This window comes from Brachybacterium sp. (assembly GCF_036379615.1).
In the GTDB taxonomy this organism is placed as follows: Bacteria; Actinomycetota; Actinomycetes; order Actinomycetales; family Dermabacteraceae; genus Brachybacterium.
This window is the reverse complement of the sequence record NZ_DASVGJ010000018.1, coordinates 1-57,671: the sequence shown is the minus strand read 5'-3', so window position 1 is coordinate 57,671 and position 57,671 is coordinate 1. Positions and strand designations below refer to the sequence as shown.

Annotated in this window: 49 protein-coding genes (1 of these 49 running past the window's edge); 42 read left to right on the top strand and 7 right to left on the bottom strand. The window is 70.9% G+C overall.

The annotated features are described in order from the left end of the window. Nucleotides 1-676 carry the 3' portion of a diaminopimelate epimerase gene (gene dapF / locus VF289_RS03970; RefSeq protein ID WP_330881313.1) on the top strand. The gene continues 176 nt to the left of window position 1, outside the view, so the window shows 676 of its 852 coding nt (coding positions 177-852); its start codon lies off the left edge, out of view; its stop codon occupies nt 674-676. 8 nt (nt 677-684) lie between these two features. Here the strand turns inward: dapF and VF289_RS03965 are convergent, their stop codons facing one another. Further along, nucleotides 685-1,308, bottom strand: coding sequence for a class I SAM-dependent methyltransferase (locus VF289_RS03965; protein WP_330881311.1), 624 nt, complete (start codon nt 1,306-1,308; stop codon nt 685-687). Nucleotides 1,309-1,520: 212 nt separating this feature from the next. Between VF289_RS03965 and hflX the strand changes: the two genes are divergently transcribed. Both hflX and VF289_RS03955 read left to right on the top strand, forming a co-directional pair. After that, nucleotides 1,521-3,083, top strand: coding sequence for a GTPase HflX (gene hflX / locus VF289_RS03960; protein WP_330881309.1), 1,563 nt, complete (start codon nt 1,521-1,523; stop codon nt 3,081-3,083). A 70-nt stretch (nt 3,084-3,153) separates the two neighbouring features. After that, nucleotides 3,154-5,175 carry an ATP-dependent DNA helicase gene (locus VF289_RS03955; protein WP_330881307.1) on the top strand — a complete coding sequence of 674 codons (2,022 nt, stop codon included), beginning with the start codon at nt 3,154-3,156 and terminating at the stop codon, nt 5,173-5,175. Nucleotides 5,176-5,289: 114 nt separating this feature from the next. Here VF289_RS03955 and lexA read toward each other — a convergent pair whose 3' ends face one another. Beyond that, entirely contained in the window at nt 5,290-5,994 is a 705-nt protein-coding gene (gene lexA / locus VF289_RS03950; protein ID WP_330881305.1) for a transcriptional repressor LexA, read from the bottom strand. Nucleotides 5,995-6,177: 183 nt separating this feature from the next. Between lexA and VF289_RS03945 the strand changes: the two genes are divergently transcribed. Together VF289_RS03945 and nrdR are read left to right on the top strand one after the other, a co-directional pair. After that, complete coding sequence (locus VF289_RS03945) at nt 6,178-6,570, top strand: LysM peptidoglycan-binding domain-containing protein (protein ID WP_330881303.1); 393 nt, start codon at nt 6,178-6,180, stop codon at nt 6,568-6,570. A gap of 28 nt (nt 6,571-6,598) precedes the next feature. Continuing rightward, nucleotides 6,599-7,072 (top strand): transcriptional regulator NrdR, encoded by a 474-nt coding sequence (nrdR, locus tag VF289_RS03940; RefSeq protein WP_330881301.1) that lies wholly within the window; start codon nt 6,599-6,601, stop codon nt 7,070-7,072. A 256-nt stretch (nt 7,073-7,328) separates the two neighbouring features. On the opposite strand, the gene VF289_RS03935 is transcribed toward nrdR, so the two are convergent. Then, nucleotides 7,329-9,572: a DNA helicase gene (locus VF289_RS03935; RefSeq protein ID WP_330881300.1), complete on the bottom strand. Its 2,244-nt coding sequence runs from the start codon at nt 9,570-9,572 to the stop codon at nt 7,329-7,331. A 152-nt stretch (nt 9,573-9,724) separates the two neighbouring features. Here VF289_RS03935 and VF289_RS03930 point away from each other — a divergent pair, with 152 nt between their 5' ends. Then, nucleotides 9,725-10,702: a PAC2 family protein gene (locus VF289_RS03930; RefSeq protein ID WP_330881298.1), complete on the top strand. Its 978-nt coding sequence runs from the start codon at nt 9,725-9,727 to the stop codon at nt 10,700-10,702. A 303-nt stretch (nt 10,703-11,005) separates the two neighbouring features. Further along, nucleotides 11,006-11,209: a cold-shock protein gene (locus VF289_RS03925; RefSeq protein ID WP_096164087.1), complete on the top strand. Its 204-nt coding sequence runs from the start codon at nt 11,006-11,008 to the stop codon at nt 11,207-11,209. 175 nt (nt 11,210-11,384) lie between these two features. Here VF289_RS03925 and VF289_RS03920 read toward each other — a convergent pair whose 3' ends face one another. Further along, complete coding sequence (locus tag VF289_RS03920) at nt 11,385-12,242, bottom strand: fused MFS/spermidine synthase (RefSeq protein ID WP_330881288.1); 858 nt, start codon at nt 12,240-12,242, stop codon at nt 11,385-11,387. Nucleotides 12,243-12,395: 153 nt separating this feature from the next. Here VF289_RS03920 and VF289_RS03915 point away from each other — a divergent pair, with 153 nt between their 5' ends. The 26 genes from VF289_RS03915 to VF289_RS03790 all read left to right on the top strand — a co-directional run bounded on the left by VF289_RS03915 (nt 12,396) and on the right by VF289_RS03790 (nt 43,015). After that, nucleotides 12,396-12,884, top strand: a complete 489-nt coding sequence (locus VF289_RS03915) for an SAV_6107 family HEPN domain-containing protein (RefSeq protein WP_330881286.1) — start codon at nt 12,396-12,398, stop codon at nt 12,882-12,884. Nucleotides 12,885-12,968: 84 nt separating this feature from the next. After that, complete coding sequence (gene dinB, locus VF289_RS03910; RefSeq protein ID WP_330881284.1) at nt 12,969-14,237, top strand: DNA polymerase IV; 1,269 nt, start codon at nt 12,969-12,971, stop codon at nt 14,235-14,237. Nucleotides 14,238-14,369: 132 nt separating this feature from the next. Beyond that, complete coding sequence (locus VF289_RS03905; protein ID WP_330881282.1) at nt 14,370-14,780, top strand: DUF3040 domain-containing protein; 411 nt, start codon at nt 14,370-14,372, stop codon at nt 14,778-14,780. Nucleotides 14,781-15,519: 739 nt separating this feature from the next. Further along, the gene (mraZ, locus tag VF289_RS03900; RefSeq protein ID WP_330881280.1) at nt 15,520-15,951 is read left to right on the top strand and encodes a division/cell wall cluster transcriptional repressor MraZ; all 432 of its coding nucleotides are present in this window, start codon (nt 15,520-15,522) and stop codon (nt 15,949-15,951) included. Between the two features lie 193 nt (nt 15,952-16,144). Further along, nucleotides 16,145-17,140, top strand: a complete 996-nt coding sequence (gene rsmH, locus VF289_RS03895) for a 16S rRNA (cytosine(1402)-N(4))-methyltransferase RsmH (RefSeq protein ID WP_330881278.1) — start codon at nt 16,145-16,147, stop codon at nt 17,138-17,140. Nucleotide 17,141: 1 nt separating this feature from the next. Continuing rightward, a complete protein-coding gene (locus tag VF289_RS03890; RefSeq protein WP_330881276.1) occupies nt 17,142-17,660 on the top strand; it encodes a hypothetical protein in 519 nt (172 codons plus the stop codon). A gap of 2 nt (nt 17,661-17,662) precedes the next feature. After that, a complete protein-coding gene (locus VF289_RS03885) occupies nt 17,663-19,489 on the top strand; it encodes a penicillin-binding protein 2 (protein WP_330881274.1) in 1,827 nt (608 codons plus the stop codon). A gap of 7 nt (nt 19,490-19,496) precedes the next feature. Then, complete coding sequence (locus VF289_RS03880; RefSeq protein WP_330881272.1) at nt 19,497-21,074, top strand: UDP-N-acetylmuramoyl-L-alanyl-D-glutamate--2,6-diaminopimelate ligase; 1,578 nt, start codon at nt 19,497-19,499, stop codon at nt 21,072-21,074. A 2-nt stretch (nt 21,075-21,076) separates the two neighbouring features. Further along, entirely contained in the window at nt 21,077-22,549 is a 1,473-nt protein-coding gene (locus VF289_RS03875; RefSeq protein WP_330881270.1) for a UDP-N-acetylmuramoyl-tripeptide--D-alanyl-D-alanine ligase, read from the top strand. After that, on the top strand, nt 22,546-23,646 hold the full coding sequence (gene mraY / locus VF289_RS03870; protein ID WP_330881268.1) for a phospho-N-acetylmuramoyl-pentapeptide-transferase: 1,101 nt from the start codon (nt 22,546-22,548) through the stop codon (nt 23,644-23,646). Before VF289_RS03875 ends, mraY begins: the two co-directional genes overlap by 4 nt. After that, nucleotides 23,643-25,151, top strand: a complete 1,509-nt coding sequence (gene murD, locus VF289_RS03865) for a UDP-N-acetylmuramoyl-L-alanine--D-glutamate ligase (RefSeq protein WP_330881266.1) — start codon at nt 23,643-23,645, stop codon at nt 25,149-25,151. Before mraY ends, murD begins: the two co-directional genes overlap by 4 nt. Further along, the gene (ftsW, locus tag VF289_RS03860) at nt 25,148-26,686 is read left to right on the top strand and encodes a putative lipid II flippase FtsW (RefSeq protein ID WP_330881264.1); all 1,539 of its coding nucleotides are present in this window, start codon (nt 25,148-25,150) and stop codon (nt 26,684-26,686) included. The genes murD and ftsW overlap by 4 nt, the downstream gene beginning before the upstream one ends. Next, nucleotides 26,686-27,774, top strand: coding sequence for an undecaprenyldiphospho-muramoylpentapeptide beta-N-acetylglucosaminyltransferase (gene murG / locus VF289_RS03855; protein WP_330881262.1), 1,089 nt, complete (start codon nt 26,686-26,688; stop codon nt 27,772-27,774). Before ftsW ends, murG begins: the two co-directional genes overlap by 1 nt. Nucleotides 27,775-27,809: 35 nt before the next feature. Further along, a complete protein-coding gene (gene murC, locus VF289_RS03850) occupies nt 27,810-29,345 on the top strand; it encodes a UDP-N-acetylmuramate--L-alanine ligase (protein WP_330881260.1) in 1,536 nt (511 codons plus the stop codon). A gap of 425 nt (nt 29,346-29,770) precedes the next feature. After that, complete coding sequence (locus tag VF289_RS03845; RefSeq protein ID WP_330881258.1) at nt 29,771-30,508, top strand: cell division protein FtsQ/DivIB; 738 nt, start codon at nt 29,771-29,773, stop codon at nt 30,506-30,508. 297 nt (nt 30,509-30,805) lie between these two features. After that, nucleotides 30,806-32,137, top strand: coding sequence for a cell division protein FtsZ (gene ftsZ, locus VF289_RS03840; RefSeq protein ID WP_330881256.1), 1,332 nt, complete (start codon nt 30,806-30,808; stop codon nt 32,135-32,137). Next, nucleotides 32,134-32,868, top strand: coding sequence for a peptidoglycan editing factor PgeF (gene pgeF, locus VF289_RS03835; RefSeq protein WP_330881254.1), 735 nt, complete (start codon nt 32,134-32,136; stop codon nt 32,866-32,868). Before ftsZ ends, pgeF begins: the two co-directional genes overlap by 4 nt. Nucleotides 32,869-33,046: 178 nt before the next feature. Beyond that, complete coding sequence (locus VF289_RS03830) at nt 33,047-33,535, top strand: cell division protein SepF (RefSeq protein WP_330881252.1); 489 nt, start codon at nt 33,047-33,049, stop codon at nt 33,533-33,535. Between the two features lie 8 nt (nt 33,536-33,543). Continuing rightward, nucleotides 33,544-33,834, top strand: a complete 291-nt coding sequence (locus tag VF289_RS03825; protein ID WP_330881250.1) for a YggT family protein — start codon at nt 33,544-33,546, stop codon at nt 33,832-33,834. Nucleotides 33,835-33,943: 109 nt separating this feature from the next. Next, on the top strand, nt 33,944-34,720 hold the full coding sequence (locus tag VF289_RS03820) for a DivIVA domain-containing protein (protein WP_330881248.1): 777 nt from the start codon (nt 33,944-33,946) through the stop codon (nt 34,718-34,720). Next, on the top strand, nt 34,717-35,322 hold the full coding sequence (gene lspA, locus VF289_RS03815; RefSeq protein ID WP_330881247.1) for a signal peptidase II: 606 nt from the start codon (nt 34,717-34,719) through the stop codon (nt 35,320-35,322). The genes VF289_RS03820 and lspA overlap by 4 nt, the downstream gene beginning before the upstream one ends. Beyond that, on the top strand, nt 35,319-36,245 hold the full coding sequence (locus VF289_RS03810; protein WP_330881245.1) for an RluA family pseudouridine synthase: 927 nt from the start codon (nt 35,319-35,321) through the stop codon (nt 36,243-36,245). Before lspA ends, VF289_RS03810 begins: the two co-directional genes overlap by 4 nt. 182 nt (nt 36,246-36,427) lie before the next feature. Beyond that, the gene (locus VF289_RS03805; RefSeq protein ID WP_330881243.1) at nt 36,428-37,171 is read left to right on the top strand and encodes a hypothetical protein; all 744 of its coding nucleotides are present in this window, start codon (nt 36,428-36,430) and stop codon (nt 37,169-37,171) included. A 106-nt stretch (nt 37,172-37,277) separates the two neighbouring features. Then, the gene (gene dnaE, locus VF289_RS03800) at nt 37,278-40,850 is read left to right on the top strand and encodes a DNA polymerase III subunit alpha (protein ID WP_330881241.1); all 3,573 of its coding nucleotides are present in this window, start codon (nt 37,278-37,280) and stop codon (nt 40,848-40,850) included. Between the two features lie 40 nt (nt 40,851-40,890). Further along, a complete protein-coding gene (locus VF289_RS03795) occupies nt 40,891-41,727 on the top strand; it encodes an endonuclease/exonuclease/phosphatase family protein (RefSeq protein WP_330881239.1) in 837 nt (278 codons plus the stop codon). A 79-nt stretch (nt 41,728-41,806) separates the two neighbouring features. Then, nucleotides 41,807-43,015 carry an acyl-CoA dehydrogenase family protein gene (locus tag VF289_RS03790; RefSeq protein WP_330881237.1) on the top strand — a complete coding sequence of 403 codons (1,209 nt, stop codon included), beginning with the start codon at nt 41,807-41,809 and terminating at the stop codon, nt 43,013-43,015. 179 nt (nt 43,016-43,194) lie between these two features. Here VF289_RS03790 and VF289_RS03785 read toward each other — a convergent pair whose 3' ends face one another. Next, a complete protein-coding gene (locus VF289_RS03785) occupies nt 43,195-44,763 on the bottom strand; it encodes a flotillin family protein (protein WP_330881235.1) in 1,569 nt (522 codons plus the stop codon). A 175-nt stretch (nt 44,764-44,938) separates the two neighbouring features. Here VF289_RS03785 and VF289_RS03780 point away from each other — a divergent pair, with 175 nt between their 5' ends. Beyond that, nucleotides 44,939-46,381, top strand: coding sequence for an MFS transporter (locus VF289_RS03780; protein WP_414644436.1), 1,443 nt, complete (start codon nt 44,939-44,941; stop codon nt 46,379-46,381). An 86-nt stretch (nt 46,382-46,467) separates the two neighbouring features. On the opposite strand, the gene pgi is transcribed toward VF289_RS03780, so the two are convergent. Next, on the bottom strand, nt 46,468-48,165 hold the full coding sequence (pgi, locus tag VF289_RS03775; RefSeq protein WP_330881231.1) for a glucose-6-phosphate isomerase: 1,698 nt from the start codon (nt 48,163-48,165) through the stop codon (nt 46,468-46,470). A gap of 198 nt (nt 48,166-48,363) precedes the next feature. Between pgi and VF289_RS03770 the strand changes: the two genes are divergently transcribed. The 7 genes from VF289_RS03770 (at nt 48,364) to VF289_RS03740 (ending at nt 57,115) form a co-directional block, all read left to right on the top strand. Further along, nucleotides 48,364-50,013, top strand: coding sequence for an ABC transporter substrate-binding protein (locus VF289_RS03770; RefSeq protein ID WP_330881229.1), 1,650 nt, complete (start codon nt 48,364-48,366; stop codon nt 50,011-50,013). A 122-nt stretch (nt 50,014-50,135) separates the two neighbouring features. Then, nucleotides 50,136-51,065, top strand: a complete 930-nt coding sequence (locus tag VF289_RS03765) for an ABC transporter permease (RefSeq protein ID WP_330881227.1) — start codon at nt 50,136-50,138, stop codon at nt 51,063-51,065. Next, on the top strand, nt 51,055-52,008 hold the full coding sequence (locus VF289_RS03760; RefSeq protein WP_330881225.1) for an ABC transporter permease: 954 nt from the start codon (nt 51,055-51,057) through the stop codon (nt 52,006-52,008). The genes VF289_RS03765 and VF289_RS03760 overlap by 11 nt, the downstream gene beginning before the upstream one ends. After that, nucleotides 52,005-53,939, top strand: a complete 1,935-nt coding sequence (locus tag VF289_RS03755; protein WP_330881223.1) for an ABC transporter ATP-binding protein — start codon at nt 52,005-52,007, stop codon at nt 53,937-53,939. The genes VF289_RS03760 and VF289_RS03755 overlap by 4 nt, the downstream gene beginning before the upstream one ends. Nucleotides 53,940-54,149: 210 nt before the next feature. Beyond that, nucleotides 54,150-56,072 (top strand): translational GTPase TypA, encoded by a 1,923-nt coding sequence (typA, locus tag VF289_RS03750; RefSeq protein WP_330881221.1) that lies wholly within the window; start codon nt 54,150-54,152, stop codon nt 56,070-56,072. Nucleotides 56,073-56,076: 4 nt separating this feature from the next. Next, nucleotides 56,077-56,529 (top strand): hypothetical protein, encoded by a 453-nt coding sequence (locus VF289_RS03745; RefSeq protein ID WP_330881219.1) that lies wholly within the window; start codon nt 56,077-56,079, stop codon nt 56,527-56,529. Nucleotides 56,530-56,533: 4 nt separating this feature from the next. Further along, nucleotides 56,534-57,115 (top strand): CDP-alcohol phosphatidyltransferase family protein, encoded by a 582-nt coding sequence (locus tag VF289_RS03740; RefSeq protein WP_330881217.1) that lies wholly within the window; start codon nt 56,534-56,536, stop codon nt 57,113-57,115. On the opposite strand, the gene VF289_RS03735 is transcribed toward VF289_RS03740, so the two are convergent. Next, the gene (locus VF289_RS03735) at nt 57,054-57,326 is read right to left on the bottom strand and encodes an acetyltransferase (RefSeq protein WP_330881215.1); all 273 of its coding nucleotides are present in this window, start codon (nt 57,324-57,326) and stop codon (nt 57,054-57,056) included. The two genes, VF289_RS03740 and VF289_RS03735, sit on opposite strands and share 62 nt — an antisense overlap. A 159-nt stretch (nt 57,327-57,485) precedes the next feature. On the opposite strand from VF289_RS03735, the gene fdxA reads away from it, so the two are divergent. Next, the coding region (gene fdxA, locus VF289_RS03730) for a ferredoxin (protein ID WP_330881132.1) at nt 57,486-57,671 on the top strand (186 nt) is incomplete at its 3' end.

Genomic DNA, 57,671 nt, shown 5'->3' with positions numbered 1-57,671 from the left:
GATCGATGCCCCGCAGGACGCTCCGGAGTGGTTCATGGACTACCGCAACGCCGACGGCTCCCTCGCGGAGATGTGCGGCAACGGGGTTCGGGTGATCGCCGCCCACCTGCGGCGCGCCGGCCATGTGCACGAGGACAGCTTCGCGCTGTGGACCCGGGCGGGCGTGCGCACCGTCGAGATCCTCGAGGCCCCCGCCACCGACGGCGCCCCGTGGTCGGTGCGGGTGGGGATGGGGCGGAGCCGGCTGGTGCCGGAGGCGCGAGCGGTCGTGGTCGACGGGCACCACCTGGAGGCGGCTGACGTCGACATGGGCAACCCCCACTCTGTCGCCTTCCTCCCCGAGGACCTCGCGCTGGAGGATCTGGATCTGACGGTCCGCCCCCCGGTGGCCGATCCCGCTCCTGCGGAGGGGACGAACATCGAGCTGGTCAGCCCCCGCGGTCATCGCCACGTGGCGATGCGGGTCCTCGAACGAGGAGTGGGGGAGACCCGCTCCTGCGGGACCGGGGTGGCTGCGGTCGGCGTCGCTGCGGCGCTGCGTGCCGGGGACGACTCCCGCGAGCCCTGGACCGTCGACGTCCCGGGCGGGCGGCTGCAGGTGAGCTGGGCACCGGACGGCGAGGTCCTGCTCACCGGGCCCGCCCAGCTGGTGGCGGACGGCACCACGCTCGTCTGAACAGGCCCTCAGGAGCTCGGTTCGGCCGGTCCCACCTCGAGCACGCGGAATCCCTTCGCGCTCGCGACCTTCTCGACGGTGCGGTCGGGCAACTGCTCGCCGAGCCATCGGGCGAGCGGATCGGCGCCGAGGTTCCTGCCCACCACGAGCGCGGCGGTGCCCTGGGGGGCGAGCCGCGCCGTCCACTCCCGCAGCAGCTCGTGCAGGGCCTGCTTCCCGATGCGGATCGGCGGATTCGACCAGATCGCGTCCGGTGCGAGGTCCTCCGGGACCTCCTGCGGGGTCACGACCCTCACGTTGTCCAGGCCCGCACGCCGGGCGTTCTCCGTGGTGAGCTCCCGAGCGCGTTCGCTGACGTCCACCGCCCACACCGTCGACTCCGGATGCAGCAGGGCGGCGGTGAGCGCGATCGGACCCCAGCCGCAGCCGAGATCCACGATCGTCGCGCCACGAGGAGGGTCGGTGATCTCGTCCAGTCGATCCAGCAGCACGGCGGTCGCCTTGTCCAGGCCCCGACCGCTGAACACCGAGGCGCTCGAGACCAGATCGAGATCGCGCCCGGCCAGGCGCACCCGGAGCGGGAAGCGACGATCGTCGGTGGCAGGGGAGGGGGTGAAGTAGTGCTCGTCCACCCGAGCAGGATACGGAGCCGCAGGGTCCGACGGGGCCGACGGGGCCGATGGCGCCGCCGCGGACGGTCTCCGCAGACGGCCTGCGCGGACGACCCCTGCGGACGATCTCCGCGCGAGGCACCGCTCCGCCCAGCGCAAAATCCCTCGACCCGCGCCGCCGGACATGGGATTCTGGGGACCTCGATATCCCCCACCCGAGGAGTGCCCACACCGTGCCGATCGCCTTCCACCCCGAACCCGAATCCGACACCGACGTCGACGGGACCAGCTCGGGAGGAACCGGGGCCGCGGAGCACTCGAGCAGTGCGGACCAGCCCGATGCCACCCCCGCTCCCGTTCGGGACCCGCTCACCGAGCGGATCCTCGCCCGGGGCGACGCCTCACTGTCCGCCGTCACCTACGGCTCCGAGGCCGACGGCGAGCAGTACGATCTCGCCGATCGGCAGGCCCTGCGCCGTGTGGCGGGTCTCTCCACCGAGCTCGAGGACGTCACCGAGGTCGAGTACCGCCAGCTCCGGCTGGAGCGAGTGGTCCTCGCCGGTCTGTACACCACCGGAAACGCTGAGGAGGCGGAGGTCAGCCTGCGCGAGCTCGCCGCGCTCGCCGAGACCGCCGGTTCCGAGGTGCTCGACGGGGTGCTGCAGCGCCGCGCCCATCCCGACCCGGCGACCTTCCTGGGCAAGGGCAAGGCGGCGGAGCTCGCCGAGATGGTCGCCGGCAACGGTGCGGACACGGTGATCGCCGACGGCGAGCTCGCCCCCGGCCAGCGCCGTGCACTCGAGGACGTCGTCAAGGTGAAGGTCATCGACCGCACCGCGCTGATCCTGGACATCTTCGCCCAGCATGCCAAGTCCCGGGAGGGCAAGGCGCAGGTCGAGCTCGCCCAGCTCGAGTACCTGCTGCCCCGCCTGCGAGGCTGGGGCGAGTCGATGTCCCGCCAGGCCGGTGGCCAGGTGGGCGGCGCCGGCGCCGGCATGGGCTCCCGCGGTCCCGGCGAGACGAAGATCGAGCTGGACCGGCGGCGCATCCGCGACCGCATGTCGAAGCTCCGCCGTGAGATCAAGGCCATGGCCCCCGGCCGAGAGGCCCAGCGTGCGGACAGGCGACGCCACCGGATCCCGGCCGTCGCGATCGCCGGCTACACCAACGCCGGGAAGTCCTCGCTGCTGAACCGGCTCACCGGGGCCGGGGCGCTGGTGGAGAACGCCCTGTTCGCGACCTTGGACCCGACCGTCCGCCGCACCACCACCCCGGACGGCCGCGAGTTCACCTATGCGGACACCGTCGGCTTCGTGCGGCATCTGCCCACACAGCTCGTTGAGGCGTTCCGCTCCACGCTGGAGGAGGTCGGCGGCTCCGATCTGCTGCTGCACGTGGTCGACGCCTCGCATCCCGACCCCGAGGGGCAGATCACAGCGGTGCGCACGGTGCTCGGCGAGCTCGAGGGCTTCGACGTTCCCGAGATCGTGGTGCTGAACAAGACGGACATCGCGGAGCCGGAGACCATCGCGCGGCTGCGCAGCCAGGTCGGCGACTCCGTGGTCGTCTCCGCGCGGACCGGGGACGGGATCCAGGAGCTGCGCGAGCTGATCGCCGAGCGTCTGCCGCGCCCCGCCATCGAGGTGGACCTGGTGGTCCCCTATTCCCGAGGGGATCTCATCTCCCGCGTCCACACCACGGGGGAGGTGCTCTCGGAGGAGCACCTGATGGAGGGCACCCGCCTGCACGCCCGGGTGGACGACGCCCTCGCCGCCGAGCTCCGCAGCACCGTCTGAGCCCGGGAGGCTGCGGCCAGTCGCAGGGCGCCTGAGCGCACGGTGGGGGAGGCGCGGATAGGCTGAGCGGATGACCGCCGCGACCGAACACCCCACCGCTCCCGCGGCAGGCCGCATCCCTCTGGACACGCTGATGGACGCCGCGGTCACGGCGATCGGAGGGAGCCCGCGGCCCGGCCAGCAGGCGATGGCCGAGGCCGTCGACCTGGCGATGTCCGGTGGCCGCCATCTGCTGGTGCAGGCGGGGACCGGCACCGGCAAATCCCTCGCCTACCTGGTGCCTGCGCTGCGCCACGCCCTGGTCAGCGGGCGACCGGTGGTCATCTCCACCGCGACCATCGCGCTGCAGAGCCAGATCGTGCGCAAGGACCTCCCTCGCCTGGTCGAGGCCGTCGCTGCGCACCTGCCGCGCACGCCCACCTTCGCGCTGCTCAAGGGGCGGGCGAACTACCTGTGCAAGCACAAGATCGCCGGTGGCTATCCGGTCGACATCGAGCCTGGGGCCCTGTTCGCCGAGGCATCGACCGACCCTTCCCGCGGCGGCGGGGAGCGTCTGGGGGAGCAGGTGCGTCGCCTGCGCGAGTGGGCCGAGGAGACCGACAGCGGCGACCGCGACTCGCTCGAGGACGCGGTCTCGGACCGCGCCTGGCGGCAGGTCTCCGTCACCGGCACCCAGTGCATCGGCAACAGCTGCCCGATGGTCGAGGACTGCTTCGCCGAGCGCAGCCGCGAGATCGCCCGTGAGGTCGACATCGTGGTCACCAATCACGCCCTGCTCGCCATCGACGCCTTCGACAGCCACGGGATCATACCCGATCACGACGTCGTCGTCTTCGACGAGGCGCACGACCTCTCCGCCCGGGTCACCAGCGCCGTCACCGATGTGCTCACGCCGGGCATGCTGCGGGGGACGGTCCGGGACCTGCGGAGCCTCGCCGTGGCCGCGACCGCGCTCGACGACGCCTCCGAGGAGCTGCGCGAGGCCCTCGAGCTCTCACCGGACGGTCGGGTGATCGGTGATCTCCCGGAACGGCTCGCCGACGCCCTCGTCCAGCTCCGCGTCGAGGCGCGCACTGCACACTCGGAGGCGAAGGACGCCGGTGGGGACTCCTCCGCCGGTGCCCGCAAGACGGTGCGCGCGACTCTGCAGGAGATCATCGACGTCTGCGAACGGCTGACCGCGCCCGGCGAGGACGACGTGGTCTCCATCTCCCACTCCCAGGCCACAGGCCGCTCGAGCATCCAGGTGGCTCCGATGAGCGTCGCCGGCGCCATGCGCGGCGCGATCCTGGAGGAGCGCACCACGGTGCTCACCTCGGCGACCCTCGCCCTCGGCGGACGCTTCGAACCGGCCGCCGGTGAGGTCGGGCTGGCCAGGACGGCCCGCATGGACCCCGAGGAGGTCCCGCCCCTGGAGGATGCGAACGCCTGGGCCGGGCTCGACGTGGGGAGCCCGTTCGAGTACCGACGTCAGGGGATCCTCTACACCGCGCGCCACCTGCCGCAGCCGGGCAGGGAGGGGCCGTCGCCGGCGATGCTGGACCACCTCACTGAGCTGGTCGAGGCCTCCCGCGGCGGCGCGCTGTGCCTGTTCTCCTCGCGGAGGGGAGCGGAGCTCGCGGCCGAGCACGTCCGGGCGCGGCTCGACCTCACGATCGCGGTCCAGGGCGAGGATTCGATGGCGAACCTGGTGCGCACCTTCCGCGAGGACGAGGACGCCAGCCTGTTCGGCACCCTGACCCTGTGGCAGGGCGTGGACGTCTCCGGCAGATCCCTGCGCCTGGTCACCATCGACCGGATACCCTTCCCGCGCCCGGACGATCCCCTGACCGCGGCCCGCCAGGAGCGGATCGGCCGCCGCGGCGGGAACGGGTTCATGTCGATCTCCGCGCAGCACGCCGCACTGCTGCTCGCGCAGGGTGCTGGGCGCCTGATCCGTTCCGACGCGGACCGCGGCATGGTCGCAGTGCTCGATCCGCGGCTCGCGACGGCGCGATACGGCGGTTTCCTGCGGGAGTCGATGCCGCCGCTGTGGCCGACGGCGGACCCGGAGGTCGCTCTGGCCGCACTGCGCCGCCTCGCCGACGGCTGAGCACTGCCTCATCTGCGGCCGCGCACTGCCTCGCCAGCGGCGGAGACCGGCGCGGCCTGCGGCGGAGACCCGTCCGGCCTGCGGCTGGAGCGCCTGAGCGACCTGCAGGGGCGGTCACACGGTGCGCAGCACCGCCACGACCTTGCCCAGGATCTCGGCGTGATCACCGAGGATCGGGGCGAAGGCCGGGTTGTGGGGCATCAGCCACACGTGGTCGTCCCGCTGCACGAAGGTCTTCACAGTGGCCTCGCCATCGATCATGGCGGCGACGATCTCCCCGCGCTCCGCGGTGTTCTGTGACCGCACGACCACCCAGTCTCCGTCGCAGATGGCCGCGTCGATCATCGAATCGCCGACCACCTGGAGCAGGAAGAGGTCGCCGTCGCCGACCAGGCGCTGGGGGAGTGTGAAGACGTCCTCCACCTGCTCCTCGGCCGTGATCGGCACACCGGCCGCGATCCGGCCCACCAGCGGCACGGACACGGAGTTCGACACGATCTCGGGCTCCGGCGCCGAGGCGGGCGGTGCCGGTGCGTCGTCCGCATCGGGCATCACGACCTCCATCGCCCGCGGCCGCTTGGGGTCGCGACGCAGGAATCCCTTGCGTTCGAGGGATTGGAGCTGATGGGCGACCGAGGACGACGAGGTCAGCCCCACCGCGTCGCCGATCTCGCGCATGGTGGGCGGATAGCCGTGGGCCGCCACCGCCTCGTTGATCGTCACCAGGATCAGACGCTGCCTGCGCGTGAGGCCCTCGGTGCGCTCGTCGGCCGGGGCGTCGCCGCGCGCCCGGGTCGGCTTGGGGGTGCTCGGCGTCATCGTGAGGCCTCCTGGCGTCGTCGTGCGGGCGTCGTCTGTCGGACCCTCGCGGTTCTGTTGTCCTGTGACCCACAGTAGGTCGGCTCACCGCGGAATCCAAACATGTGTTCGAGGTTTCTGTTGCGTGTCGCGGACGGACCGGGTTACAGTCGCACAGACATTCGATCGAACAGGAGTTCGGACATGCGTACCGCCACCGTCACGGTTCTTCCCTTCCCGTCGCAGGAGGCCGCCCGTCACGGGCAGGATTCTCGAGCACGCGTTCGACTCGAGCCCACCCGGCGCGGCAGGATGCTCCTGACGGCGTCCGCCTTCCTGCTCGGCCTCCTGGTGGCCGCCGCCGTGCTGCTGCTGGTCGATCTGCCCGCGCTGGCCGGGACCGAGGGCCAGCAGCCCGTGACGATCACCGTCGAGGCCGGCGACACCCTGTGGGGCTACGCCGAGGAGCACGCGCCGAAGGGCATGAGCACGCAGGAGTACGTCGCCGAGGTGCGTGCCCACAACCACCTGACCACCCCCCGCGTCACGGCCGGGCAGGAGATCGAGCTGCCGGCGGTCGAGGGCGCCACCCGCTGAGGCGCTCCGGTGCCGGTACCCTGAGCGGATGCACTGTCCGTTCTGCCGCCACTCCGATTCCCGCGTCGTGGACTCCCGCACGTCCGATGACGGCGCGACCATCCGACGGCGCCGTCAGTGCCCCAACTGCTCGCGTCGCTTCTCCACCTCGGAGACGGCCTCCCTCTCGGTGCTCAAGCGCTCCGGGGTCAGCGAGCCCTTCAGCCGGGCCAAGGTGATCTCCGGGGTGCGCAAGGCGTGCCAGGGGCGACCGGTCAGCGACGACCAGCTCGCTCTGCTCGCCCAGCGCGTCGAGGAGAGCATCCGCTCCAGCGGAGTCGCGGAGATCGACGCCCATCAGGTGGGTCTGTCCATCCTGCAGCCGCTCCAGGAGCTGGACGTCGTGGCGTATCTGCGTTTCGCGAGCGTCTACCAGGGCTTCGACACGCTCGAGGATTTCGAGGCCGCGATCGCGCGACTGCGCGCAGAGGCACCTCAGGGCGCCGGGTCCGCGCCTGCCTGAGGGGTGACGCCAGGGGAGCGGAGCGGCTCCTCGGGTGGCACCGAGGCGGCGGTCCGTCCACATTTCGCGGATCTGGTGCGGAGACACCGGTTCCTGTGCATAAGATATCCCTCGTGCGCTCTCGCAGTGCACACCAGATCGGCGGTCGTGGAGGGGAAGCCACGGCCGCCGATCCTCGTCCCGAGGCCGGTGGTGCGGCCGGGACGGCACCGTGTCCGTGGGCTCCCCAGGCCCGTCCCCGGGGAGCCGTGAGCAGTCAGTCCGAGATGCCGGCGGGAAGATGGCGGCAGTGGATGACTCCGAGGTGCTGGGTCGGCCGGCTCATCGCCACATAGAGGTCTCCGGCGCCGTGGGCGTCGATCAGCTCTGCAGGCTCCACGATCACCACGGCATCGAACTCGAGGCCCTTGGCATCCTGAGCGGTCATGACCGCGATCTCGTCGTCCACGCCCGCGGACCCGACGCCGATGGCCGGCAGCCCCGCACGGGATCGTAGGACGGACACCAACTCCCCGACGCGCTCCTGCGCCGCGATGACGGCGGTCCGTCCCAGCCGCTCCTCGTGCACGGCGGTCACGGCGTCCGCTGCCCGCGCAGCGAGCTCGGCGTCCGCCGTCCTCTCGATCAGCGGATCCCGATCGCCATCGCGCACGGAGCTCACGGCAGTCACCGGCAGGTCGTGCGCCTGGGCCATCGCGACAGCCCGGTCCATGATCCGGCGTGGGGTGCGGTAGTTGACGGTGAGGTGCTCGACCTGGAGCCGGTCCTGTATGTACGGGGACAGTGCTGCCGCCCAGGAGTCCGTTCCGCCGGCGGAGGAGGTCTGGGCGACGTCACCGACCACGGTGAACGACTTCGTGGGGGCCCGACGCATCAGCGCTCTCCAGCTCATCGGGGAGTGCTCCTGCGCCTCGTCGACCACGACGTGGCCATAGGTCCAGCTCCGCTCGGCGGAGGCGCGCTCGGCGAGGGTCCTGCCGTCGCGGACCTGGCTGACCTGGTCCGCCAGGTCCTCGGCGCGGACGATGCCCGAGGTGTCGATGTTCTCGATGACCTTCCGTGCGTACTCGACATCTGCCTTGCGGCGCTCGGCGTCGTCCCGCGCGCGCGCCTCGGCCGGTGCCGAGTCCTCGCCGAGCAGCTCGGCGACCTCGTCCAGCAGCGGGATGTCCTCGACCGTCCAGGGGGAGTCCTTGGGCCGGGCCAGCAGGTCGATCCGCTCGGCGAGGGACTGGGGTGCGGCGGCCCGCAGCCGGTCCGGTCGGGAGAGGAGGATCCGCAGGAATCCCTGCGGGGTGTAGGGGAGCCAGGCGAGGTTGAGCTGGCGCTTGACTTCGGGATCATGGCGCAGGTCGGCGAGGAGGTCCGGGCGGTCCTCGGGGATGACCGTGTTCCCCTGTGCCTTCAGCGAGTTCTCGTAGCTCTCGACCAGGCGGTCCATGGCGGCGCGGACGAACACCGCACGTGCCGCGTTGTGGGGCTTGTGCGAGGCGCGGGCCTCCCGGCGGGCGGATCGGATCGCCTCCCGGGTGAGGGTGAGGGGGACGCCGTCGACGCGCAGGGAGACGTCCTCGCGGGGAACCACCTGCCGCTGCTTGACCGCACTGCTGATGAGCTCGGCCATCGCGACGTCGCCCTTGATGCGTGCGACGTCGTCCTCGTCATGCAGGAACGTCTCCACGCCGGGGAACAGTTCGCCGGGGGTGAGCATCACCACGCCGGACTCGCCGAGGCTCGGCAGCACTCGCTCGATGTAGCGCAGGAATCCGGTGGTGGGGGCCATGATCAGCACGCCGGTGTGCTCCAGGCGCCGCCGATGGGTGTAGAGCAGGTAGGCCGCGCGGTGCAGTGCGACCGCTGTCTTGCCGGTGCCGGGGCCGCCCTGGACGACGAGCACGCCGCGGTTGTCCGAGCGGATGATCCGGTCCTGCTCGGACTGGATCGTCGCCACGATGTCGCCCATGCGCCCGGTGCGCCTGCCGGAGACTGCGGCGAGCAGAGCGCCTTCTCCCTGGAGCACGACGTCGTGGTCCCGGCCCTCCAGGACCGTCTGGTCCAGCACGTCGTCCTCAAGCCCGACCACCGTGCGTCCCCGGCTGATCAGATGCCTCCGCAGCCGTACCGCGAGGCGGTCCGTGCTGGTGGCTCGGTAGAAGGCCGCCGCGGCCGGGGCTCGCCAGTCCACCAGCAGCTGCTCCCGGTCGGAGGTGAACAGTCCGATGCGGCCGATGTAGTGCCGGGCCGCGTCGTCCATGTCCAGGCGCCCGAAGACGACGCCCCGCGCGACCGAGCGCAGGAGCGCGAGGCGATCCTCGTACAGCGCCATGAACGAGTCCCGCTCGGACCGGTTCTGATGGGTGGAGGCGTGCTGTGAGCCCTGGATCTGGTCGAGATTTCGCTCGACCTGGGTGATCAGCTCGTCCAACCGCTCGTAGAGCCGGTCGGCGTATGCCTGTTCACGTGCGATCTCCCGGGCGATCTGTCCCTCAGCGTCGTCCACGGCCCTGCCTCTCACCCTGTGCGTCCTCGTGCCGCCCCTTCGCCCGGTGGACCCCGGATCTGCGAAGCACGGTGGTCCATTATGGTGGACGGGCCTGGGTTCGTGAGCCATCAGGTGAACGTCGTCCGGTCGCCAGTCAGGGAGGAGCCATCATGCGTGACCCCCGTGACCTGTACCGGTTCGAGTCCACCGAGGTGCTGGAGGCCGTGCCCCGCTCGGGGCTCACCCTCGTCCACGCGCTGCCGGGGATGGTCGATGCCGGCAATGCCTGCCGCATCGCCGCGACCTACCTCCGGGACGAGCTGCGCCACCTTCGGCTGGTCTCCTTCGACACGGACGAGCTGCTCGACTATCGCGGCGCCCGGCCGCATGCGACCTTCGACGGGACCTCCTATGTGGACGTGGAGATCCCCGAGCTGACCCTGTCCCTCATGTACGACGAGCGCGACCGTCCCTTCCTCTTCCTCGACGGTCCCGAGCCTGACCTGCAATGGCGCCGACTGACCGAAGCCCTGATCGACCTCGTGGAGTACTTCGACGTGGCGCGCGTGGTCGGCATCCAAGCGGTGCCGATGGCGGTGCCGCACACCCGTCCCATCGGCCTGTACGCCCACGCCAATGATCCGTCGTTGCTGGGCAGGCCCGGCACGCGGGCCACCCCGGCACCGGGGACGACGCCGGAGGCGGGCGAGGAGGGGACCCCCGAACTGGTGATCCCGGCGGCGTTCAGCGCACTGCTCGAGCACCGGCTGGGCAAGGCGGGGCATCCGGCGATGGGGTACGCGGCCCAGGTCCCGCACTATCTGGCACGGACGGACTTCCCCGGCGGCGCGCTCGCGCTGCTGCGCCGGGTCAGCGAGGCGGCCGAGCTCGATCTGCCGCTGGTCCACCTCGGTGATCTCACCGACGCGGCGACCGTGGCGCTGCAGGGAACGATCGCGCAGAACGCCGAGGTGCGACAGATCGTGGGCGCCCTCGAGGAGCAGTACGACTCGATGAGCGAGGAGGGTGACTCCTCCCCGCTCGCGACCACCATGGACCTCCCGACGGCCGAGGAGCTCGGGGAGCACTTCGAGCGGTTCCTCGCCGATCACGACGGCGACTCCCCGGAGGAGCCGCCGTCCCGCTGACTCCGGCACGCCGTGGGGGAGACCGTGCGGGGAGACCGCGCGGACGGACCGCTCACGCTGCCGGAGGCCAGTTCGTTACCTCTTCGTGATCGGGTCTCGGCCGTCTCCGTGTGAACCGGGCCACGGTCATGACAGAATGAAGCTGTTGCGGTGATGCAGGTCCAGCAGGACAGTCCGACGACGGTGCCTCGGCACGCAGTACGGCACGCACCAATGCGCCACCCGCTCCGGCGGGGGACGGCTTCACGCGGCACCGCGATCGCGTCGTGCGATCGATGAAGGACGACACAGAAGGTGACAGGTATGGCACAGGGCTCGGTCAAGTGGTTCAACGCCGAAAAGGGCTTCGGATTCATCGAGATCGACGGAGGCGGCGCTGACGTCTTCGTTCATCACAGCAAGATCGACATGGACGGTTACCGCGCGCTCGACGAGGGTCAGCGCGTGGAGTTCGAGGTCACCCAGGGCGACAAGGGTCCGCAGGCCGAGCAGGTCCGCCCCCTCTGAACGACGGTACTTCCGTAAGCATCGCGGACCGGGCAGGAGCATCGCGCTCCTGCCCGGTCCGTCGTCGTCGGCACGGCCGCAACGGGGGCGTGGCCCGGTGAGGGGCGTGCGAGCGCGTGCGGCTGCGCCTCCGCGTGCGGGTAGACCCCGGCAGGAAGACCCGAGCGCGGAGATCTCAGCGAGGCGGCAGCACGCGACCGGCCCGCGCGAGCGCCTCGACCTGGGGCGGTCGCGCCAGCCGGACGGAGACCGCATCCGATCGCAGATCGCGGTCGATCGCCTCGGGGAGAGGCTGGCGTGAGGCGAGCAGGACGCAGTTCCCCCGCCGCTTGCCCGAGAGGTGTGCCGGCTCGGCGATGACGCCGACGTGCGGGAAGACCGAGGAGAGGGTCGCGACCTCGTCCGCCATCAAGCCGCTCCCGGGCGGTGCCGCACAGTTCGCCAGGTAGATCCCGCCGTCCTTGAGGACCCTGTCGGCGTGAGCGGCGGCCGCGGCCGAGGTCAGCTCCGCAGGGGTGACCGCCCCGCTGAAGACGTCCCGCACCAGGACGTCGAAGCGGTCCTCGCGCCAGGACTCGAGCGCGCTGAGGGCGTCATCCGTGCGCAGCCGCAGCTGCGGTGATCTCGGAAGGTCGAACCACCCGCGCACCTGCTCGGCGAGCAGGGCGTCGATCTCCACCACGATCTGCCGGCTCCGGGGGTGGCGGGCCGCGACAGCCCGCGGCAGCGAGCAGCCCCCGCCGCCCAGATGGGCGAGTTGAGGAGCGGTGGTCCCCGCCTCACCAGGGGTGCCCGAGGTGCTGAACCCCTCCAGGTGACGGTCGATCACCAGGAGCATCCAGCGCATGTACTCGAAGACGAGATGCTCGGGGTCGGGGTGGAGGTGCGAGGACGGCACCCCGTTGACCTCGAGGAGCACCGAGCCGTCGTTCTCCATGGTCAGCCGGGCCGTCCCCGTGGAGAGGGGGATCGGGGCATCGAGGGGACCGAGCTGCGCGAAGGCGGCACGGCGGGAGCGGTCGCGGCGGGACATCGCTCCACTCTAGGAGATCCGATGACCGCTCCTCCCCACTCCCGCTCCCTCCACACCGGGCGGTGGACACCGTCGTCCGTCACACCCCGCGCATAGGTTTCTGGACATCAGGTCGGCGCAGGCGTCGGCCCCAGTCCCGGGAGGAGGAGACAGATGAACCGCACGATGCCCCGCCGCCGAGGTGCCCCGGCGCTCACTGTCGCCGACGCCCGTTCAGTGCGACTGCGTCTGGCCCGCCTCGACCAGGACCAGGCAGATCTCGAACGGGCACGGGACCTTCTCCGCCAGGGCCGCAACCTGACCGAGGAGGATCCGCGCGAGGCCTACGAGCTCGTGCATCGTGCGGCCCTGCGGGGTGCCGGGGTCCTCGTCTCGCGGGCCAACCGCGAACGGCGCCGCGCGCTGCCGTTGAACGTGTGGGCCGCGCTCGAGCGGCTCGGCGGGCGGGACGCCGAGCGCGCCGCCCGCCTGGGCCCCCTCGTGGACGAGCGGATGCGACTGGATCGGGATTCCTCCGCCCTTCCGGATCCGGATCTGCTGCGCCGCCATCTCGAGGAGACCGCCGCGCATCTCGACGAGATCGCCCCTCGCCTCCTCGAGGACTTCCCCACCCACCTCGCCGACCTCGCGGCGGCTGGTTGAGCGGCGAGTCCGGAGCTGGTCGCCGGGCGGTGCCAGGAGCACGGAGGAGCCCGGGTACAGTGCCTCCCGACGAGGGAGGTGCCGATGGACGCGCGAGGTGAGGCGTACGCAGAGGAGGAGCTTCCCGGCATCCTCCACCTGGACATGGACGCCTTCTTCGCCTCCATCGAGGTGCGGGACGATCCGACCCTCCAGGGACTTCCCGTGGTCGTGGGAGGCGCCGGCGCCCGGGGCGTCGTCGCGGCGGCCAGCTATCCGGCCCGCACCCGCGGCATCCGCTCCGCGATGCCGATGGCCACGGCGCGCCGGCTGGCACCGGACCTGGTCATCGTGCCGCCGCGCATCGACGTCTACCGCACGATCTCCGGCCGGGTGATGGAGCTGCTGGGGGACGTCGTCGCGGACATCGAGCAGATCAGCGTCGACGAGGCCTTCCTGGACGTGCGAGGGGCCCGTCGGCTGTTCGGCGAACCTGCGCAGATCGCCGGCCTGCTGCGGGCGCGGATCCGCGAGGAGCTCGGCCTGCCCAGCTCGGTCGGAGGATCCGTCTCGCGAGCGGTCGCGAAGATCGCCTCCGCCCGGGCCAAGCCTGATGGGCAGCTCATCGTGCCCGCCGCCGGTACCGCCGAGTTCCTCGCCCCGCTCCCGGTCTCGGTGATCTCCGGCATCGGCCCCAAGGCGCAGGAGGCGCTCGCGCGGATCGGTGTGCGCACGATCGGACAGCTGCGCGAGATCCCACGCTCCACCCTCACGCGTGCCGTGGGGCCGCGAGCCCCCGAGATCATGGCGCTCGCCGAGGGCAGCGACCGCACGGGGCTGGGCACACGGACCAAGGACCGCTCGCTCGGCACCGAGCGCACCTGGGACACGGATCTCACCGATCCCGCCGAGGTGCGCCGCCGCATCACCCAGATGGCCGATGACGTCGCCAGACAGCTGCGCCGCGGAGGGTTCGTCGCGCGGACGGTGGTGCTCAAGCTCCGCGCGCCGGACGGCACGACGATCACCCGGTCCTCGACCCTCGATCACCCCACCGCAAGCGGGGAGAGGCTGCGGGAGCAGGTGGTCTCCCTGTGGGAACGCGAGCGGTCGACGATGCGCCGGATCCGCCTGGCCGGGGTGCGGGCCGCGCATCTGGAGCCCGCCGCAGGAGTCGCCCTGCAGTCCGAGCTGACCGATAGGTCGGCCGGCTGGCAGGACCTGGAGGCCGCGATGGATCGCGCGCTGGACCGCTTCGGCGCCGACAGCCTGGGCCGAGGATCAACATTCGGCCCCACGGCTGACCTCGCACGACGCCCCACCGAGCAGCCCGGAGCGCCCGGTCCGGACGACGCGGAGACGCGAGGCATGTGAGGAGTGCTCCGCTCGGTTCCCATAACTCAGGATCACGCTCTAAACTGGATGAACCGCCGACGAGGGCTACGGGCCTCGCACGGCGGATGTGGCGCCGACCGGCGCGAGAGGACGGGGACAAGGAGCGGGATCATGCCGCTGTCTGAACACGAGCAGAAGATGCTCGACGAGATGGAGCGCCAGCTCTTCGCGGACGATCCGCGCCTCGCTCGAGCATTCGCACCGAAGACGCCGCCGCGACGCAGCGGGCGTCGCATCCTGATCGGCCTGGGCGCTGTGGTCGTGGGCCTCGGGGTCCTCGTGCTCGCGGTGAGCCTTCCGGCCGTGTGGCTCGGGGTGATCGCCTTCATCGGCATGCTCGCCGGTGCCGTCTACGCGGTCACGTCCCCCGGTAGCTCCTCCGAAGGCACGGCGAGCACCGACGACGGCGGCCGTGGCGGAGACTCCGGCCCCGACGCACCCCGAAAGGATGATGGCGGCACCTTCATGCGCAAGATGGAGGACCGCTGGGAGAAGCGCGCAGGGGACGACCCTCGCCTCTGACCACCGTGGTCGGTGAGCATGCGGGCCGTCGACGGCGTCGCCGCGATCGCAGGGCCCTGACGGGGGCGCCCTGCCTGCCCCGCGGTGGACCACGCACGAGCTGATCAGCTGCTCGCCCTCTCCTCGAGGGTCCTCACGGGCGGCCCGACTGCGCCGTGAGCACGGAACCGTCGCCACGGCCGGCGACCTGGTCGCCGAGCCGCTGTCGACGATCTGCGCCGTCGACGATCTGACCGCCCAGCCGCTGCCGACGATCTGAGCGCGGGGCCGCAGCGTCCTGCGACCTCGTCAGCACTGCCCGGCGTGCGGCCCATTTCAGATCCGCGCGCAGCTCTCGGCCCTCACAGGGGTGCTCCCATCCAGCCCCCGCTCCGCTCCCCACCCTGCTCCCCACTCGGCTCCCCACATTCCTCCACCGGAGCCCTCCACCTCCCTCCACTGCCGCCCCGCGCCTGGACCCTCCCGCCGCGGGGTGCTCTGACCTGCGCTTCTTCAGCTCGACCCGCACGGCGGGAACTCGTCGCGCAGTCGGTGGCACGGCGAGGACGCCACGCCATGCCCGCGTGACGCGAACTTCCCCCCACCTTCCTCCACCTCTGTGACCTGCCACAATGCGGTCGAATGAGGGTCAATCTCGCCAACCTGGGCGCATTGGTGGGGAGTAGTGGGGTAAAGTGGGGCTCGTTGGGAGGAGAGGGAGTTCCGGATCGCGAGCTGCGGCAGGTGAAGGAGGGTGCTGATGTTCCTCGGCACCTTCACGCCTCGGCTCGACGACAAGGGGCGACTGATCTTCCCGGCGAAGTTCCGTGACGAGCTCGCCTCGGGACTGGTCATGACTCGTGGGCAGGAGCACTGCATCGCCGTGTACCCGCTCATGGAGTTCCGCCAGAAGCTCGAGGAAGCCCGCCAGGCGCCCACCACTCAGAAGCGCACCCGCGATTACCTGCGAGTGCTGCTCTCCGGGGCGGAGGACGTCATCCCGGACAAGCAGGGCCGCATCACCATCCCGGGCCATCTGCGCACCTATGCGGATCTGGACCGGGAATGCGCCGTCATCGGCGCTCTCGACCGCCTCGAGATCTGGTCGCTCCCGGCCTGGGAGAGCTACCTCGAGCAGAACGAGGAGGGCTTCGCCGAGACCTCCGAGGAGGTGATCCCCGGCCTGTTCTGAGCTCGGCTCGATGGACTTCCGTCCTGTGAGACCTCTCGTCGTTCCCGCCCCGATGCAACTTCCCCGGTGGCGGGTCGGGAACGACGGGGAATCTGGCAGGACGGCACCGCGCAGACAGCGCGGAGCCGGGCAGGGTCGCAGGACCCGGACCGCCGCAGACAGCACGACAGCAACGACCTCGGGGAGGGGTGACATGGACCAGACGCACAGCGAGCGACCTGCCGAGGATCGGCACGTGCCCGTCCTCCTCCAGACGTCCGTCGACCTCCTGGCCCCCGCCCTGCAGGAGCCGGGGGCGATCCATGTCGACGCCACCCTCGGTATGGGCGGCCATGCCTCTGCCGTGCTGCGTGCCGCCCCGCAGGCTCAGCTCGTCGGCATCGACCGCGATCCCCAGGCGCTCTCCCTCGCCCGGGAGCGGCTGGACCGCGACGGGGTGGGGGATCGGGCCACCCTCGTGCACGCCACCTACGACCAGCTCCCCGAGGTGCTCGCGGCTCTCGGGCTGCCCGGTGCCCACGGCGTGATGATGGACCTGGGCCTGTCCAGCTTCCAGATCGACACCGCCGACCGCGGCTTCTCCTATGCCGTGGACGCCCCGCTGGACATGCGGATGGATCCCTCCTCCGACGGACCCACCGCGGCAGACCTCCTGCGTGACCTCCCCGAGGCGGAGATCGCACGGATCCTCCGTGACCTCGGTGACGAGCGATTCGCCAAGCGGATCGCCCGCCGCCTCGTCGAGCAGCGCGAGAGCGCACCGCTGACCCGCAGCGGGGAGCTCGTCGAGCTGCTCGAGCGGGCGATCCCCGCCGTCTCCAAGGCCAGCGGCGGACACCCCGCCAAGCGCACCTTCCAGGCGCTGCGGATCGCGGTGAACGAGGAGCTCGAGATCCTCGCCTCCGCGATCGAATCCGCGCTGGACTGCCTGCACGTCGAGGGTCGCATCGTGGTGGAGTCCTACCACTCCGGTGAGGACCGCCTGGTCAAGACGGCCTTCACTCGTCGCACCCGCTCCTCCGCGCCGCCCGGATTCCCGGTCGAGCTGGAAGAGCACAAGCCCACCTTCTCCCCGCTCGTGCGCGGCGCCCTCCAGGCGGACGACGACGAGCGCGGCAGCAACTCCCGCGCGGCCTCCGTCCGGCTGCGCGCCCTGACCCGTACCCGATCCGCCGAGAGAGCACACTGAGATGGCCAGCACCTCCGCCGTTCATGCGCCCGCTATCCGCCCGGTCCGCGGGTCCCGGAGCGCTCCCGCCGCGCGCCCCGGTCTCACCGTCGTCGCCTCGCCGAAGACCGCCGGCAGCTCGATGCCGTTCACGATGCTGTGCACGCTGATCGTCGCCGCGACCCTCGCCGCGCTGCTCTACATGAACATCCAGATGTCCGATACGAGCTACGAGATCACCCGGTTGCAGGGCCAGTCCCAGCGGCTCACCGAGGAACGCCAGGCGCTCGTGGAGACCAACGAGCGCCTGGGCACCCCGCAGGAGCTCGAGCGCCAGGCGCGGGAGATCGGCATGGTCCCGGTGTCGAACCCGGCATACATCGACCTCGACACGGGCGAGATCATCGGCGAGACGTCCCTGACAGCGCAGACTGGGAGCGGTCCGGAGCTCGCACAGGTGCCCGCAGAGGTCGCCGTGCCGCCGGCGCAGATCTATGACGAGCCCACCGCCTACCACGGCATGGGCAACGAAGGGGCCTGAGCATGACGCCACCGCGCAGCAGCCGTCGGCGCACCAGCCGCCGTGACACCGGCGGTTCGGGGCGGCCCCGCTCCGGCGGCACCCTGCGATCCGTGCTCCCTCGAGCCCGGGTCGGCGACCCGTCCACCCGTCACCGCCTGCTGATCAGCGTGATCCTGGTGGCCGTGCTCGCTCTCTCCGGCCGGCTCATCTGGGTGCAGGGCCTGGATGCGAGCGCCCGCGCCGAGGAGGCGATCGCCCAGCGCACCGTCACCCGGACCATACCCGCCCTGCGCGGGGAGATCACGGACCGCAACGGCACAGTGCTGGCCAGCTCCGTCGAACGCTATGACCTCTGGGTCAATCAGCTCCAGGTCGACGAGTACCTCGCGAACTCGAAGACGGCCGACGTGAAGGGCGTCGACGCCGCCGCCCAGGACCTCGCGCCCGTGCTCGGCTGGAGCGTCGCGGACACCAAGGCGGCTCTGACCGGCGATGCCGGGTTCTCCTACCTCGAGAAGAACCTCGAACCCGAGGTGCGCGACGCGGCGATCGCCCTGAAGATCCCTGGCATCGGGGCCGACAGGGTGGCGGACCGGATCTACCCGGCCGGCTCCGTCGCCGGGAACGTGCTGGGGTTCGTGGGGGACGACGGCGCCGCCCTGGCGGGCACCGAGCTCTCCTTCGACGAGGAGCTGCGGGGCACCGACGGCAAGACCTCCTACGAGCGCGGTGCCCAGGGCCAGATCATCCCCACCGGCCAGCAGGAGACGACCGCTGCAGCGGATGGCAGCGATGTGGTGCTCACCATTGATCGGGACCTGCAGTGGAAGGCGCAGCAGGTCGTCGCCGGCGCCGTCGAGCAGTGGGGCGCGACCGGCGGCAGCGCCGTGGTCTACAACGCACGGACCGGCGAGGTGCTCTCCCTCGCCGAGTACCCCAGCTACGACCCGAACACCCCTGGTGCCTCCGACAGCGACTTCCTCGGCAACCGGTCGATCTCCAACGTGTTCGAGCCCGGTTCCACCGGCAAGCTGTTCACCCTCGCCGCTGCCCTCGAGGAGGGCACGGTCACCACCGCGTCGGAATACGAGATCCCGTACGAGACGTGGTTCGACGGGCATCGCATCAAGGACTCCCACCAGCACCCGGACCAGCAGCTGACCCTTGCCGGGGTGCTCAAGAACAGCTCCAACGTGGGCACCGTGAAGATCTCCGAGACCCTCACCCCGCAGGTCCGGCACGACTACCTCAAGGCCTTCGGGCTGGGGGAGAAGACCGGCGTGGAGCTGCCCGGTGAATCCGCAGGTCTCGTCCACCCCGCCGAGGACTGGACCGGTCGCACCCGGTACACCACCTCCTTCGGCCAGGGGTACAGCGTCAACGCGCTGCAGATGGTCTCCGCCGTCGGTGCCTTCGCCAACGACGGGGTCCGGGTCGAGCCCTCCCTGATCGCCGGCACCCGTCAGGCCGACGGCTCCGTGCGCCCTCTCGGCGAGCCGGAGAGCACCCGAGTGATCTCCAGCGAGACTGCCGGGGCGATGCGCGCCCTCATGGACAACTCCGTGGACGACGAGACCTCCTCCGCCGCGGTGGACGGGTACGCGGTCGGCGGCAAGACCGGTACGGCCCAGGTCGGTGACGGCACCTACACCGCCTCCTTCATCGGGTTCGCCCCGGCAGACGATCCCGAAATCGTCGTCGGCGTGTTCATCTTCGGCCTGGACACCTTCATCTCCGGCAACCGCGCTGCGGCCCCGGCCTTCTCGGAGCTGACCACGTTCGCCCTGCAGAACCAGGGCATCGCCCCCACCGGCGTCGCCGGTCGCGAGCTCGAGAACGAGTGGTGAACCCCTCATGACCTCCCTGACCCGGCCGGCTCCGGAACCCGCCCGTCCCCGGCGCGCCCACGGCGCAAGAGCGTCGGACCTCGCACGGGCGCTCGGCGCCGCGGCACCCAGGACCGATCCGAGGCTGAGCGGCGTCACGCTCGACTCTCGAGCGGTGGAGCCCGGCGATCTCTGGTGCGCCCTGCCCGGCGCGAACGCCCACGGCGCACAGTTCGCGCAGCAGGCGGCCGACCTCGGCGCCTCGATGGCGCTCACCGATCCCGCAGGGCGTGAGCGCTGCGAGGCGGCCGGGCTGGACGTGCTCGTGGTCGAGGACCCGCGCGCGGCCACCGCGACCGCCGCCGCACTCGTCCACGGACGCCCGGCAGACCGTCTCGCCACCATCGGGGTGACCGGCACCAACGGCAAGACCTCCGTCACCACCGCGATCACCCGCACCCTGCGGGAGCTCGGGGTCGCCGCGGGCGCGATCGGCACCAGCGGGACCAGCTACCGGGATGCCGCCGGCACGGAACATCAGATCGCCACGGTCCGCACCACCCCCGAGGCCCCCGAGCTGCACGGCCTCCTGGCACGGATGGCCGAGGACGAGGTCGAGGTGGTCTCGATGGAGGTCTCCAGCCATGCTCTCGCGCTGCACCGCGCGGACGAGGTGGTCTACGACGTCGCCTGCTTCACCAACCTCACCCAGGACCACCTCGACTTCCACGGCACGATGGAGGAGTACTACCGAGCCAAGCGGCTGCTGTTCACGCCCGCGCACGCGCGCCGGGGGATCATCTGCGTCGACGACGACTGGGGGCGCCGACTCGCCCGCGAGGCGCAGATCCCCGTGACCACCTACACCACGCGCGACGACGTCGACGCGGACCACCGCGCCCGGGAGCACCGCACCGAGGGCTACGGCTCGACCTTCGAGGTGGACGGACCGGAAGGCACCCGCACCCTGCACGCCGCCCTGCCCGGCCGCCACTACGTCGCCAACACCCTCGCCGCCGAGCTGCTCCTGGCCGCGATCGGCCACACGGGGGAGGACGTGGTCCGAGCGCTCGCAGCGGCCGGCACGGTACCGGGCCGGATGGAGTCCGTCGCCGATGCGCCGATCCGCGGGGTCGTCGACTACTCGCACACCCCGGATGCTCTCGACCAGGCCCTCACCACGCTCCGTGCCCTTCCCTCGACCGGGCGCCTGATCGTGGTGATGGGCGCCGGCGGGGACCGAGACCGGACCAAGCGCCCCCTCATGGGCGAGGTCGCCGCGCGCCTCGCGGACGTGGTGGTCGTCACGGACGACAACCCGCGCACCGAGGATCCCGCCGCGATCCGCCGAGAGGTGCTCAGCGGCATCGAACAGGCCACGAACGTGCAGGTCCACGACGTGGCAGGGAGAGGAGAGGCGATCGCTCTGGCCGCATTCCTGGCCGACGTGTCCGACACCATCCTCGTCGCGGGCAAGGGTGCCGAGACCGGACAGCAGATCGGCGGTATCGTCCATCCGTTCGATGACCGCCTCCGACTGCGGGACGCACTGCGAAATGCGCACACGGCGCGCGGGGGCGCCGACGACATGGACGAAGGACGCTGAGCATGCTCCAGACCACAGCACGGGACATCGCCGCCCTCACAGGCGGCGCACTCGTGGGAGGCGCCACCGGTGACGAGCTCGTCACCGGCACCGCGCGCATCGACTCCCGTGAAGTCCGCCCCGGTGATCTGTTCGCCGCCTTCCCCGGCGAGCACGTCGACGGGCACGACTACCTCGCCGCCGCCCAGCGGTCCGGTGCAGCTCTCGCCCTGGTGACCGAGGACCGCGGCACCCCGGCGATCCGCGTCGAGGACGTGCGCGAGGCGCTGTCCGCACTGGCTCGCGCCCAGCTCGACCGTGCGCGCGAGGAGTGCTCGCAGCTGGTCGTCCTCGCAGTGACCGGGAGCGCGGGCAAGACCGGCACTAAGGACCTGCTCGGCACGGTCCTCGGCGCCGCCGGGCCCACCATCGCCCCCGTCGGCAGCCTCAACAATGAGCTGGGCCTGCCGCTGACCGTGCTGCGCCTGACCTCCGAGACCCGCTTCCTGGTGCTCGAGATGGGCGCCCGCGGGATCGGGCACATCGCCCAGCTCACCGAGATCGCCCGCCCGGACATCTCGCTCGTGCTCAACGTCGGCTCCGCCCACCTCGGCGAGTTCGGCGGCATCGCCGCCACCGCGCAGGCCAAGGGCGAGCTCGTCGAGGCCCTCTCCCCGCACGGCCGTGCCGTGCTCAACGCCGAGGACAGGCTCGTCGCCGCGATGGCGGAGCGCTCCGCCGCCCCGGTCGTCACCTGGGGCTTCACCGCCGGCCAGGTCCGCGGCGCCGAGCTCACCCTGGATGACCAGGCACGGGTGGCCTTCGAGCTCGAGGTCCCCGACTACCTCACCACCCTGAGCGGGGACGTCGTCCCCGCCGGCAGGTTCCCGGTGCGTCCCGACCTCCTCGGCGAGCACCAGGCCGCCAACGTCCTCGCGGCGCTGACCGCCGCGCTCATCGCCGGAGTGGACCCCGCCACGGCCACCGCAGCCCTCGACGGCGCCACGCTCGCGTCGGCGCAGCGGATGCAGGCGCTGCGCGCCGGCGGGGCACTGATCATCGACGACGCCTACAACGCGAACCCCGATTCCATGCGGCAGGCGCTGAAGACCCTCGCGCACCTCGGCCGCAGCCACCGCACCATCGCCGTGCTCGGCGAGATGCTCGAGCTCGGCACCGATACCGTGCGGCTGCATGACGAGATCGGCCGCCTCGCGGTACGCCTGAACATCGGCCAGCTCTACGTGATCGGCGACGGTGCCGCCCCCATCCACCACGGCGCGAGCCTCGAAGGCAGCTTCGGCGGGGAGTCCGAGCACCTCGATTCCGTCGAGGAGGCCCTCGCGGTGCTGGAGCACGTCGTGCAGCCCGGCGACGCCGTGCTGCTGAAGTCGTCCCGCGACTCGGGACTGCGCCGGATCGCGGGCCCGCTCGTCGAGCACCTCGCACAGCGCGACGGGCGCGACGCCCCGGCGCGGACGGGAGCCCAGCAGTGATCGCGATCATCATCTCCGGCGCGGTAGCGCTGCTGCTGTCGATCCTGGGCACGCCGATGTTCATCAAGGTCCTCGAGCGCCGCGGCTACGGCCAGTTCGTCCGCGACGACGGCCCCACCTCCCACGCCACCAAGCGCGGCACGCCCACCATGGGCGGCGTCGCGATCATCCTGTCCGTCCTGATCGCGTACTTCCTCACCCACCTGGTGCTGTGGACCTCGCCCAGCATCTCGGTGCTGCTGGTGCTGTTCCTGACCGTCGGGCTCGGGATCGTCGGCTTCCTCGACGACTACCTCAAGATCTCGCAGCAGGACAGCACGGGACTGCGCCCCCGCTACAAGCTCGTGGGCCAGTTCCTGGTCGCGACCGCCTTCGCCGTGATGGCGCTGCTGTTCCCGGACGAGAACGGGATCACCCCCGCCTCCACACAGATCTCCTTCGTGCGGGACATCCCGTGGCTGGACCTGGCCGTCATGGGCACAGTCGTCGGATTCATCCTCTTCGCCATCTGGGCGAACTTCCTGGTCGCCGCCTGGTCCAACGGCGTGAACCTCACCGACGGTCTGGACGGGCTCGCCAGCGGCGCGACCATCATCTTCACCGCCGCCTACCTCATCATCAGCTTCTGGCAGTGGCGCCAGGTGTGCAGCGTCGATCTCGACGCCGGGGGAGTGGTGCACTGCTACGACGCCCGCGACCCGCTGGACACCGCCGTGCTGTGCGCCGCGATCATCGGCGCCTGCGTCGGCTTCCTGTGGTGGAACACCTCGCCCGCGAAGATCTTCATGGGCGACACCGGCTCCCTGGCCCTCGGCGGCGCGATCGCGGGACTGACGATCATCTCCCGCACCGAGATCGTCGGCGCCATCATCGGCGGGCTGTTCGTGATCATCTCCGCCTCCGTCATCATCCAGGTCACCAGCTTCAAGCTCACCGGGAAACGCGTGTTCCGGATGGCTCCTCTGCAGCACCACTTCGAGCTCAAGGGCTGGAACGAGGTCACGATCGTGGTGCGCTTCTGGATCGTGGCGGGCATCCTCGCCGGGATCGGGCTGGGCATCTTCTACCTCGACGCCCTGCCCAGGGTCACCTCATGACCGCCCGGGAGGCGACGCTCCCGGCCGAGGAGCGGGCCTGGCCCGGCATGGACGCGGCCGGGCTGCGGATCCTGGTCACCGGATTCGGGGTCTCCGGCTACGCCATCGCGGACCAGACGATGCAGCGCGGCGCCCAGGTGCTCGTCATCGACGGTGCCGACACCCCTGCGCTGCGCGAGCGCGCACAGATCCTCGAGGTCCTCGGCGTGGAGTTCCGCCTCGGCGCCGAGCACCTCGACACGCTGCCCCGGGACCGCGAGATCGACCTGGTGGTCACCTCCCCGGGCTGGCGCCCCGACCAGCCGCTGCTGGTCGCCGCCCAGGCCGCCGGGATCCCCGTCTGGAGCGAGGTCGAACTGGCCCGTCGGATGCAGGCGGCCGACGGGCCCGCCTGGCTGGGAATCACCGGCACCAACGGCAAGACCACCACCGTCACCATGCTCGAATCGATCCTGCAGCATGCCGGCCTCCGTGCTGTCGCCTGCGGGAACGTGGGTCTGCCGGTCATCGAGGCGGCACTGGACCCCGAGGGCTTCGACGTGCTCGCCCTCGAGCTCTCGAGCTTCCAGCTCCACTGGACCGAGCATCTCGACTGCGACGCCGCCGTGGTGCTGAACATCAGCGCCGATCACCTCGACTGGCACGGCGGGGCCGAGGCCTACGCCGCAGCCAAGGGCCGCATCTTCGAGGGCGTGCGCACCGCCTGCGTCTACAGCGTGGGTGATCCCGCCACCCGTGATCTGGTCGAGCAGGCGGACGTGGTCGAGGGCGCGCGAGCAGTCGGCCTCAGCCTGGGCCCGCCCGGACTCTCCGAGCTCGGCGTGATCGACGGCGTCCTGGTGGACCGCGCCTTCCTCGCCGAACGCCGCACGGCCGCCGCCGAGCTCGCGACCCTCGAGGACCTCGCCCACCTGGGACCGCAGGGCGCCGGGCCCCACCTCGTGCTCGATGCCCTCGCCGCCGCCGCGCTCGCCCGCGCCCACGGGGTCGAGCCCCAGGCGGTCCGCGACGGACTGCGCGCCTATCGGATGGGCAGCCATCGCGCCCAGCACCTGGCGACCATCGACGGCATCGACTACGTCGACGACACCAAGGCCACCAACCCCGCCGCCGCCGCCGCTTCCCTGCGCGCCGCCGAGCGCGTGGTCTGGATCGCCGGCGGCGACGCCAAAGGGGCGGACCTCGCACCGCTGGTCACCGCCTCGCGCGACCGTCTGGTCGGCGTGGTGCTGCTGGGCACGGACGAGGAGCCCTTCATGAGCGCACTGGCACGACACGCGCCCGAGGTCCCGCTCCGCCGCATCGATCCGGGCGACACTGACGACACCGCCGGGCGATCCCGGCTGATGGAGGATGCGGTGCAGGTCGCCCGCTCCCTCGCCACCGCGGGGGATGTGGTGCTGCTGGCTCCCGCGGCCGCCTCCATCGACCAGTTCCGTGACTACGCGGAACGAGGGGATCTGTTCGCGGCGGCGGTGACCCGACTGCCAGGAGAGCGCGCATGACGATGGAGGACACCCGCCGGGAGTCCCGTCGGGATGCCCGTCGCACCACCGACGTCGTGCGCCCCGACGACGAGCAGCCGCTGGGCAACATCGGCGGTCGTGTGCGCGACGGGGTGGCCGGCTGGCTGAGGTCCCCGGCGCTGGACTTCTACGGACTCATCGTGGTCGGCACCCTGCTGGTGGGCATGGGCCTGGTGATGGTGCTGTCCTCCTCGGCGGTCCTGAACATCTCCCGCGGCAACTCCGGTTTCGCGGGCCTCTTCCGCCAGGGCACCTTCGCGGCGATGGGGCTGGTGCTCCTGCTGATCGCCGCCTCGCTCCCGCCGGGCTTCTACCGCCGTGCGGCCTGGCCGCTGCTGGGCGTGGGCCTCTGCCTGCAGTCGCTCGTGTTCGTGCCGGGGCTGGGCTGGGCGGTCGACGGCAACCAGAACTGGATCCGCATCTTCGGGCAGACCCTCCAGCCCTCGGAGTTCCTCAAGCTCGCGCTCGCGGTGTGGATCGGTGCCCTGCTCTCGGTCAAGCGACCACTCCTGCACAAGCCCGGCCATCTCCTGTTCCCGCTGATCCCCGGCGTCGTGCTCTCCCTGGGCCTGGTGATGCTCGGGCGTGACCTGGGCACCATGCTGATCATGGCGATGCTCGTCGCCGGCGGGATGTGGGTGGCGGGCATCCCGCGACGCTGGTTCGCCCTCGCCGGCGGGCTCGGCCTGATCGGGATCCTCATCCTCACCGTCACCAGCGCCAACCGCATGGCCCGCATCACCAACTGGATCCACGGGATCTGCGAGGGCGACTCCTGCTATCAGTCGGACCAGGGCCTGATGGGTCTCGCCGAGGGCGGCTGGTGGGGCGTGGGCCTCGGCGAGTCCCGCCAGAAGTGGGGCCGTCTGCCCGCCGCGGAGGACGACTACATCTTCGCGATCATCGGCGAGGAGCTGGGCCTCATCGGCACCCTCGGCGTGGTCCTGCTGTTCACGGTGCTGGCGCTGATCATGTTCCGCATGATCACCCGCCTGGACGACCACTTCATGCAGATCACGGTGGCCGGCATCAGCGCCTGGCTGCTCGGCCAGGCGTTCGTGAACATGTCGGTCGTCACCGGCCTGCTGCCCGTCATCGGCGTACCGCTGCCGTTCATCTCCTCGGGCGGCTCCGCGCTGCTGGCCTCCATGGCCGCCCTGGGCCTGCTGCTGTCCTTCGCCCGGAGGGAGCCGGGGGCGGCGGAGGCGATCGGCGCCCGGGTCAGCGCCGTGCGCAGCTCGATCAGCATCCTGCCGGCACCGCGTGCACGCCGCGCGGAGGCGCCGCGTCCCTCGCTCTCGAAGCGCTCGGCTCGCGCCGACGCCACCGCGGCCCGCTCCGAGCCTGCCGCTGCCGAGAGCTCGACCGCGGCCCAGCGTTCGGCCTCCACCCGGCGTTCGGCCTCCGCCCAGCGCTCGACTCCTGCGAAGCGCTCCGCTCCTGCGAAGCGTTCCCCCTCCGCCCGCTCCAAGCGCTCCGGGCGCGGCCCCGCCTCCTCCTCCCGAAGGTCCTGATGTCCACCACCGCACCCCGCATCCTCCTGGCCGGGGGCGGCAGCGCCGGGCACGTCTCGCCGCTGCTGGCCACCGCCTCCCAGATCACCCGTCGCAGCCCTGAGGCCGAGGTCCTCGTGCTCGGCACCCGGGAGGGTCTGGAGTCCGATCTCGTGCCGGCTGCCGGCTACGAGCTGGTCACGATCGACAAGGTGCCCTTCCCCCGCCGTCCCGACGGCACGGCGCTGCGCTTCCCCGGCCGGTTCGCCGGGACCCTCCGGCAGGTCCGCTCCCTGCTGCGGGATCGGGAGATCGACGTCGTCGCGGGCTTCGGCGGCTATGTGTGCCCCCCGGCCTATCTCGCCGCAGCCTCGCTGGGTCGCCCTCTGGTGGTCCATGAGGCGAACCGTCGGCCCGGTCTGGCCAACCGTCTCGGCGCGCGACGGGCCGAAGCGGTGCTCACCGCCTTCGACGGCTCGAGCCTGACCGGTGCCCGGCGCATCGGGATGCCGATGCGGGAGGAGATCGCCCACCTCGACCGTGCCGCCCGCAGGCAGGAGGCGGTGCGGCGCATGGGCCTGGACCCCGCCCTGCCGGTGCTGCTGGCCACCGGCGGCTCGCTCGGCGCCCAGCGGCTCAACGCCGCCGTGGCCCAGGCTGCTGCGGCCTTCATCGAGGCCGGTGCGCAGATCCTGCACGTCACCGGGCGTGGGAAGGCCGAGGGACTCCCGGAGCTCGAGGGCTACCGCGTGCTCGAGTATGTCTCCGCCATGGAGGACGCCTATGCCGCCGCTGATCTCGCGCTCACCCGCTCCGGGGCCGGGACCGTCTGCGAGCTCACCGCCGTGGGCCTTCCCGCTGTGCTGGTCCCCCTTCCCATCGGGAACGGCGAGCAGGCGCTGAACGGTCAGGACGTCGTCGCGGCCGGCGGCGCCCTGATGGTGGCCGACGCCGAGCTCGATGCCGACCACCTCACCGGCAAGGTGCTGCCGCTGCTGCGCGATGCGGACCGGCTGCAGGCGATGTCCGCGGCGTCACGCGCCTTCGGCATCACCGACGCCGCCGAGGTGATGGCTGACGTGGTGACCGGCGTCGCACGTCGAGCCTGACCCGGTCGGCCCGCCGAGCGGATTACGGTGACCTCATGACTGATGGCCTCGAGAACGCCCCCCGCCCGCAGGCGACGCCGCGCACGATCCTGCGCGCAGGGGACGTGATCACCCGGCCCGACTGGCCCGCAGGGGCCGAGGTGCGCTCGGTCCATGTCATCCGCATCGGCGGTGCCGGGATGAGCGCCGTCGCCCGCCTCGCGCTCGAGTCGGGGCTCGCCGTGAGCGGCTCCGATTCGCAGGACGGGCAGTTCATCGCCCCGCTGCGCGCGGCCGGTGCCCGGATCGGCATCGGCTTCGATGCGGACCTGCTCTCTCCTGATCTGGACCTGGTGATCGTCTCCACCGCCGTCCGACCGGACAACCCCGAGGTGCGCGCCGCTCGGGAGCGGGGGATCCCGGTCATCCACCGCGCCGCCGCTCTGGCGGGACTGCTCGCCGGCCGTGACCTGGTGGCCGTCGCCGGCACCCACGGCAAGACCACCACCACCGGGATGGCCGTCGCGGCGCTGCGCGGCGCCGGGCTGGATCCGGCCTGGGCACTGGGCGCCGCCGTGCCCGATCTGGGCCGCAATGCCGGCCTCAGGGCGGAGGCAGCCTTCCCGCCCCCGGCCACCGGGAGCTCGGCCGGCGGTCTCGCCGTCGTGGAGGCGGACGAGTCCGACGGCTCCTTCCTCGCCTTCGCCCCCCGCTCCCTCGTGGTCACCAACCTCGAGCCCGATCATCTCGACTTCCACGGCGATGCCGAGACCCTCGTCGCAGCCTTCGACGCCCTCACCGCGCAGCTCGCACCCGGCGGCACGCTGGTGGTGTGCGCCGACGACCCGGGGGCACGGGCACTGGGTCGGCGTGCCGCCGAGCGCGGCCTCGAGATCGTGGACTACGGCGCCGACGAGGACGCCCGCTGGTCGCTGCGAGCGGAGCGCAGCGGTGCCCGCGGCGCCGAGGTCGAGATCGACACCCCCCGTGGGCCTCTCACCCTGCAGCTGTCGGTGACCGGGCACCACAACGTGCTCAACGCCCTCGGCGCCCTCGCCGCGACCTCCGCGGCCGTCCCCGACGCCGATCCGGCCGCCCTCGCCCTCGGACTCGGCACCTTCACCGGCGCATCCCGCCGCTTCGACGTGGCCGGGGTCAGCGGGGGAGTGACCGTCGTGGACGACTACGCCCACCATCCCCGGGAGGTCGCCGCGGCCATCGCCGCCGCCCGCGGCATCGTCGCCGCCCAGCCCACGCCGGGGCGGGTCCTCGTCGGATTCCAGCCTCATCTGTTCTCGCGCACCCGCGACTTCTCGGTCGACTTCGCCGCGGCGCTCTCCGCCGCCGACCTGGCCTGGGTGCTGCCGGTCTATGCGGCGCGCGAGGACCCCGACCCCTCGGTCGACGCCCGCACCGTGACCGACCTCGCCGCCGAGTCGGTGGCGCCGGTCGACGGTGCGGAGGCCCTCACGGCCAGCATCGTCCTCGCGGCCCGACCCGGCGATCTGCTGCTGATGCTGGGCGCCGGCGACATCGTCGAGATCACGCCGTCGGTGAGGGCGGCCCTGGACGCACCGGGAGCGCGCGAATGATGGCACGCCGCCCCAGCGCGCCCCGCCCCAGCGCCCCCACGTCCGGTACGGCCCGGCCCAGTACGCCCCGGACCGGCGGGCCCCGGCCCACGACGGGCGCTCGCCGCGCGGCACCTGCCACCACGCCGCGCCGGTCGCCCTCCGACGCGGACGCGCGCGCGACCGGGGGCACTGACGCAGGGGCCGGGGGCGCCCGCGGAACGTCACCGGCCTCCGGGGCGAGGAGCAGGACGTCGGGTCGCACCTCGGCCCGCTCTGCGTCCCCCGCACCCTCGGCGCATTCGACGTCCTCTGCGCCCTCCGCGTCCTCGCCGTCCCCCGCGCCCGGGTCCCGTCCCAGCAGTCGCTCCCGCGTCGTCGGCCGTCCGCGTCCCGAGCCGACGCCCGCAGCGGGCGCCGAGAAGGCGCCCGACAGCGGTGGGCGGGTGGTGCAGGCCGCTGAGCGGTTCCGTGCGCTCGTGGTCGGGCAGCCATGGCGCCGCCGTCGCCGGGCGCTGATCATCGGCACCACGATCACCGCACTGGTGCTCGTCGCCGCGCTCCTCACGGCGATCTTCCTGCCCGCGCTGCAGGTCCGCGACGTCACCGTCCGCGGCACCGGGTACGTCCAGGAGGAGGCCATCCGGGACGCCGCCTCGCCGCACCTCGGGGGCAGCGTGCTGCTGCTGCCCACCGGGACGCTCACCGACGCCATCGGCGACGTGCCCGGTGTCGCCTCTGTCGAGGTCGACAGGCACTGGCCGGACGGTGCCCGGATCACCATCACCGAGGCCGTGCCCGTGGCGATGCTGACCCGGACCGACGGCACCACGGCAGTGCTCGACGCGGCAGGGGAGGAGCTCCCGGCCGCCGCGGCCGAGGGCGCGACGCTGGTCCCGCTCACGGTCGACGGCGGCTCGGCGGACCCGCAGGGAGCCGCCGCCGCCATGAGCGAGGTGCTCTCAGAGATCCCCTCGCCGCTGCGCGGAGCGGTGCAGGAGGTGACCGCCTCGAGCACCAGCGACGTGACCCTCGTGATCGGCCTCGAGGACGGCAGCACCAAGACCGTCGTGTGGGGCGATGCGCAGGACGCCGAGCTCAAGGCGGAGGCGGTCCACGCACTGCTGGGACAGCCCGGCGGCGTCATCGACGTCTCCTCGCCGGTGGCCCCGGTCACCCGCTGAGCGAGCCGGGGACCCCACGCCCGCGCCCGGCACGTGGTGAGGGTTCCGCGGCGTCCCCACCGTGCCGACGGTCCCGGGCCACGGACTGCGAGGTCGCGACGGTGATCTGGCCCGCCCTCGGGGGACGACACGCGCACGCGGTGTTTGCGTGCAGGTGCCCGGGTCCCTAGCGTCGAGGGAAAGGAGAGGCGCCCCGAAGTCCTAACCTCAACTCGAGGTCCAGGGTTTCGGAAGTCCACGACCAGGTGCGACGCAGGCCCCTCTCCGCGGAGGAACGACAAGAGCAAGGACCCAAACGTGGCCGGAACCCAGATCTCACTCGCAGTCATCAAGGTCGTCGGCGTCGGCGGCGGAGGTGTCAACGCCGTCAACCGCATGATCGAGTCCGGTCTCAAGGGCGTCGAGTTCATCGCCATCAACACCGATGCCCAGGCGCTGCTGATGTCCGATGCGGACGTCAAGCTCGACGTCGGCAAGGAGATCACGCGCGGCCTCGGCGCCGGCGCCGATCCCGAGGTCGGCAAGCGCGCCGCCGAGGACCACGCCGAGGAGATCGAGGAGGTCCTGCGCGGGGCGGACATGGTCTTCGTGACCGCCGGCGAGGGCGGCGGCACCGGCACCGGCGGCGCGCCCGTCGTGGCCAAGATCGCCCGCAGCCTCGGCGCGCTGACCATCGGTGTGGTCACCCGCCCCTTCACCTTCGAGGGCCGCCGTCGCTCCACCCAGGCCGAGTCCGGCATCGCCGGCCTGCAGGCCGAGGTCGACACCCTCATCGTGATCCCCAACGACCGCCTGCTCTCCATCGCGGACAAGCAGGTCTCGATGCTCGACGCCTTCAAGAGCGCGGACCAGGTGCTGCTCTCCGGTGTCCAGGGCATCACCGACCTGATCACCACACCGGGCCTGATCAACCTCGACTTCGCGGACGTGAAGTCCGTCATGCAGGGCGCCGGCAGCGCCCTGATGGGCATCGGTTCGGCCAGGGGCGAGGACCGTGCGCTGCAGGCCGCCGAGCTGGCGGTCTCCAGCCCGCTGCTGGAGGCCTCGATCGACGGCGCCTACGGCGTGCTGCTGTCCATCCAGGGCGGCAGCGACCTCGGCCTGTACGAGGTCTCCGAGGCGGCGCGACTGGTGCAGGAGGCCGCGCACCCCGATGCGAACATCATCTTCGGCTCCGTCATCGACGACGCGCTGGGCGACGAGGTCCGCGTGACCGTCATCGCCGCCGGCTTCGAGGGCGGCGGCCCCGCCCCGCGTCAGGAGCAGGCACCGCTGCAGCGCTCCGCACCCCGCGCCGAGCAGGCTCCGGCACGGTCCCCGCAGCCCCGTCCGGCGGTCCAGGAGCAGCGCACCGCCTCGCAGGGCGGCGCCGCAGCGGCCCCCGGCGCCTGGGGACTGCCCCAGCAGTCCTTCTCCCCGTCGCACCCCGGCACCCAGGAGCCCGAGACCGAGGTCCTCGACGCCGCCGAGAGCGAGGACGGGCAGTACGGCCAGCAGGCTGCTGCACCGCAGCCCACCACTCCGCAGCCCGCCCCGAGGGCACCCGAGCGTGAGCCTGCCCGCCCGCCCCACATCGAGGAGCCCCCGGCGGACGACGACGATCTCGATCTTCCCTCGTTCCTCAAGTGAACCCCACCCTCCCAGCACGGGCCCCGCGGATTCGCGGGGCCCGTGCCCTGTTCACGGGGAGGGGAGGAGGGGTCAGCACCGGCGATCATGCGCAGCTGAACCTCGCCCTTCATGTCGGTGACGACGAGGCCTCCGTCCGACGCAACCGGGCTCTGCTCGCCGAGGAGATCGCGGCACCCGTCGTCTTCGTCGACCAGGTCCACTCCGCCGAGGTCCACGTCCTGCCGCCGAGCGGTGAGGTGCCGGTCCGCACGGCGGACGCCCTGGTCACCGACCGCCGGGATGTCGCCCTCGCGATCATGGTCGCCGACTGCCTGCCCGTGCTGCTGTCGGATCCCATCGGCGGCGTGGTCGCCGTCGCCCATGCGGGCCGGAAGGGCCTGCTGGACGGGGTGCTGCAGCGCACCGTCCAGGAGATGGTCGCTCTCGGGACCCGGGCCGCGGACCTCACCGCGAGCATCGGACCGTCGATCTGCGGCAGCTGCTATGAAGTGCCCGCCGAGATGCGGGACGAGGCCGCTGCCCGACTGCCGCAGACCCGCTCGAGCACCCGCTGGGGGACGCCGTCCCTGGACCTGCGTGCCGGCGCGGTCGCCGTGCTCGAGGAGGCCGGGGTGCCGCGGTCGGCTCTCCACGCCGACCACCCCTGCACCCTCGAGGACGAGCGCTTCTTCTCCTACCGCCGCACGGCACGCACCGGCCGCTTCGCCGGGGTGATCCGCCGCTGCTGACGGTGCCGCCCGGACCAGGCGCCCCCGGTCGGACGCCGCGGACACGCCCACGACACGCCGGGCGCCTCCCGAGGTGAAGGAAACGCCTGCTGTACTTTCAGTGGGCAAGGGCTCCCGCGCACTCCCCGTGCTTCCCTGGAGCCCAGGTCAGCGTGAACAACAGACTGGGAGATCTGCGATGGGAACCTGGCGCAACGCCATGGTCGCACTCGGCCTCGCCAACGAGGTCGATGACGAGTACTACGAGGACGAGCGGGCCCGACACGACGAGGTCGCCGCTCCGTCCCGCCGCACCGAGCGGGGACCCGAGCCCGCACCCGAACGGGAGGCCCAGGTGACCCCGATCCGCCAGCACTCGAACGTGGTCGCCATGGCCCCGGCAGTGGAGGAGTCGATGCACCGCATCACCACGATCCATCCGCGGTCCTACAACGATGCCAAGGCGATCGGCGAGTCGTTCCGTGACGGCGTGCCCGTCATCATGAACCTCTCCGACATGCAGGACGGCGACGCCAAGCGCATGGTCGACTTCTCCGCCGGCCTGGTGTTCGGCCTGCGCGGGACCATCGAGCGCGTCACCTCCAAGGTGTTCCTGCTCTCTCCGGAGTTCGTCCAGGTCGACGGGGACACCTCTGCCGACGAGGGCAGCTTCTACAACCAGAGCTGAGCGTCTCCGTGCAGCTCGTCGCCGGGGTGCTGTACCTCGCAGTCCTGCTCTATCTGATACTGCTCGTCGCACGCCTGGTGCTCGAGTGGATCCAGTCCTACGCCCGGGAGTACCGGCCCGCGGGACTGGTGCTGGTGCTGTTCGAGGTCGTCTACACGCTGACCGACCCCCCGGTGAAGGGGCTGCGCAGACTCATCCCGCCGCTGCGCCTCGGCGCGGTCTCCCTGGACCTGAGCCTGATGATCCTGCTCCTCGTCGGGTGGATCCTGATGCGGGTCCTCGCCGGCATGGCGATGTGAGCACCGCAATGCGAGCGCTCCCCGGTTCGGGAACCCGCGCCACATCCGCTAGGCTTATCGGCACCGCGCCCACCGCGCCTCTGACGTAATCACTAGGAAAAGGTGACCCATGGCTCTGATGCCCGAAGACCTGCAGAATCAGCGGTTCACCCCCGTTCGGTTCTCCGAGGGCTACGACATGGACGAGGTCGACAACTTCCTCGACAACGACGTCGAGCCTCGTCTCAAGGAACTCATCGCCGAGAACGAGCGCCTGAAGAAGGAGCTCGAGGAGGCGCACAACCGCATCGCCGAGCTCGAGTCCGGTGCCGGCGCCGCTGCGCCGGCCGCACCGGCTGCGGAGACCTCCGCGGCCGGAGAGGCCCCCGCGACCGGTGAGACCTCCGCGATCATCGACACCACCCCGGTGACCGAGGGCGACGAGAGCGCGGACGAGAAGAACAGCGCCGAGTCGAAGGACGATGACTTCTACGTCGCCGGCTCCTTCGACCGCGGCTCCGAGGACGACGCCACCGCCCCGCAGGATGCCGTCCCGGCTGCTCCCGCCGCCGCTTCGTCGGAGTCCCCGGACCAGTCCGCAGCCGGCATCATCGCCCTGGCGAACCGTCTGCACGACGAGTACGTCAAGAACGGCGAGGACGAGCGCGACCGCCTCATCACCGAGGCGAACGACGAGCACTCGCGAATCGTCGGGGAGGCCGAGGAGAAGTCCCGCGCCACCCTCGCCGACCTCGAGGAGAAGAAGGCCGAGCTCGACAAGACCATCGAGGGCCTGCGCAACTTCGAGCGCGACTACCGCAACCGTCTGCGCAACTACCTGGAGAACCAGCTCCGCGATCTCGACACCAGCGAGACGCAGGACAAGCAGGCGAACTTCGGTCTGTGAGCACCTCTGCTTCCCAGTCGACGAGCGCCGGGCCCGAGGGGTCCGGCGCTCGTCGCCGTCTCAGCCGGGGCACGGTCCTCGGTGTCGTGGCCGCGATCGCCGTCGTGCTCGCCGTGGTCGACCAGGTCACCAAGAACTGGGCCGAGGCGTCGCTCCCGCTGCTGGAGCCCCAGCCCTTCCTCGGTGAGTTCCTGCAGCTGACCCTGCTCTACAACACGGGCGCGGCCTGGGGGATGGGCTCGGAGATCACCCCCGTGGTCACCTGCCTCCAGATCGCGATCGTGATCGGCGTGATCATCTTCGCGGTGCGGTCCGTCCGGTCCCCCGGCTACACCGCCGCGCTCGGCCTCATCATGGGCGGCGCCCTCGGGAACATCCACGACCGCCTGCTCCGGGATCCCTCGCCCTTCCACGGTGCCGTGGTCGACTTCCTCGAGCTGCCCAACTGGCCGGTCTTCAACGTGGCGGACATGGCGGTCGTGGGAGGCGCGATCCTGATCGTCGTGCTGGGTCTGTTCGGCGTCGCCCCCGATCCCGCGACCGACGAGCAGGAGGCGCAGCCCGCAACGAGCACGAGCGAGGATCCGGAGGGGTCGCGATGAGCTCCTCGCGCACCCTGATGGTGCCCGACGGGCTCGCCGGCGAACGGGTCGATGTCGGGATCTCCCGGATGCTGGGCCTGTCCCGCACCCGTGCCGCCGACCTCGTCAGCGCCGGGAACGTGCTGGTCGACGGTCAGCCCCCCGCTCGATCCACCCGGCTCGAGCCCGGCACCATGGTGTTCGTGGAGCTGCCCGAGGAGAAGCCCGCTGTCGCGGTGCGACCGCAGATCGCCGACGGCATGAGCCTGATCCACCAGGATGACGACATCGTGGTGATCGACAAGCCCGTGGGCGTGGCAGCGCATCCCAGTGCCGGCTGGTCGGGACCCACCGTGCTCGGCCACCTCGCCGCCGCGGGCGTCAGCATCCGCACCACCGGCGATCCGGAACGGCAGGGCATCGTCAGCCGCCTGGACGTGGGCACCAGCGGTCTGATGGTCGTCGCCCGGACCGAGCGCGCCTACACGACTCTCAAGGACGCCTTCCGGGCGCGGGAGGTGGGCAAGGTCTACCACGCCGTCTGCCAGGGCACGCCGGACCAGTCCCGAGGCACGATCGAGGCGCCCATCGGCCGCTCGCCGCAGCACGACTACAAGTTCGCCGTGCGCAATGACGGCAAGCACGCCGTCACCCACTACGAGACGCTCGAGGACCTCCAGGGCGCGACCCTGCTGAAGATCGGCCTGGAGACCGGTCGCACCCACCAGATCCGGGTGCACATGGCGGCCCTGCACCATCCGCTGGTGGGGGACCCGCTGTACGGCGCCGATCCCACGCTGTCCGAACGGGTGGGGCTCATCCGGCAGTGGCTGCATGCGATGGAGCTGACCTTCACCCACCCCGCGACGGGGGACGAGGTCACCTACGCCTCGCAGTACCCGGCGGACCTCCAGCAGGCGCTCGAGAGGCTCCGCGCCGGCTGACCGGTCCTCGACGCTCGCCGCGTCACCGGCACCGCCGACGACCGTCGAGCCGCGCGCTCTGCCGGAAGTCGCCGCGCTGTACGCGCTGCCGGCGCCGCCCGCTCCGCCGGAGAGGACCGGGGTCGTGCCGGGCGTGGCAGGGCTGGTGCACGGCACAGTGACGGACCGGTACCGTCGGGACCATGACCGATGAGCAGATCTCCGGCGCGCTGACTCCCACCCGGGACGCCGCCCTGTCCCGCCCGGACTTCCCCTTCGCCCGTGTCGCGCGACGGCTCGGCATCGATCCGGCCCAGGCGGAGGTCGCGCTGCGCGACGATGACATGGTGCGCGCCGCACTGGCCCGCTCCGTCGAGGAGTACCTCGCGGCCGACGACGACCGCCGGGCCGGTCGCACCCCGTCCTCCGCCCTCGCCCTGGATCCCGACTTCCCGACCGAGGTGGGCATGGCCCTGGTGGGAGCGGCGGTGCTGTGGGACGCCCGCGATATGGTCCCGCGGGTCGCCCTGAGGGTCGCGAAGGACCACTACGAGGACGGCGCCGATGAGCTCGCCGCGAGCTACCTCGCCCTGGTCCAGGAGGCGATCGACCCCGGGGAGGACAGCGAGCGCGACGCCCTCGCCTGGGCCGCGCAGTCGTTGCTGGTCTCCGTGCTGCAGCGCTCCGGCAGCCCCGCCCAGGCCGATGAGATCGCCCGGGACCTCGCCGCTCACGCGATCCCCATCGATCTGTGGCGCGACGATGACCCGTCCCTGCCGGACGACTCGATGTCCTGGCACGGCGGTGCCTTCGTCGGCGGCATCCCGCCGCGTCGGGATGAGCGCTCGCTGAGCTACGAGGACGTCCACGACTATCTCCAGTCCCTGCTGGCGCAGACGCGGCGTGAGCAGGATGCCGAGAGAGGGGCGGAGGGCGAGGCGGGCTGAGCCGCCCGATCGGTTCCCCGCGGCGACACGCCGGACGCGCCGAGGTGACCTCTCCGACCCCCTCCTGAGGGTCTCGGACGTCTGCTCCCGGGCTACGCTGGAGGGCATGGCTTCCGCGGACTCCGATGACTTCGTGCACCTGCATGTGCACACCGATTACTCGCTCCTGGACGGGGCCGCGAAGATCGACAAACTCGTCGACGAGACCGTCCGCCAGGGCCAGAAGGCCGTCGCGATCACGGACCACGGCTACCTCTTCGGCGCCTACGAGTTCTACAAGGCCGCCACGAGCGCCGGCGTCAAGCCGATCATCGGCATCGAGGCCTATGTGACGCCGGGGACCAGCCGCCATGACCGCACCCGTGTGCAGTGGGGGACGCGCGAGCAGCAGCTCGCCGGGGACGACGTCTCCGCCCGCGGCGCCTACACGCACATGACCCTGCTCTCCCGTTCAACCGCGGGCATGCACAACCTCTTCCGGCTCGGCTCCGCCGCCTCGCTGGACGGCCAGATGGGCAAGTGGCCGCGCATGGACCGCGAGATCCTCTCGCAGTACTCCGACGGGCTGATCGCCACCTCCGGCTGTCCCTCCGGGGAGGTCCAGACCCGCCTGCGCCTGGGGCAGTTCGACGAGGCGGTCAAGGCCGCCGGCGAATACCAGGACATGTTCGGCAAGGGCCACTACTTCATCGAGCTCATGGACCACGGGCTCGACATCGAGAAGCGGGTCACCAAGGACCTGCTCGAGGTCGCCAAGGCCGTCGGCGCCCCGCTGGTGGCCACCAACGACCTCCACTACGTCACCGAGCAGGACGCCACCATCCAGGACGTCCTGCTGTGCATCAACTCCGGCTCGCGCCTGAACGACCCCGACCGGTTCAAGTTCGGCGGCTCCGGCTACTTCCTGAAGTCCGCCCAGCAGATGCGCGAGCTGTTCCGCGAGTTCCCCGAGGCGTGCGACAACACCCTGACGATCGCCGAGATGTGCGAGGTCGAGTTCCGCACCACGGACGACGGCGCGAACTACATGCCCAACTTCCCCACCCCGGCCGGTGAGGACGAGGAGTCCTGGTTCGTCAAGGAGGTCCAGCGAGGGCTGGAGTACCGCTACCCCTCCGGCATCCCCGACGAGGTGCAGAAGCGCGCCGACTACGAGGTCTCCGTCATCCTCCAGATGGGCTTCCCCGGCTACTTCCTCGTCGTCTCCGACTACATCAAGTGGGCCAAGGAGCAGGGGATCCGCGTGGGCCCGGGCCGAGGCTCCGGCGCCGGCTCCATGGTCGCCTACGCCATGCGCATCACCGACCTCGACCCGCTCGAGCACGGTCTGCTGTTCGAGCGGTTCCTGAACCCCGAGCGCGTCTCGATGCCCGACTTCGACGTCGACTTCGATGATCGCCGCCGCGGCGAGGTCATCGAGTACGTCGAGCGCAAGTACGGCGACGATCGCATCGCCCAGGTGATCACCTATGGCGTGATGAAGACGAAGAACTCGCTCAAGGACGCCTCGCGAGTGCTCGACTACCCCTACGCGATGGGCGACCGACTCTCCAAGGCGCTGCCGCCCACCGTCATGGGCAAGGACATCTCCATCAAGGGGATCTTCGACCCGGAGGACAAGCGCTACGCCGAGGCGGGCGAGTTCCGTCGCATCCACGACGAGGACCCGGACGTCCAGAAGGTCGTCGAGATCGCGAAGGGCGTCGAGGGCCTGACCCGCGGCTGGGGCGTGCACGCCTGCGCGGTCATCATGTCCAGCCACCCGCTGGTGGACATCGTCCCGATGATGCGCCGCCCCTCGGACGGCCAGATCATCACCCAGTTCGAGTACCCCACGCTCGAGACCCTGGGCCTGCTGAAGATGGACTTCCTGGGGTTGCGGAACCTCACGATCCTCTCCGATGCGGTGCAGAACATGGAGCGCAACGGCAAGGAGGCGCTCGACCTCGAGGCGCTGCCGTTCGACGACCCGGCGACCTACGAGCTGCTGCAGCGCGGTGACACCCTGGGCGTGTTCCAGCTGGACGGCTCCGGCATGCGCACCCTGCTGCGGCAGATGAAGCCCGACCAGTTCGGGGACATCACCGCGGTCTCGGCGCTGTACCGGCCGGGCCCGATGGGCATGAACTCGCACACCAACTACGCGCTGCGCAAGAACGGCCTGCAGGAGATGACGCCGATCCACCCGGAGCTCGAGGAGCCGCTCTCGGAGATCCTCGGCGAGACCTACGGCGTGATCGTGTACCAGGAGCAGGTCATGCAGACGGCGCAGAAGGTCGCCGGGTACAGCCTGGGCCAGGCGGACATCCTCCGTCGCGCCATGGGCAAGAAGAAGAAGGCGGAGCTGGACAGGCAGTACGCCTCGTTCGAAGCCGGGATGAAGGACAACGGATTCTCCGCCGCCGCCGTGAAGGCGCTCTGGGACACCCTGCTCCCCTTCTCCGACTACGCCTTCAACAAGTCGCACTCCGCGGCCTACGGCGTGATCTCCTACTGGACCGGCTATATGAAGGCCAACCACCCCACCGAGTACATGGCCGCGCTGCTCACCTCGAGCCAGGAGAACCGCGATCGGCTGGGCCTGTACCTCGGCGACTGCCGCCACCGCGGCATCACCGTGCTGCCGCCGGATGTCAACGAGTCGGATCTCTACTTCTCCGCCGTCGGCGACGACATCCGTTTCGGCCTCTCCGCGATCCGCAACGTCGGCGCGAACGTGGTCGAGGAGATCATCCGCACCCGCGAGGAGAAGGGCGCGTTCACCTCCTTCACCGACTTCCTGGACAAGGTCCCCCTGAGCGTGTGCAACAAGCGCACCATCGAATCCCTCATCAAGGGCGGCGCCTTCGACGAGCTGGGCGCGAACCGTCGCTCCCTGGTGCTCATCCATGAGGACGCCGTGGACTCGGTCGTCGATGTGAAGCGCAAGGAGGCCCAGGGCCAGTACGACCTGTTCGCCGATGTGTTCGGCGGCGGGGGAGGGGGCGACGGGGAGATGGCCTCGGGCTCCGCGGCCACGATCACGATCCCGGACCTGCCCGAGTGGGACCGCAAGGAGAAGCTCGCCTTCGAGCGGAACATGCTGGGCCTGTACGTCTCCGACCATCCGCTGTACGGGCTCGAGCACGTGATCGCGCAGAACTCCTCGACCTCGATCAGCGCGCTCGCCGACGACGGCGCGGTGGAGGACGGGGCCATGGTCACGATCGCCGGGCTCATCACCTCCCTGCAGCGCAAGACCACGAAGAAGGGCGACATGTGGGCGATCGCCACCGTGGAGGACCTCGAGGGCTCGATCGACTGCCTGATGTTCCCCTCCACCTACCAGACCGTCGCCACCGAGCTCGCCGAGGACCTCGTCGTCTCGATGAAGGGACGCGTGGACACCTCCAAGGGCATGCCCGAGCTGCGGGTCATGGAGATGTCGATCCCGGAGACCGGGGGAGGGGCCGACGGGCCCGTCGTCATCGCCCTGCCTGCGATGCGCGCGAGCGAGCGCGTGGTCTCGGAGCTGCGCGGAGTGCTCGAGGACAACCCCGGTGCCAGCGAGGTGCGGCTGCGGCTGCAGGAGCCCGGACGCACCACCCTCATGCAGCTGGACAAGCGGCTCTCCGTCACTCCGTCGGCCGCGCTCTACGCCTCGCTGAAGACGCTGCTGGGTCCCGGCTGCCTGCAGTGAGCCGATGACCCGGGCGGAAGAACCGAGGAGCCCGTGGAGGATGGCGAGCGCCAACATCCGCCATGGACTCGGCCCGGATGGCCGGGTGGACCTCGGCCGCTCCGCTGCGGAGCTGCGCGCCCTGGGGGCCGACGTGATCGGCGTGCAGGAGATCGATGCGGCCTACGGGCCGCGCTCCGGCCGTGCGGAGCAGCCGACGCTCCTCGCGGAGCTGCTGGGCATGCAGCTCGCCTTCGGTGCCGCCCTGGACCTCCCGCCCGCACGGGCCGGCGAGCCGCGCCGGCGCTACGGGGTCGCGCTGTTGACCCGCCACGAGATCCTCTCCCACCACATGCATCCGCTGCCGGACCACCCGGCGGCCGCCGCCCCCGGCGAGCCCCGCGGGGTGCTCCGCGCACGGCTGCGACGGGCCGACGGCGAGGAGCTCGACGTGCTGGTCACCCACCTCGAGGCGGGGGACGGTGCGCACCGCGTCTCCCAGGTGCAGGGCATCGTGCGCCTCACCGACGCGCTCGCCGGACCGGTGGTGATGATGGGGGACATGAACGCCGACCCGGCCTCCCCGGAGCTCGCCGCCCTCCCGGCCACCGGATGGCAGGACGCAGCCCAGCTGGTGGAGTCCGCGACGGCCACGATCCGCGCGTCCTCGCGCCGCGCCCTTCCCCCACCGCTGCACCGGCGCCTGATGCTCCTGCGGGACCTCATGGGGCGGCGTCCTGTCCGCCCCATGGCGGCCACGCATCCTGCCGGATTCCCGGTGCGGCGCATCGATGCCCTCTGGGTGCGGGGCGGGATCGCCGTCTCCGCCTTCGCCGTCGGCCCTCGCGGCAGCTCCGATCACCGAGCGGTGACGGCGACCCTGCACCTCCCGCGCTGAGCGCGAGCGCTCCGCTCCGGGGCCCGCCCCGGTACCGACGGGTCCTGCCACGGTCACTGCGCTGGACTAGCGTGGAGCCATGAGCACCACTGCCGAGGACCTCCTGCCCGACCCGCTGCTGAGCACCTTCCGCGAACGCGCCGCGGTGCACGACAGGGAGAACACCTTCCCCGCCGAGGACCTCGCGGACCTCCGCGAGCACGGCTACCTGCGCCTGCTGGTGCCCACGGAGCTCGGAGGTCTCGGCGCCTCTCTGCTGGAGGCCACGCGGATCCAGCGCCGTCTCGCCCAGGCAGCCCCCGCCACCGCGCTGTCGATGAACATGCATCTGGTGGTCACCGGCGCCGCCCTGCACGCGCATCGCCTCGGGATGGACTCCGTGCGCACCGTCCTGGAGGATGCGGCCGCGGACACGCTGTTCGCCTTCGGGATCTCCGAGGCAGGCAATGACGCGATGCTCTTCGACTCCTCCACGCGTGCGGAGACGCAGGAGGACGGCGGCTACCGCGTCACCGGCACCAAGATCTTCACCTCCCTCGCCCCGGTCTGGGATCGGCTGGTCGTGCACGGACGGATCGCCGAGGCCAGTGAGGCCGAGCCGCGACTGGTCTTCGGGGTGCTCGAGAGGACCCAGGAGGTCGAGACGCTCGATGACTGGGACACCCACGGCATGCGCCCGTCCCAGTCCCGCACCACTCGCCTTCACGGGGCTGCGATCCGGGCGGACCGGGTGCTCACGCACACCCCGGTCGGCCCGAACCCCGACCCCTTCGTGATGGGCGTCTTCGGTGCTTTCGAGCTGCTGATCGCGTCCGTCTACACCGGCATCGCCGAACGCGCGGTCGCCCTCGGCATCGACATCGCCACCACTCGCCGCAGCGTCACCAAGGACATCGTCCACGCCGACGACCCCGACATCCGCCGGCGCCTGGCCGCTGCCGCGCTCGCCGTGGACGGTGCGATCCTGCAGATCGAGAAGGTCGTCGCGGATCTGGACGCGCTCGGCACGGGGGACGCCGGACCGGGGATCACCGATCACGGACCGCGCTGGTTCCTCCACTTCTCGGGCGTCAAGGCCCGCTCGACGGAGGCGGCGATCGCCGCGGTCGACCAGGTGCTGCGGGCCAGCGGCGGGGCGCAGTACTTCCGGCGCAGCGAGCTCGAGCGCCTCTCCCGTGACGTGCGCGCCGGGATGTACCACCCCTCCGACGAGGAGTCCGTGCACGCCTCGTACGCGAAGGCCCTGCTCGGCGAGATCGGCATGTCGCGCCCGCCACTGGACCGGTGAGCTCCGCGGAGGTCCTCGAAGGACCTCGGGCGGGGGTCATCGGCTGAAGGCCCTCCGCTCAAGGCCCTCCGCTCAAGGCCCTCGGCTGAAGGTGCTGCGCGGACGATCCACCGCTGAACGGAGAGCGCCCCGATCCTCCCTGAGGGAGGACCGGGGCGCTCGCGCTGAACCCAGTGGACTCAGGCGTCGTCCTCGGTGACGTCGCCCTCGGCGGCGTCGTCCTCGGTGCGGCGCGCGGAGGACTCGGCCGGCGGGGTCTGCTCCGCCTGCGCGCGCACCACACGACCGCCGTCGGCGGCGCGCTGGAGCGTGTCCTGGAAGTCGACCCCGGTGGTGGACTTGACCATGTCGAGCACCTGGGCGAGACCGACCGAGATGTTCTGGCCGATCTTCGCCTCGCCGTCGGTGGAGAACACCGACAGGTTGGAGATGTTCGAGTACGGCGCGGCCAGCTCGTTCGCGACGGCCGGCAGCACTTCGAGCACCTGGTTGAGCACGGCGGCGTCATTGAACTGCTTGTACGCCTCGGCGCGCGCACGGGTGGTCTCCGCCTCGGCGTCGCCCTTGGCACGGATCGCGGCGCCCTCGGCCTCACCCTTGGCGCGCAGGGAGTCGGCCTCGGCCTGACCCTCGAGCCGCACTGCCTCGGCGTCCTTGGAACGACGCTGCAGCTCGACCTCGGCCTCGGCGCGACCGCGAGCCTCGATCGCATGGGCCTCGGCATCCGCCGTGACCTTGCGGGACTCGGCGCGGTTGCGCTCGTCGGTCAGCTGGGCCTCGGATTCGGCGATGCGCGTGTACTTCTTGGAGTCCGCATCCTGCTGCTCGGCGTAGCGCTTGGCCTCGGCCGGCTTGTGGACCTCGGCGATCAGCTGCTTCTCGCGCAGATCGTTGTTGCGGACCGCGATCATCTCTTCCTGCTCGATGATCCGCTGCTGCTGCGCGGCACGCGCGAGCGGGCCGGAGGCATCGGCGATCGCCTGCCGGGCGTCGGTCTCCTCCTTGATCTCCGCATTGCGGAGGTCGAAGGCCTGCTTGGACTCGGCCTCCTGCTGGAGGTTGAGGTTGCTGGCCTGGGTCGACTCGCGGTTCGCGTCCGACTCGGCGATCGCCGCGCGCTTGGCGACCAGTGCCGCCTCGGGGCGGCCCCAGTCCCGCAGGTAGGAGCCGTCATCCTCGATGGCGGAGATCTGGAAGGTGTCGATGACCAGGCCCTGGTTGTTCATCGAGTGCTCGGACTCGGCCTGCACCTGGGAGGCGAAGGACGCGCGGTCGCGGATGATCTGCTCGACGCTCAGGGTGCCGACCACGGCGCGCAGGGTGCCGGAGAGGATCTCCTGGGTGTAATGGTCGATCTGCTGCTGCTGGTCGAGGAAGCGCTGCGAGGCTTTGCGCACGTCTTCGATGTTGCCGCCGACCTTCACCTGTGCCACCCCGCGCAGGCGCAGGAAGATGCCGTTCATCGAGTAGCCGTCGACCTCGACCGGGATCTGGCGCGAGCTCAGGCTCAGCACGAAGGCACGGTCGAAGATCGGGCGCACGATCGCACGACCGCCGATGATCACCCGGGCGCTGCCGGACTCGAGGTCGATGTCGCCGGTCGGGCTGGTCTTCGCGTTGCGACCGGTGATGATCAGCGCCTCGTTCGGCGCCGCGATCCGGTAGCTGCGGATCAGGATGATCACCGCGATCAGCAGGACGACCGCCACGACGACGATGACGCCGACGACGGGTACGAACAGTTCCATGAGTCCCCCTCAGGTAAGTACAGGCATGCCGCAGGCATCCTTTCATTGAAACCGTGTTCCCGTCGTCCCGTCCCGGGAGTGGAGACACTCTCGTGATCTCTGCTGCCGGGAGGTCATTCCACGCCGCCCCCGCCCCGCCGGTCTCAGAGTGTGGCGACTCGGTCCGAATAGCGGGATGCGGGGTCTAGGGTCGCCGGTCGTGAATACCGCACAACCTCCCACTCCCTCCGCCGCGCCGGTGCGCGGCTCGGCGCCCGCCGCCGCCCCGGCGAACACCCGCGGGCGCGTCATCACCGCCTCCATGGTCGGCACGACGATCGAGTTCTTCGACTTCTACGCCTACGCGACCGCGGCCTCGCTCGTGTTCCCGGCCCTGTTCTTCCCCACCCAGACCCCCGCGAACCAGCTGCTGAGCTCCTTCGCCGTCTTCGGCGTCGCCTTCGTGGCCCGCCCGCTCGGCTCCCTGATCTTCGGGCACTACGGGGATCGCGTCGGCCGGAAGACCACGCTGGTGGCCAGCCTGCTGGTGATGGGCATCGCGACCTTCCTGATCGGTGTGCTGCCCACCGCCTCCACCCCGGGCTTCACCGTGCTCGCCCCGACCCTCCTGGTGCTGTTGCGCTTCTGCCAGGGCATCGGACTGGGCGGAGAATGGTCCGGGGCCGCGCTGCTGGCGACGGAGAACGCCCCGCCCGGCAAGCGCGCGCTCTACGGCACCTTCCCGCAGCTCGGCGCGCCGATCGGCTTCATCCTCTCGAACCTGCTGTTCGTGGTCCTCAGCGTGCAGCTCACCGAGGACCAGTTCATGTCCTGGGGCTGGCGCCTGCCGTTCCTGCTCTCCGCAGCACTGGTCATCGTGGGCCTGTGGGTGCGGCTGAAGCTCATGGAGAGCCCCGCCTTCCAGAAGGTCATCGACGAGGAGCGCGTCGCCGCGGTCCCGATCGCGCGCGTGTTCCGCACCGCCTGGCGGCCGCTGGTCCTCGCCACCATCGCGATGGTCGCGACCTATGTGCTCTTCTACCTGATGACGGCGTTCCTCATGGTCGTGGGCACCACCGCGGCCGATGAGGCGACGGCCCGCGCCGCCGCCGAGGCCTCCGGCACGACCTTCGACGCCGCCGGGTTCGCACCGGGCCTCGGCTTCGACCGCCCGCAGTTCCTCACCATGCTGATCATCGGTGTGGTCTTCTTCGGCCTCTTCACCCTCGTCTCCGGGCCGCTCGCGGACCGTCTGGGTCGTCGGAAGCTGCTGCTGGCCGTCACCGCGGGGATCGGCGTGTTCGGTCTGCTCATCGAGCCGATGGTGCAGGCCGGGACCGTGGGCGCGATGGCGACCCTGATCGTCGGCTTCACCCTGATGGGCCTGACCTTCGGCCCGATGGCCGCGTACCTGCCCGAGATGTTCGCCGCGGATGTCCGGTACACCGGCAGCGCCGTCAGCTACAACATGGCCTCGGTCATCGGTGCGGCCCCCGCGCCCTACGCGATGATCGCTCTCTGGCAGCTGTTGGACGGGCCGTTGTGGCTCGTGGGCGGGTACCTGTCCCTCGCCGCGATCATCACCGGCGTCGCGCTGCTGATCGGCAAGGAGACCCGCGAGGTGGACTACCTCGCCTGAGCATCACCTCGCGAGAAGGGCGCCCCCGGAACTCTCCGGGGGCGCCCTTCTCGTCGTGGCGGCGGGCCGTGCCCGCTCTGCCCGGGTCAGCCCTGCCGGCGCTGTGCGCGGTAGTACCGGATCAGCCCAGCGGTGGAGGGATCCTCGGCGGAGATCGCGCTCTCGTCGCCGGCGACGGCTCCGGCGAGGCCGTTCGCGAGCTGCTTGCCCAGCTCCACCCCCCACTGGTCGAAGGAGTTGATGCCCCACACCACGCCCTGCACGAAGGTGATGTGCTCGTACAGCGCGACCAGCTGGCCCAGCACCGAGGGGGTGAGCTTCGGGGCCATGATCGAGGTGGAGGGGCGGTCGCCGGAGAACTCCCGAGCGGCCACCAGGGCGCCCTCGGTGCCCTCGGCGCGCACCTCCTCGGCGGTCTTGCCGAAGGCCAGCGCCTTGGTCTGGGCGAAGAAGTTCGCCAGGAACAGCTCATGGACGTCCTGGTCGCCGTCGACCAGCGCATGATTCGGGGTCGCGAAGGCGATGAAATCCGCCGGGATCACGCGCGTGCCCTGATGGATCAGCTGGTAGAAGGCGTGCTGCCCATTGGTGCCGGGCTCGCCCCAGAACACCTCGCCGGTCTCGGTGGTCGCGAGCGAGCCGTCCCAGCGCACCGCCTTGCCGTTGGACTCCATCGTGAGCTGCTGGAGGTATGCGGGGAAACGGTGCAGATACTGCGAGTACGGGAGCACGGCATGGGTCTCCGCCTCCAGGAAGTTCACGTTCCACACGTTCAGCAGGCCCATCAGCAGCGGCACGTTCTGCTCCGCCGGGGCGGTGCGGAAGTGCTCGTCCATCGCGTGGAAGCCGGCCAGCATCTCCTCGAAGACGTCCGGTCCCAGCACGGTGGCGAGCACGGTGCCGATCGCGGAGTCCACCGAGTAGCGGCCGCCCACCCAGTCCCAGAAGCCGAACGCATTGGCGGGATCGATGCCGAAGTCCTCGACCTTGTCCAGCGCGGTGGAGACCGCGACGAAGTGCCTCGCGATGGCCTCCTTCTCCTGCTCGGCGGTCAGTCCCGCGTTCTCCCGCAGTCCCTCGAGCAGCCACTGCCGCACCAGGCGGGCGTTGGTGAGCGTCTCGAGGGTGGTGAAGGTCTTCGACGCGACGATCACCAGCGTGGTCTCGGGGTCCAGGCCCTCCGTGGTGGCGAACGCGTCGGTGGGATCGATGTTCGAGAGGAAGCGGGCCTCGAGGCCGTCCTGGGCCGACGGCTTCAGCGCCTCGTAGATCATCACCGGGCCGAGGTCGCTGCCGCCGATGCCGATGTTCACCACGGTCTCGATCCGTCTGCCGGTCAGCCCCGTCCACTCGCCGGAGCGCACCTTCCGGGCGAACTCGTAGACGCGGTGCAGCGTGCCGCGCACGTCCTCATCGATGTTCTGCCCGTCCACCACGAGGGCGGGGGAGGAGCCGGCCGGGCGGCGCAGCGCGGTGTGCAGCACGGCCCGGTCCTCGGTGGTGTTGACATGGGCGCCGGCGAACATCGCGTCGCGGTGGGCGAGGACGCCCACTTCGCCGGCGAGTCGCAGCAGCAGGTCCACGGTCTGCGGCGTGACCAGGTTCTTCGAGAGGTCGACATGGAGGTCCGCGGCGTCATGGGTGAAACGCTCGGCGCGCTGCGGGTCGTCGGCGAACCACTCGCGCAGCGAGCCCGCGATCTCGAGGTTGTGCGCCTCGAGCTCCGCCCAGGCGTCGGTGGAGGTGGGGTCGATGGGGGCATCGGGGGAGGTGGAAGCAGTCATACGGCCATTGAACACCGCAGGAGCGGAACATGTGAGGTCCTGCCGGGTGTTCCCACGGGGCGGGACGGATGATTGAAAAATCGCCGAGACCGAAGCGTTACCGGCAGATGGAATGCTGTTGACATTCCAGGGTGCACACTGGATGAGTGCCGCACATCTGTCGTGCGGTTCATGACACGAGCCATCTCAGGAGCACACATGGCCATCTCGCGCCGATCAATGATGCTGGGCACCGCCGCTGGCGGCGCCGCCGCGCTGACCCTCGCCGCCTGCGGCGCCGATGAGGGCGGCAGCGGCGACGGAGGTGCAGGCGGAGGCACCGGGGAGCCCATCTTCGCGAACACCACCGAGCCGGAGAACCCGCTCATCCCCACCAACACCGGCGAGGTCGGCGGCGGTCGCATCATCGTGATGCTCTTCGCCGGACTGGTGTACTACACCGCCGACGGCACCGCCGAGAACGATCTCGCCGAGTCCATCGAGTCCGAGGACAACCAGAACTGGACCATCACGATCCGGGAGGGCCTGACCTACTCAGACGGCTCCACCCCGATCACCGCGCAGGACTTCGTCGACGCCTGGAACTTCGGCGCCAACGCCTCCAACGCCCAGCTCGGCCAGTACTTCTTCGAGCCCTTCGAAGGCTATGAGGAGCTCTCCGCCGAGGGCGTCGCCGAGGACGCGACCCTCTCCGGCCTCGAGGTCGTCGACGAGCGGACCTTCACCGCGCGCCTCGTCTCCGCGCAGTCGGACTTCCCGACTCGCCTGGGCTACTCCGCCTACATGCCGCTGCCCCCCAGCGCCTTCGAGGACATGGAGGCCTACGGCGAGGCGCCGCTGGCCAACGGCCCCTACAAGCTCGAGTCCTGGACCCACGACCAGGAGCTCGTGCTGGTCCCCAACGAGTCCTACGACGGCCCCCGTGCCCCGAAGAACTCCGGCATCACCTTCGTGGTCTACCAGGACCCCGAGACCATGTACCTCGACCTCCAGTCGGATGCGGTCGACGTCGTCGACCAGCTGCCCGGCTCGGCGCTCGCCACCTTCGAGAGCGACCTCGGTGACCGGGCCGTCAACGCCCCCGGCGCCGTGTTCCAGTCGATCACCCTGCCCGGCTACGATGCGAACTTCGAGGGCGAGGCCGGCGATCTGCGCCGCAAGGCGATCTCGCGCGCCATCGACCGCACGTCGATCTGCGACAACCTGTTCTTCGGCACCCGCACCCCGGCCACCGACTTCGTCTCCCCGGTGATCCCCGGGGGCGGCGCGACCGACATCCCCGGCGCCGAGGTCCTCGAGTTCGACGAGGCAGAGGCCAAGAAGCTGTGGGAAGAGGCAGAGGCCATCTCGCCCTTCGAGGGCCCGCTGACCCTCGCCTACAACGCGGACGGCCCGCACGCCGACTGGGTCGAGGCGGTGTGCAACTCGCTGATCAACACCCTCGGCATCGAGGCGGAGCCGACTCCGTTCCCCGCCTTCGGCGAGATGCGCGAGCAGATCCGTGCCCGTGACCTCGAGGGCACCTGGCGCTCGGGATGGCAGGCCGATTACCCCTCGGCCTACAACTTCCTGGGCCCGCTGTACGGTTCCGCGGCTGCGGACGGCAACGGCTCCAACGACGGCGACTACAAGAACCCCGAGTTCGATCAGCTGCTCTCGGACGGCCTCGCCGCCGAGACCGAGGACGAGGCGATCGCCCTGTGGAAGGAGGCGGAGGCGCTGCTCATGCGCGACCTCCCCGTGGTGCCCCTGTGGTATCAGAACACCATCGGCGGCTACTCGACGCTGGTCTCCGACGTCGAGTACGGCTGGGACACCGTGCCGATGTACCACCTGATCACCAAGTGATCCGCTGACCCACCCGTGACAGCGGGAGCCGGCTCCGCCCGGTTCCCGCTGTTCCATGCCCGGCTCTCGGCCGGGCCGTTCCACCGGGCCGCAAGGCCCCTCCTCCATCGAAAGAGAACGACGTGCTCTGGTACATCGCGCGGCGACTGCTGCAGATGATCCCCGTCTTCCTCGGCGCCACCCTGATCATCTACCTGATGGCCTTCTACACCTCGGGTGATCCGATCCTCACCCTCGCAGGTGACAAGCCCATCTCCCCGGCGGTCGAGCAGCAGCTGCGCGAGCAGTACCACCTCGACCAGCACGTGCTGGTGCAGTGGCTGCTCTACCTCAAGAGCGTGGTGACCTTCGACCTCGGGGTCGGCTTCAACGGCCGGCCGATCTGGGATCAGATCGCCGCGGCCTTCCCCACCACGTTCCGGCTCGCGATCATCGCGGTGATCGTCGAGACCATCTTCGGCGTGATCGCCGGCATCATCTCCGGGCTGCGCAAGGGCAAGCTCATCGACACCTCGCTGCTGATGCTCTCGCTGCTGCTGATCGCCACCCCCACCTTCGTGCTCGGCTTCCTCGCCCAGTTCGTCTTCGGCCTGCAGCTGGGGATCGCCCCGATCAACGTGGGCCGTGATCCCTCCTGGCAGAACCTGCTGATGCCGGGATTCGTGCTCGGCGGCGTCTCCTTCGCCTATGTGCTGCGCCTGACCCGCACGTCGATCGCCGAGACCGCGGGCGCCGACCATGTGCGCACCGCGACTGCGAAGGGACTCTCCCGGGGCGGCGTGGTCAGCAAGCACATCCTGCGCAACTCGCTGATCCCGGTCGTCACCTTCATCGGCGCGGACCTCGGCGCCCTGATGGGCGGCGCGATCGTCACCGAGCGGGTCTTCAACGTGCCCGGCATCGGCACGCTGCTGTTCAGCTCGATCAACGCCGGCGAGGCACCGATGATCGTCTCCCTGGTGACGCTGCTGGTGATCATCTTCCTGCTCTCCAACCTCGTCGTGGATCTGCTCTACGGCGTGCTCGACCCGAGGATCCGCTATGCCAAGTGACGCCACCCCCACCCGTCCCCGGTCGGAGCACTGGGTCGCACCGCTGGAGGAGACCCCGCTGCAGGCGGTCGACGCCGCCGACACCACGACCGCGCCGCGCTCGCTCTGGAGCGAAGCGCTCCACAGCCTGATCCGCAATCCCGTGTTCGTGATCTCTGCGCTGCTGATCCTGTTCGTGCTCTTCGTCGCCGCCTTCCCGCAGGTGTTCACCGGCCAGGACCCGCGCTTCGGCGATCTCTCCCGTGCGAACCAGCCGCCCGGCGGGGAGCACCCCTTCGGCACCTCCCGTCAGGGCTACGACATCATGGCCCGCACCTTCTGGGGCGCCCGCACCTCGGTGATCATCGGGTTCTTCGCGATGATCGGCTCGACCCTCATCGGCGGGGCGATGGGCGCGCTCGCCGGCTACGTCGGAGGCTGGTTCGACGAGCTCATGTCCCGCGTGACCGACATCTTCTTCGCGGTGCCGCTGATCCTCGGCGCCATCGTGGTCGCGACCCGGCTGGGGGAGATGAACCTCTGGACCGTGATCGGCGTGCTGAGCGTCTTCGGCTGGACGAACATCGCTCGCATCATGCGCGGCGCCGTCATCTCCACCAAGGGGCAGGACTTCGTGACCTCCTCGGTCGCGCTCGGCGCCTCGAGCCCGACCGTGCTGCTCAAGCACGTGATCCCCAATGCGATCGCGCCGGTGATCGTCACCGCGACCGTGAACCTCGGCGTCTTCATCGTGGCCGAGGCGACGCTGTCGTTCCTCGGCGTCGGCCTGCCCACGAGCGCGGTCTCCTGGGGCGGGGACATCTCCGACGCCCGTGACGCGCTGCGCACGCAGCCGTCGATGCTGTTCTATCCGTCCGTGGCGCTCGCGATCACGGTGCTGAGCTTCATCATGCTCGGCGACGCCGTGCGCGACGCCCTGGACCCGAAGGCGAGGAAGCGATGACCACGACCTCCACGACCCCCTCCTCGGCGGGGACTCCCACCAGCGGTGCGCAGCCGCTGCTGGAGATCCGCGACCTCGAGATCACCTTCTCCACCTCCAACGGTCCGGTCAAGGGCGTGCGCAGCGCGAGCCTGGAGGTCTACCCGGGCGAGACCGTCGCGATCGTGGGCGAGTCCGGCTCGGGCAAGTCCACCACCGCCATGGCGATCGCCCACCTGCTGGCGACCAACGGCAGCATCACCGGCGGCCAGATCCTCTTCGAGGGCCGGGACATCACGCACATCTCCGAGAAGGAGATCCGGGTGCTGCGCGGTGACCAGGTGGGCCTGGTCCCGCAGGACCCGATGAGCAACCTCAACCCCATGTGGCGCGTGGGCTCTCAGATCCGCGAGACGCTCCAGGCCAACGGCATCGCGAAGGGCTCCGCCGCGAAGGCCCGCACGGTCGAGCTGCTCGAGGAGGCCGGGCTCTCCGACGCCGCCCGTCGCGCCGAGCAGTACCCGCACGAGTTCTCCGGCGGCATGAAGCAGCGCGCCCTGATCGCGATGGGCCTCGCCGCCCGGCCGAAGCTGCTGGTGGCCGACGAGCCCACCAGTGCGCTCGACGTCACCGTCCAGCAGCAGATCCTCGACCACCTCGACACGCTCACCGCGGAGCTGGGAGTGGCAGTCCTGCTGATCACCCACGATCTGGGCCTCGCCGCCGAGCGTGCCCAGCACCTGGTGGTCATGTACAAGGGGCGGGTGGTCGAGACCGGGCCCGCGCTCGAGCTGCTGCAGAACCCGCAGCACCCGTACACCAAGCGGCTCATCGGCGCGGCGCCCTCCCTCGCCTCGCGCCGGCTGGTCTCGGGAACGCAGCGCGCCGAGATCCGCGAGCGCGCCCAGGAGCACGCCCAGGAGCACGCCCACCCCGGCAGCGCACCGTCCACGTCGACGGACGCCCCCGGCACGCAGGAGGACGCACAGCTCGCGCCCGCCGACGCGCAGGCCCCGGAGTTCGGTTTCGGGGAGGTCGCCTCGGATGCCGTGATCCAGGTCCAGAAGCTCACCAAGTCGTTCCCCATCCGCGGCAGCGTGCCGTGGCGCTCCACCCCGTTCCTCGCAGTGGACGACGTCTCCTTCCAGATCGAGCGCGGCACCACCACGGCGATCGTGGGGGAGTCCGGATCGGGCAAGTCCACCGTCGCGCAGATGGTGCTCAAGCTCCTCGCGCCCACCTCGGGACGGGTGCTCTTCGAGGGCAAGGACGTCACCACCTACCGGGGTCGGGAGCTGAAGTCGCTGCGCCGCCGCGTGCAGCCGATCTTCCAGAACCCCTACGGCACCCTGGACCCGATGTACTCGATCTTCCGCACCATCGAGGAGCCGCTGCGACTGCACGGCATCGGGGATGCGAAGAGCAGGGAGGCGAAGGTGCGTGACCTGCTCGACAAGGTCGCCCTCCCTGCGGAGATGATGCGGCGCTATCCCAACGAGCTCTCCGGCGGCCAGCGCCAGCGCGTCGCCATCGCCCGCGCGCTCGCGCTCGACCCCGAGGTCGTGATCTGCGATGAGGCCGTCTCGGCTCTCGACGTGCTGGTCCAGGCCCAGGTGCTCGAGCTGCTCAACGATCTGCAGGCCGAGCTGGGACTGTCCTACCTCTTCATCACCCATGACCTCGCGGTGGTCCGGCAGATCGCCGACAACACCCTGGTCATGGAGAAGGGGAAGGTCGTCGAGCAGGGCACCACGGACGAGGTCTTCCACTCGCCCCAGCAGGAGTACACCAAGCGCCTGCTGGCCGCGATCCCCGGCGGCTCCATCCCGCTGGCCGGCTCGGAGACGATCGACGTGGTCGCTGCCGAGGTCGACGCCGACGACGAGCAGGCTGACGGCTCGCAGGTCGACGAGGGCCCGATCGATCCCTTCGCGAGCGCCGGGCACGTCTGAGCAGAGCTCTCAGCACGAGGAGAGCACCGCCGGGACGCGCTGCCGGGCATGCTCGGCAGCGCGATGGCGTCGAAGGTCTCACCTCGAGACCCTGGCGGGTCGCCCGCAGGCGGATAGACTCGCCTGGGCCCTGGAGCGGGTCGCACTCAAGTGCGGCCGGGCGCTGCTCGGTCCTCGACCCGCCGCGCAACCTGAAACGAGCACCTGCGTATGACCATCCAGCACCGCAACGACCTGCGGAACGTCGCCATCGTCGCCCACGTCGACCACGGCAAGACCACCCTGGTCGACGCCATGCTCACCCAGGGCGGCGCCTTCGGCGAGCGCGACAAGCATGACGAGCGGGCGATGGACTCGGGCGAGCTGGAGCGCGAGAAGGGCATCACGATCCTCGCCAAGAACACGGCGATCCGGTACACGGGCCCCTCCGCCGCAGCGATCGGCGAGCCTGACGGCATCACCATCAACGTCATCGACACCCCCGGCCACGCCGACTTCGGCGGCGAGGTCGAGCGAGGGCTGTCGATGGTCGACGGCGTCGTGCTGCTGGTGGACTCCTCCGAGGGTCCGCTCCCGCAGACCCGCTTCGTGCTGCGCAAGGCGCTCGCCGCGAAGCTCCCCGTGATCCTCGTGGTCAACAAGGTCGACCGTCCCGACGCCCGCATCGAGGAGGTCGTCGGAGAGGCGACCGACCTGCTGCTGGGCCTCGCCTCGGACCTCGCCGAGGAGATGGACGACATCGACCTCGACGCCGTGCTCGACGTCCCGGTCGTCTACGCCTCCGGCAAGGCCGGCCGTGCCTCCACCACCCAGCCGGAAGACGGCACCCTCCCCGAGGAGGAGACCGTCGAGGCGCTGTTCAAGACGATCCTCGAGTCGATCCCGGCGCCCGCCTTCGATGACGAGGTGCCGCTGCAGGCGCACGTCACCAACCTCGACGCCTCCCCGTTCCTGGGCCGCCTCGCGCTGCTGCGCATCAAGAACGGTCAGCTCGTCAAGGGCCAGCAGGTCGCCTGGTGCACTCGTGAGGGCGAGACGAAGACGGTGAAGATCACCGAGCTGCTGGAGACCAAGGGTCTCTCCCGCGAGCCGATGACCCGCACCGCCCTGCCCGGCGACATCGTCGCCGTCGCCGGGATCCCCGAGATCATGATCGGCGAGACCCTCGCCGATCTCTCCGATCCGCGCCCGCTGCCCCTGATCGAGATCGACGATCCGGCGATCTCCATGACCATCGGCATCAACACCTCCCCGCTGGCCGGCAAGAACGGCAAGGGCCACAAGCTCACCGCCCGCCAGGTCAAGGACCGCCTGGACGCCGAGCTGGTCGGCAACGTGTCCCTGAAGGTGCTGCCCACCGAGCGTCCCGACGCCTGGGAGGTGCAGGGCCGCGGCGAGCTCGCGCTGTCGATCCTCGTCGAGCAGATGCGCCGCGAGGGCTTCGAGCTCACCGTCGGCAAGCCGAAGGTGCTCACCCGCGAGATCGACGGGAAGGTCCACGAGCCCGTCGAGCGCATGACGATCGATGTGCCCGAGGAGTACCTCGGCACCGTCACCCAGCTGATGGCCTCCCGCAAGGGCCGCATGGAGACCATGAGCAACCACGGCTCCGGCTGGGTGCGCATGGAGTTCGTCGTCCCCGCCCGTGGACTGATCGGCTTCCGCACCCGGTTCATGACCGAGACCCGCGGCAACGGCATCGCCTCCTCCTATGCCGATGGCCACGAGCCGTGGCTGGGGGAGATCGAGTTCCGCGCCACCGGCTCCCTGGTCGCCGACCGCGCGGGCTCCGTCACCCCGTTCGCGATGATCAACCTCCAGGAGCGCGGCTCCTTCTTCGTCGAGCCCACCTCCGAGGTGTACGCCGGTCAGATCGTCGGGGAGAACTCCCGCAACGAGGACATGGATGTCAACATCACCAAGGAGAAGAAGCTGACGAACATGCGCGCCGCGTCCTCGGACTCCTTCGAGAACCTGGTGCCGCCGCGTCGCCTCACCCTCGAGGAGTCCCTCGAGTACTCCGCCGAGGACGAGTGCGTCGAGGTCACCCCCGAGATCGTGCGCATCCGCAAGGTCATCCTCGACGCCAACGAGCGCAAGCGCGCGCACTCCAAGGCCAAGTCGGGGAAGTGAGTCGGTGACGACCCCGCAGCAGCGCTCGGTGGGGTCGGCCCGTCAGGTCGACACCACCTCCCTCGCGGCCCGGCTGGCCCAGGCCGCGATGGCGATCGTGCTCGCGATCATCTCGGTGCTGCTGATGCTCTCCACCCACCGGGTGGAGCTCGATCTGCTCGGGGTCGACCTGCCCGCCGGCCTGCTGTTCGGGGCCGTGTTCCAGGGCCTCACGTGCGTCTTCCTGTGGGCCGCGACGGGGTCGAGGTTCCCGTTGCTCGTGATGGGCTGCCTGTGGGGGCTCCTCGCCACCCCCTTCCTAGGGGAGGGTGTCGGCGGAGGCGTGATGCTGCCGGCCGTGGTCGCGGACGTCCCGCAGTACTCGGGATGGATCGTGCAGGGCCTCGGCCTGGTCATCCCGTTCCTCGTGGCGGGGGGCATCACAGTGGCGGGACGGGCTCGTTCCCGGGCACGCTGAGCACATGAGCGCTTCCACGCGGCCCGACTGGGCGACCCTGCCGAACCTCGTCACCCTGGCGCGCTTCGTGCTGCTGGTGCCGGTGTGCGTGCTGCTGCTGGACGGGCCGGACACCCTCGCGGTGGTGCTGCTGCTGGTCTGGGCCAGCACCGACTGGATCGATGGTCTCCTCGCCAGGGTGCTGGATCAGACCAGTCGCACCGGGGCCATCATCGACCCGATCGCGGACCGCATCGGCCTTGCGGCGATCGTGCTCGCGCTGGCGGTCGCGGACCTGCTGCCCTGGGCGGCCCTCGCGATCATCGTCGTGGTGGACCTGGCGATGGTCGTGCTGGCGACCCGGGCCGCGCTGGGCGGAAGGATCTCGGTCTCCTGGCTCGGCAAGATCCGCACCTTCGTGCTGATGTCCTCGGTGTTCCTGCTGGTGGCCGTGGCCGCCTGGGTGCCGTCGCTGATCCCCGCCGCGCAGTGGCTGCTGTGGGCCGGCGTGCTGCTGCACGCGGCCTCGGGGATCGACTACATCGTCAGGGCGTGGCGCGCCCCCGCCGCCGCACAGGAGGTGGAGGCACCTCCTTCGCGGCGATGACCAGGGCTCGCGGCACTCTCACCGCGCCACGTTTCGTCATCACCTCCACCGAGTCGTCGTCGCTGCTCAGGATCGTGCCCAGGGCGTCCGTCATCGATTCGCCGTGCAGCGATGCCTCCGCGTCGATCGCGTAGCGAAGCACCACCCGGCGTCCCTCGTGCAGGAAGGGCGCCCAGCCGGCGCGGACCCGCGGAGCCTCGTCCATCGTCATCCTCCGAGGCTATCCCCGTGGCTGCCCCGTCCCGCATGACCGCTGGCGGGACGTCGGATGTGCATCCGGTCACCTCCGGGTTCCAGCGCCCCGCCGCGCGGTCGCCGAGGCGGGCGGGATGAGAGGATGGGAGCAGTCTCCGACGGAAGGAAGCCGCCCATGACCTACGTCATCGCCCTGCCCTGCGTCGACGTGAAGGATCGTGCCTGCGTCGACGAGTGCCCGGTGGACTGCATCTACGAGGGCAGCCGGATGCTCTACATCCAGCCCGACGAGTGCGTGGACTGCGGGGCCTGCGAGCCCGTCTGCCCCGTCGAGGCGATCTTCTACGAGGACGACACCCCG

What these genes read in the sequence shown, in the direction of transcription:
- VF289_RS03955 (WP_330881307.1), top strand. Translation starts at nt 3,154, where the DNA reads ATGACCGCCGCGACCGAACACCCCACCGCTCCCGCGGCAGGCCGCATC.
- lexA (WP_330881305.1), bottom strand. Translation starts at nt 5,994, where the DNA reads ATGACGCCGAGCACCCCCAAGCCGACCCGGGCGCGCGGCGACGCCCCG.
- VF289_RS03945 (WP_330881303.1), top strand. Translation starts at nt 6,178, where the DNA reads ATGCGTACCGCCACCGTCACGGTTCTTCCCTTCCCGTCGCAGGAGGCC.
- nrdR (WP_330881301.1), top strand. Translation starts at nt 6,599, where the DNA reads ATGCACTGTCCGTTCTGCCGCCACTCCGATTCCCGCGTCGTGGACTCC.
- VF289_RS03930 (WP_330881298.1), top strand. Translation starts at nt 9,725, where the DNA reads ATGCGTGACCCCCGTGACCTGTACCGGTTCGAGTCCACCGAGGTGCTG.
- VF289_RS03925 (WP_096164087.1), top strand. Translation starts at nt 11,006, where the DNA reads ATGGCACAGGGCTCGGTCAAGTGGTTCAACGCCGAAAAGGGCTTCGGA.
- VF289_RS03920 (WP_330881288.1), bottom strand. Translation starts at nt 12,242, where the DNA reads ATGTCCCGCCGCGACCGCTCCCGCCGTGCCGCCTTCGCGCAGCTCGGT.
- VF289_RS03915 (WP_330881286.1), top strand. Translation starts at nt 12,396, where the DNA reads ATGAACCGCACGATGCCCCGCCGCCGAGGTGCCCCGGCGCTCACTGTC.
- dinB (WP_330881284.1), top strand. Translation starts at nt 12,969, where the DNA reads ATGGACGCGCGAGGTGAGGCGTACGCAGAGGAGGAGCTTCCCGGCATC.
- VF289_RS03905 (WP_330881282.1), top strand. Translation starts at nt 14,370, where the DNA reads ATGCCGCTGTCTGAACACGAGCAGAAGATGCTCGACGAGATGGAGCGC.
- mraZ (WP_330881280.1), top strand. Translation starts at nt 15,520, where the DNA reads ATGTTCCTCGGCACCTTCACGCCTCGGCTCGACGACAAGGGGCGACTG.
- rsmH (WP_330881278.1), top strand. Translation starts at nt 16,145, where the DNA reads ATGGACCAGACGCACAGCGAGCGACCTGCCGAGGATCGGCACGTGCCC.
- VF289_RS03890 (WP_330881276.1), top strand. Translation starts at nt 17,142, where the DNA reads ATGGCCAGCACCTCCGCCGTTCATGCGCCCGCTATCCGCCCGGTCCGC.
- VF289_RS03885 (WP_330881274.1), top strand. Translation starts at nt 17,663, where the DNA reads ATGACGCCACCGCGCAGCAGCCGTCGGCGCACCAGCCGCCGTGACACC.
- VF289_RS03880 (WP_330881272.1), top strand. Translation starts at nt 19,497, where the DNA reads ATGACCTCCCTGACCCGGCCGGCTCCGGAACCCGCCCGTCCCCGGCGC.
- VF289_RS03875 (WP_330881270.1), top strand. Translation starts at nt 21,077, where the DNA reads ATGCTCCAGACCACAGCACGGGACATCGCCGCCCTCACAGGCGGCGCA.
- murD (WP_330881266.1), top strand. Translation starts at nt 23,643, where the DNA reads ATGACCGCCCGGGAGGCGACGCTCCCGGCCGAGGAGCGGGCCTGGCCC.
- ftsW (WP_330881264.1), top strand. Translation starts at nt 25,148, where the DNA reads ATGACGATGGAGGACACCCGCCGGGAGTCCCGTCGGGATGCCCGTCGC.
- murG (WP_330881262.1), top strand. Translation starts at nt 26,686, where the DNA reads ATGTCCACCACCGCACCCCGCATCCTCCTGGCCGGGGGCGGCAGCGCC.
- murC (WP_330881260.1), top strand. Translation starts at nt 27,810, where the DNA reads ATGACTGATGGCCTCGAGAACGCCCCCCGCCCGCAGGCGACGCCGCGC.
- VF289_RS03830 (WP_330881252.1), top strand. Translation starts at nt 33,047, where the DNA reads ATGGGAACCTGGCGCAACGCCATGGTCGCACTCGGCCTCGCCAACGAG.
- VF289_RS03820 (WP_330881248.1), top strand. Translation starts at nt 33,944, where the DNA reads ATGGCTCTGATGCCCGAAGACCTGCAGAATCAGCGGTTCACCCCCGTT.
- VF289_RS03810 (WP_330881245.1), top strand. Translation starts at nt 35,319, where the DNA reads ATGAGCTCCTCGCGCACCCTGATGGTGCCCGACGGGCTCGCCGGCGAA.
- VF289_RS03805 (WP_330881243.1), top strand. Translation starts at nt 36,428, where the DNA reads ATGACCGATGAGCAGATCTCCGGCGCGCTGACTCCCACCCGGGACGCC.
- dnaE (WP_330881241.1), top strand. Translation starts at nt 37,278, where the DNA reads ATGGCTTCCGCGGACTCCGATGACTTCGTGCACCTGCATGTGCACACC.
- VF289_RS03795 (WP_330881239.1), top strand. Translation starts at nt 40,891, where the DNA reads ATGGCGAGCGCCAACATCCGCCATGGACTCGGCCCGGATGGCCGGGTG.
- VF289_RS03790 (WP_330881237.1), top strand. Translation starts at nt 41,807, where the DNA reads ATGAGCACCACTGCCGAGGACCTCCTGCCCGACCCGCTGCTGAGCACC.
- VF289_RS03785 (WP_330881235.1), bottom strand. Translation starts at nt 44,763, where the DNA reads ATGGAACTGTTCGTACCCGTCGTCGGCGTCATCGTCGTCGTGGCGGTC.
- VF289_RS03780 (WP_414644436.1), top strand. Translation starts at nt 44,939, where the DNA reads ATGCGGGGTCTAGGGTCGCCGGTCGTGAATACCGCACAACCTCCCACT.
- pgi (WP_330881231.1), bottom strand. Translation starts at nt 48,165, where the DNA reads ATGACTGCTTCCACCTCCCCCGATGCCCCCATCGACCCCACCTCCACC.
- VF289_RS03770 (WP_330881229.1), top strand. Translation starts at nt 48,364, where the DNA reads ATGGCCATCTCGCGCCGATCAATGATGCTGGGCACCGCCGCTGGCGGC.
- VF289_RS03760 (WP_330881225.1), top strand. Translation starts at nt 51,055, where the DNA reads ATGCCAAGTGACGCCACCCCCACCCGTCCCCGGTCGGAGCACTGGGTC.
- VF289_RS03755 (WP_330881223.1), top strand. Translation starts at nt 52,005, where the DNA reads ATGACCACGACCTCCACGACCCCCTCCTCGGCGGGGACTCCCACCAGC.
- typA (WP_330881221.1), top strand. Translation starts at nt 54,150, where the DNA reads ATGACCATCCAGCACCGCAACGACCTGCGGAACGTCGCCATCGTCGCC.
- VF289_RS03740 (WP_330881217.1), top strand. Translation starts at nt 56,534, where the DNA reads ATGAGCGCTTCCACGCGGCCCGACTGGGCGACCCTGCCGAACCTCGTC.
- VF289_RS03735 (WP_330881215.1), bottom strand. Translation starts at nt 57,326, where the DNA reads ATGACGATGGACGAGGCTCCGCGGGTCCGCGCCGGCTGGGCGCCCTTC.